The organism is Lysobacter sp. (assembly GCF_035655815.1).
GTDB lineage: Bacteria > Pseudomonadota > Gammaproteobacteria > Xanthomonadales > Xanthomonadaceae > Lysobacter_J.
The window spans coordinates 1-48,498 of record NZ_DASRTS010000071.1; the positions used below are offsets into that span (position 1 = coordinate 1).

A 48,498-nucleotide genomic window follows, 5' to 3' on the forward strand; every position below is an offset into this window, starting at 1 on the left:
CAGCGGTTCGGCGGGCTGGCCCGGGGCGTGAGGCCGCCACGCCCAGCGCACGCCGCCGGACGGCGCGGCTGCGGATGGCTCGGGCGGGGCGGCGGAAACGGGCATGAAACGGGCGTTTGGGTGCGAGGGCGGACGCCAGCGTAAGCTAATGCCAGGGGAGCGGCGCAGCCGCAGAAAAACTGAAGCCAAGCATGTCCGCGGTCGTCGATTCCATCATCGCCAATCCAGTTGCCGTGCCCCTGATGCATGGCGAAGCCCACCGGGCCCTCGCGTTCGACGGCGTCGGCGTGGTCGCGCTGGACACGTTCGCTCGGCAGGTGCGCGCGCTTGCCGCATCGCTGCCGCACGCGCGATACGCGATCAACCTGTGCGAGGACCGCTACCGCTATCTCGTGGTTTTCTGCGCGGCCGCCGCGCGGGGGCAGATCACGCTGATGCCGCCTTCGCGGGCGCCGGCCGTGATCGACCAGGTCCGCGCGCAGTATCCCGACAGCTACTGCCTCACCGACGTGGACCTTTCGCCGGCGCCGCCGCAATGCGTGCGGATGCCCGACGTGCTGGCGCAGCTCGACGGCGCGTCGCTGCAGGTCGACGTTGATGCGGTGGCGGCGATCGGTTTCACCTCGGGCAGCACGGGCCAGCCGCGCGCGTATTCCAAGACGTGGCGTAGCTTCCGCACCAGCACGGCGCAGAACCTCGCCGCGCTGCACGGGCTGCTGTCGAGGCATGAAGTGACGCACGCCGTCGCCACCGTGCCGCCGCAGCACATGTACGGCATGGAGATGTCCGTGCTGCTGCCGCTGCTCGGCCCGGTCGCCGTGCATTCGGCGCGGCCGTTGTTCCCGGCGGACGTCGCCCGCGCGTTGCACGACGCGCCGCGTCCGCCGCTGCTGGTGACCACGCCGGTGCACCTGCGCGCGCTGGTCGCATCGGGCCTGCGCCTGCCTCCGTTGGCAGGCATCGTCTCGGCGACCGCGCCGCTGCCTCAGGAACTGGCCGCCGAAGCCGAAGCCGCGTTCGGCTGCGAGGTGCGCGAGGTGTTCGGTTCCACCGAAACCTGCGTGTTCGCGCGACGCCGCACCGCGCGCGAGGACGCGTGGACGCCGCTGCCCGGCGTGCGCCTGCAGCCGCAACCGGACGGCACCGCGGTGCACGCCGCGCACCTGGCCGAGCCGGTCGTGCTGGCCGATCTGATGGAAGTGCATTCCGACGGTCGCTTCGAAGTACGCGGCCGCAATGCGGACCTGCTCGACATTGCAGGCAAGCGCGCATCGCTGGGCGATCTCACCCGCAAGCTGCTCGCCGTGCCCGGCGTGGAAGACGGCGTGATGTTCCAGCTCGACGACGAAGACGCCATCGGCGTGCGTCGCATCGCCGCGCTGGTGGTCGCGCCAGAACTGGACGAAGCGCAGATCCTGCATGCATTGCGACAGCAGCTGGATCCGGTGTTCCTCCCGCGACCGCTGCGTCGCGTGGCCGCGCTGCCGCGCAACGAGACCGGCAAGCTGCCGCGTCAGGCGCTGCATGCATTGCTGCATGCCGAGGAAGCCGTCACCGCGGCCTGATCGAACCGCTTCTCTCTCCCATCACGTTCGCCGGACCAGACTCGCATCGCCCCGTGCAGAGGGTGCTGCGCACATTGTCCGGATCAAGGAAACGCGAGCATGGGCATCCTGATATGGCTGATCGTCGGCGGCATCATCGGCTGGATCGCCAGCCTGATCATGAGGACCGACGCGCAACAGGGCCTGTTCCTCAATATTGTCGTCGGCATCGTCGGCGCCTTCATCGGCGGCTGGCTAGGCGGGCTCGTCGGGCTGGGCGGCGACATCAACAGCGGCGATTTCAGCCTGGGCGGCCTGCTGATGTCGCTGGTGGGCGCCATCGTCCTGCTGGCGATCGTGAACCTGTTCCGCCGCGGCCGGGTGCGATAGCGACGCTTGCCTCGGATGCGAAAAAGCCCGGTCATTGCCGGGCCTTTTTGTTTCTGTGGCAGAGCTTGTCGACGCAGAGTTACGCAGAGAACGCAGATGAAGCGGAAGCGAATCGATTATCGGCGTCTCACACAGCGCCACTTATTCCTGTTCCTGCTCTTGTCCGCGTAATCTACGTCCATCCGCGTCAAAACGATCCGCCTGAAGCGCGTCAGCCCAGCTCAACCCACGCCGGCGCGTGGTCGCTCGGACGATCCCAGGTGCGCGGTTCGCGGTCGATGCCGGAGGCGACGCAGTGCGGGCGCAGTGCTTCGGACACCAGGGTCAGGTCGATGCGCAGGCCGAGATTGCGGCGGAAATTGGCCTGGCGATAATCCCACCAGCTGAACTGCTTCTCCTCGGGATTGAGCGCGCGCCACGCGTCGTGCAGCCCCAGTGCGTACAGGCGTTGCAGGGCATCGCGCTCGGCACGCGAAGTAAGGATGTGCGCATCGTTCCACAGCACCGGGTCGTGCACGTCGCGCTCGTCCGGGGCGATGTTGAAATCGCCCAGCACGATCATGCGCGGATGCGTGACCAGCTCCTGTGCCAGCCAGTCGTGCACGGCCTCCAGCCAGCGCAGCTTGTAGGCGTACTTGTCGGTGCCCACGTCCTGGCCGTTGACCACGTACAGGTTGACGATGCGCAGGTCGCCGACGGTGGCGGCCAGCACGCGCTTCTGTTCGTCCTCGAAGCCGGGCACGCCGATCTGCACGTCGCGCGCGGACTCGCGCGAGAGCACGGCCACGCCGTTGTAGGTCTTCTGCCCCGCGAACACACTGCGGTAGCCCTGCTCGATCAGCGCATCGTCCGGGAACTTCGCGTCCTCGAGCTTGGTTTCCTGCAGCGCGACGATGTCGGGCGTGGCCTGCGTGAGCCACTGCTGCAGGTGCGGGAGACGCACGTTGAGCGAGTTGACGTTCCAGCTGGCGATTTTCATGGCGCGCAGTGTAGCGGGTGAGGCAGGCCGCTTACGCGGCACTGCCGCGTGGCCTGCCGAACGACCGGCCCGGATGGCCGGGCCGGGCATTCCAAAGCGAAAGCGTCGCGCCATGGATGGCAACAGGAACGTAATCGAAGCCGGTGTACGCGGCACTGCCGCCTGGCCCGCCGAACGACCGGCCAGGATGGCCGCGCCGGACATTCCGAAGCGAAAGCGTCGCGCCATGGATGGCAACAGGAACGTAATCGAAGCCGGTGTACGCGGCACTGCCGCGTGGCCTGCCGAACGACCGGCCAGGATGGCCGGGCCGGGCATTCCAAAGTGAAAGCGTCGCGCCATGGATGGCAACAGGAACGTAAGCGAAGCCGGTGTACGCGGCACTGCCGCGTGGCCTGCCGGACCACCGGCCACCATGCGCCGGATCGACTCTCGTGCCGATGCCATATGTAAGGCGACGGCGACGGTATTTCAGCGGCCTGACACGGTGCGAACATTCGAGGTGCAGGACGGATCGTCCATTGACAGGTACAGAAGTCACCTCAATGCAAAATACAATCCGCAAATTCCGCCAAGGCCACGCGGAGTCCAGCGGTTCCGGCTCTCAGGCAATGAGGAGATATTGCGGCGCCACCGAATGCAGAAGAGTCCTTCAAGAATCACCAAATGACCCACACCGAATCCGCTCCACAGATCTGGGTCGACGCGGACGCATGTCCGGGCGTGATCAAGGACATCCTGTTCCGCGCGGCGGAGCGGGCGCAGGTGCACGTCACGCTGGTCGCCAACCAGTGGATACGTTGCCCGAACTCCCGCTACATCCGCGCCTTGCAGGTGCAGGGCGGGTTTGATGTCGCCGACAGCGAGATCGTCGAGCGCATGCACGCCGGTGACCTGGTGGTCACCCAGGACATCCCGCTGGCGGCGCGCGTGATCGAGAAGCGCGGCGTGGCGGTGAATCCGCGTGGTGAGCGCTACAGCGCCGAGAATATGGCCGAGCGCCTGTCGATGCGCAATTTCATGGAGGAACTGCGCGGCGCCGGCGTGCAGACCGGTGGCCCAGCCGCCTTCCACGCCCGCGACCGCCAGGCATTCGCCAACCAGCTCGACCGATGGCTGGCGCAGCGGCCGAAACCGCGTGGACCGGTGCCGGGCTGAAAGCGCCAGGTTTACGAGAACCACCTGGCCAGTCGCCTGCGCTGCCCTAAGATGGTGCAATGCCTTCCGGTCCCGCCATTGATCCCGTCCGCCCCGATCTGGAGGGCCTGACCACGCCGGTGGCGTGGAGCGACGAGGAGGGGGCAATCGTCGGGTGCAACGCCGCGTTCTCGCGGTGGCTTGGCGTCAGTGCGCGGCGGCTGGTGGGCTGGCCGCTGGCGGGGCTGGACGGTGGCGACAGCCACCTCGCCGACGCCATGAACCGGCTCGATGCGGCGGCCGATGCGCCGCTGCGGTTGCGGCGTAGCCGATTGCGTTATGCCGATGGCGACGAGTGCTTCGCCGACGTGTGGCTGAGCCGGCGCGAGGACGGTGGCTGGCTGCTGGAGGCGCATCCGGTGGACGAGTTCCCCGGCGAGGACCCCGCACTGCTCCTGCCGTCCGCGCTGTCGGCCTCGCTGAAGGGACTGGCGCACGAACTGCGCAATCCGCTGGCCGGCCTGAAGGGCGCGGCGCAGTTGCTGGCGCGCCGGCTGGGCGCGGACAACGGCGATTCGCGCGAGCTGGTCGCGATGGTCGGCAGCGAAGTCGAGCGCCTCACCGCCCTGGTCGACCGCCTGCTCACGCCGGCACCGCCACGGCCGCATGCGCCGCTCAACATCCATGCGGTGCTCGAACGCGTGCTGCGCCTGGCAGAAAGCGATGCCGGCTGGGCCGTGCGCCTGGTGCGCGACTACGACCCGAGCCTGCCCGAGTTGTCCGGCGATCCCGACCGGCTGGTGCAGGCGGTGTGGAACCTGGTGCGCAATGCCATCGAGGCAGGCGCGGCCAACGTCACGCTGCGCACGCGCGCCGAGCACGCCGTGCGCATCGGCGACGTCGTGCATCCCATCGCGCTGCGCCTGGAAATCGTCGACGACGGTCGCGGCGTGCCGGAAGAACTCACCGAGCGGCTGTTCCTTCCGTTGGTGTCCGGTCGCGCTGAAGGCAGCGGCCTGGGCCTCGCGCTGGCACAACAGGTGGCGCGCGAGCATCGCGGCTCGCTCGCCTATCGCTCGCGCCCGGGCCATACCGTGTTCACGCTGCTGCTGCCGCTGCAGATCGAGGAAGGGGAAGCGCATGAGTGACGCCCGCATCAGCAACGCCCGCGTCTGGGTGGTCGACGACGACCGCAGCGTGCGTTTCGTGCTCGCCACTGCGTTGCGCGAGGCCGGCTACACGGTGGACGGCTTCGAGAACGCACGCGATGCGCTCGACGCGCTGGCCGACCGCGGCGCGCCGGACCTGTTGTTCACCGACGTGCGCATGCCGGGCGACGACGGCCTGGTGTTGCTGGACAAGTTGAAGGCGCAGGCGCCCAGGCTGCCGGTGATCGTGATGAGCGCATACACCGATGTGGCCAGTACCGCCGGTGCGTTCCGCGGCGGCGCGCACGAGTTCCTGTCCAAGCCGTTCGACCTGGACGACGCCGTTGCGCTGGCGCGACAGACGCTGGCCACCGTGGAAGCAGCGCCGGCCCCATCGCGCGAGATGGCGGCCACGCAGGAAGACGCGCTGATCGGCGACGCGCCCGCGATGCGCGCGCTGTTCCGCGCGATCGGCCGTCTCGCGCAGGCGCCGCTGTCGGTGCTGATCACCGGCGAAACCGGCACCGGCAAGGAACTGGTCGCCCGCGCACTGCATCGCGAATCGCCGCGCGCGACCGCGCCGTTCGTCGCGCTCAACACCGCGGCGATTCCGGCCGAACTGCTGGAAAGCGAACTGTTCGGTCACGAGGCCGGTGCGTTCACCGGCGCGCAGCGTCGCCATACCGGGCGCTTCGAACAGGCGCATGGCGGCACGTTGTTCCTCGACGAAATCGGCGACATGCCGCTGCCCTTGCAGACGCGTCTGTTGCGCGTGCTGGCCGAGGGCGAGTTCTTCCGCGTCGGCGGGCGCGAACTGATCCGCGTCGACGTGCGCGTGATCGCAGCCACGCACCAGGACCTGGAGTCGCTGGTCGCCGAGGGCCGCTTCCGCGCCGATTTGCTGCATCGCCTCGACGTGGTGCGCTTGCGCCTGCCGCCGCTGCGCGAGCGTCGCGAGGACGTGCCGCGCCTGGCCGAACGTTTCCTGCGCTCGGCGGCCGAACGTTTCGATGCACCGGTCAAGCGTTTCGCGCCGGCCGCGCTGGAGCGGATGACCGCCTACGACTGGCCCGGCAACGTGCGCCAGCTGGAGAACCTGTGCTGGCGGCTGGCTGCGCTCGCTCCATCCGACACCATCGCGTTGCCGGATCTCGACGAAGCGCTTGCGGCCACACCGGGCAAGGACAGCGCGCAGGCCGCTGATGATGATGATTGGGAACGTCGCCTGTCGGCATGGGCACGCGCGCAGCTGGAGCTGGGGCGCGACGACATCCACGCGCAGGCGCGCGAACGCTTCGAGCGCGCGCTGTTCGATGCGGCGCTGGCGCATACCGGCGGCCGTCGCACCGAAGCCGCCGCACGGCTGGGCCTGGGCCGCAACACGCTCACCCGCAAGCTCGGTCCAGGCCGGCGCCGCTCGTAGCACCGTTCACCGTTGCACGACCGTCCCGCGGCTAGGCTGCGGGATGCCGTGTCGCCTCACCCGCAAGGAGAAGCAGATGAAGACTTCGTTGAATGCCGTCCTGTTCGCCGTGGCTGCCGTCGGGCTGTCCGCATGCAGCTCCACGCCGTCGACGGACACCGCGCCTTCGGCGTCGACGGCGACGACCACGACGGGCACGGCCGCCGTGTCCACCGCGAAGGCGGCCGTCGTCAACCTGGCCTCGGCCTCGGGCAGCCTGGTCAGCGGCCGGCTCAGCGTGGTGCCGATGAAAGACGGCGTGCACCTCGCCGGCGAAGTCGGCGGACTCTCGCCCGGCAGCACGCACGCCATCCACATCCACGAGAAAGGCGACTGCAGTGCGGCCGACGCCAGCAGCGCCGGCGGGCACTTCAATCCGGCCGGCGCGCCGCACGGCAAGGTCGGCAGCGGCGCGCACCATGGCGGCGACATGGACAACATCGTCGCCAACGCGGAAGGCGTGGCGAAGGTGGACGTGCACGCCAGCGGCGTGACGCTCGGCGGCGGTGCCGTCAACGACGTCGCCGGCAAGGCCGTGATCGTGCATGCCGCCGCGGACGACTACCGCACGCAGCCCACCGGCAACGCGGGCGGCCGTGTCGCCTGCGGCGTCATCACCGTCACGCAGTAAGGGTGAATCCTCCCCGGCCCTCCTTTTTCAAAGGAGGGAGACAAGCGCCGGCGGTGATGCGTGTGGACCCAGGACAACGTGCAGGCGCACTGGTACGCATGTGCTGGTGGGCTGGTGTGTCAGTGACGATACGGTGCCGGCGCATGCGCTGTTCCTCCCCCTTTGAAAAAGGGGGATCGAGGGGGATTGCTCCAAGGCGTTACGATCACGCCCATGACCCGACTGCGCATCCGCGAAGCCCATCCCAGCGACCGCGACCTGCTCGCGCGCTGGGCCGTTGCCATGGCGATGGAAACCGAGCACAAGCAACTCGATGAAGCCACGGTGCGCGCGGGCATGGAAGCGGGCCTCGCCGAGCCGGCGAAGGCGCGCTACTTCGTCGCGATGCAGGAAGCGGCCGTCGCCGGCAACGAGACCATCGCCGTGCCGGTCGGCACGCTGATGCTCACGCGCGAATGGAGCGACTGGCGCAACGGCGACTGGTGGTGGATCCAGAGCGTATACGTGCCGGTCGAACACCGCCGGCAGGGCGTCTTCGCCGCGCTGTACCGCCATGTCGAACAGCTCGCGCGGCAGACCCCCTGCGTCGTCGGCCTGCGCCTGTACGTCGAGCGCGACAACGCCAACGCGCAGCGTACCTACCAGGCCATGGGCATGGCCGATGCGGGATACGCCCTCTACGAAGCGGAATTCGCTAAGGCTGATCCGCTCAGCGCGCGCGCCGGGCGCGTTCCACCATCGCGACGATCACGGCGGTGAGTTCCTCCTCGGCCTGTGCGGCGGTGATCTCGCCGTGGGCGGCCGCGTAGGACAGTGCCTCGGCGGCGCCGCGCATCGCGCGCAGGGCGGGCGACGAGAGCTCGCCCCGGTCGATGAAAGGCGCCAGCGCGGTGCGGCACTTGTCCATGAAGCCGGCTTCCCAGTCGCGCCGCACCTGTTCCAGTTCGGGCGAACCCGCAAGCGCGGCCATCACGCCCGGCAGCTCGCGGCCCTGTTCGAGCACGCACGCGACGTAGGACGCGGCGATCACCGAAGCGCGTTCCAGCAGCGTCGCGCGGCTCTGCGCCAGGGCCTCGTCCATCGACGCGGTCTGGCGCGAGTCGAACTCTTCGTACAGCGCCAGCAACAGCCCCGCGCGCGTGCCGAAGTGGTCGTACACGACCGGCTTGGTCACGCCCGCGGCCTCGGCCAGCCGGCCGAGGCTCAAGGCATCGGAACCTTCCTCGCGGATCAGGGCGCGCGCGACGTCCAGCAGCTGGCGATTGCGATCGTCGCGCGCAAGACGCTGGCGCGTGGGTGCACGAGGCGCGGATTTGCGGGTTGACATCGTTATATACGAAAAGTAAGTTACCAATAGTATATAACAGGCGCCGCCCTGGCGCCCACTCAAGGAGATCGCCATGCATGCCCTGATCGTCGTCGCCCATCCGGAATCCGGCTCACTCAGTCACGGCATCGCCGCCGCCGTGGGCCAGGGCATCGCGGGATCGGGCGGCTGCCACGACTTCGAGATCGCCGACCTTGCCGCGGAAGGCTTCGATCCGCGCTTCACCGACGCCGACCTCGCGGTACATCGGAAGCAGGCCGCACCGCCGGCGGACGTCGCCTTCGAACAGGCGCGCATCGACCGCGCGGATACGCTGGTGCTGGTGTATCCGGTCTACTGGTGGTCGATGCCGGCGCTGATGAAGGGCTGGATCGACCGCGTGTTCGCCAACGGCTGGGCATTCGACTTCGGCCTGCAAACCGGGCTGACGAAGAAGCTGCGCCATCTGCGCGTGCATCTGGTCGCGGTGGCCGGGGCGGACATGCGGACCTATGCACGTCACGGCTACTTCGGCGCGATGAAGACCCAGATCGAGCACGGCATCTTCGATTACTGCGGCGCGACCGTGGTCCGTTCGGAAATCCTGTTCGAATCCGAGACGCAGTCGCCGCAGGCGCACCTCGACGCGGCGCGCGCGATCGGGCGCAAGGTGTCGGCTTCCATGCCGTGCGAACAGGCCAAGGCGGCCTGAGACGGATTGCAGCACCGCCGGCTTATGCCAGTGCGGCGCGGCCTTCCTCGGGGCAGTGCACGAAGTTGACCGGGATGCCGTGCGCGCCCAGCACGGCGGCGATCTGCCGTTGCCGCGCCTGGAAGTGGCGATGCTGCTGTTCCAGCCTGCTGCGGCATTCGGGCGTGTCGCAGGGTTCGTCGGTGGCGTAGCGCTGTTTCCACGCGCGCGGCTCGAACATCGCGATGCGCGCCTCGCCGGCGGCGTAGTGCACCAGCGGCTCCGGCGGCTGGTCCAGCCAGTGCTCGCCGTCGGGCTCCAGCAACGCGGTCTCCAGCAGCGGCCACAGCGACGCCAGGCCGGCGTGGTCGTACTGCATGGCCATCATCGCGGCCAGGTCGTGCACGGTGAGGTAGCGCGCGTGTTCGACCTGCAGGCCGAACGCCTGCTGCGCGGCCAGCGCGGTCGCCGCGCCGGCCATGCCGCGCTCCAGCAGTTCGCGTTCGAACGCCTCGCCGACGCGCGCGGCCACGGCCGCGTCGCCGCCCAGCACGAACGGCACCAGCCGGAACGGCCCGCCCAGATGGTCGGGCGACGGCGACAGCGCGCCGGGCAGTTGTTCCTCGTGCGAGCCGAAGGCGACGATGCGCCCGCCCTCCGCACCGGCGCGCGGTGCGCGCGCGGCCAGCTGGTCGAGTTCGCGATGCAGCGGCCAGCCCGGGCGCAGCAGTTCGACGGGGTCGTAATGCGCGCCGACGGTGACCAGGTCGAGCGAGGCCGCGTCCGGCGCGAAGCCGGCCAGGTCCTGCGCGATCAGTTCGGCCAGCGCGCCGACCTCGGTCTGCGCGAGCGCCTGACGGCCTACCGGCGCGTCGCCGCGCAGCTCCAGGGCCAGGGCACCCAGCACGTGCAGGGGGGCGGGCGGGGCGGGATGGATCGACTGCGCTTGCGTCATGGATACGGTGGCGTTTGGTCGCTCGCGAAGGGCGGCGCTACACTTCGGGCCATTATGCCCGCCCGGCCGTAAAGGCCCGGCGACTCCCCTTCTGCCGCGAGGTGTAGCGATGCGTCCTGCCCGTCCCGTTGCCGTGCTCGGCGGCGTCCGTATTCCGTTCTGCCGCCAGAACACGGCCTACGCGGACGTCGGCAACCTGGGCATGTCGGTACGCACGCTGGGCGCGCTGGTCGAGAAGTACGGCCTGCACGGCCAGCAGCTGGGCGAAGTCGCGATGGGTGCGGTGATCAAGCACTCCAGCGACTGGAACCTGGGCCGCGAGGCGACGCTGTCCTCGGGCCTGTCGCCGCTGACGCCGGGCATCACCCTGCAGCGCGCGTGCGGCACGTCGCTGGATTCGATCGTCCACATCGGCAACAAGATCGCCACCGGCCAGATCGAAGTCGGCGTGGGCGGCGGTTCGGACACCACCTCCGACGTGCCGATCGTATACGGCCTGAAGTTGCGCCGGCGCCTGCTGGAAGCCGCGCGCGCCAAGACGCCGCGCGACAAGCTGGCGGCGTTCAAGGGCTTCCACCTGCGCGAACTCAAGCCCGAATTCCCCGGCGTGGCCGAGCCGCGCACCGGCAAGTCGATGGGCGAGCACTGCGAGGACATGGCCAAGCAGTGGAACATCTCGCGCGATTCGCAGGACGAGTGGGCCCTGTCGTCACACCAGAAGCTGGCCGCCGCGTACGAGCGCGGTTTCTTCAACGACCTGGTGGTGAGCTTCCGCGGCGTGTCGCGCGACAACATCCTGCGCGCCGATAGCACGCTGGAAAAGCTGGCCTCGCTCAAGCCGGCGTTCGACAAGACCTCCGGCCGCGGCACGCTGACGGCAGGCAACTCCACGCCGCTCACCGACGGCGCCTCCGCGTGCCTGCTGGCCTCGGACGAGTGGGCGCGTTCGCACGGCCACGAACCGCTGTGCTACCTGCGCGACGCGCACGTGTCGGCGGTGGACTTCGTGCATGGCGAAGGCCTGCTGATGGCGCCGACCATCGCCGTGCCGGAGATGCTCAAGCGCAACGGGCTGACCCTGCAGGACTTCGACTTCTACGAGATCCACGAGGCGTTCGCTGCGCAGGTGCTGTGCACACTGCGCGCGTGGGAGAGCGAGGAGTACTGCCGCAATCGACTCGGTCTCGAAGCGCCGCTGGGCCGCATCGACGTGGCCAAGATCAACCCGAACGGTTCGTCGCTGGCGGCCGGGCATCCGTTCGCCGCGACCGGCGCGCGCATCGTCGCGACCGCGGCGAAGGAACTGAAGCAGCGCGGCGGCGGCCGCTGCCTGGTGTCCATCTGCACCGCCGGCGGCATGGGCGTGGTCGCCATCCTGGAGCGCTGACTCCGGGTCTTTCGTCCGGGTAACCCGCGCCAGCCTCGAAGACTGGCGCACCAGGCACACCTGCCTGGACGTTCAGATAAAAGGACTCGCGCACCAGGCTTTTTGCCTGGCGTTCCAGTCCTGGGGACTGGCGCGCGAGTCTGCGAGTCTGGCACGCGAGCCGTTTTGCCTGGTGCCCCAGTCTTTTTGCCTCGAGCGCCAGGCTGTGCAGCCTGGCGTTCCAGGCGTTTTGCCTGGCGCGCCACACAAAACGACTGGCGCGCGGGTCTTCGAGCCTGGAACGGGCCGGCTGGCCCCCGCCTTCTGGAACAAAATTTGCAGAATCTGTCATTTCGCGCCTAGGATCGGCGCGCGGACGGGCGGTGTGGGGACATCGCCGGCAATGCGGTCCGCGCACGCTCCCAGCGGGCGTATCCGCTGGTTCGCACGTTCCGGGGGGAAACGATGTCGACGTTCAATCCGTACGAGCCGCCGAAGGCGCGGCTCGATGGCGCCGTGCGCATGGATGCGGCGGGCGATTGCTGGCGCGATGGCAAGCAGCTGGTGGTGCGGCCCGGCTGCACGCTGCCCGACCGCTGCATCAAGTGCAACGAGCCGGCCGAGCACCCGCTGCAGTCGCGCCGCTTCTACTGGCACCACCCGGCGCTGTATCTGCTGGTGCTGGTGAACCTGCTGATCTACCTGATCATCGCGTTGATCGTGCGCAGGAAGACCCCGGTGACCGTGGGCCTGTGCAAGCGCCACAACGATCGCCGCCGCATCGCCATCATGCTGGCGACGGTGGGCAGCCTCATCGGACTGGTGCTGATGTTCGCCGCCAGCGGCGACAAGGCCGGGCTGCTGATACTCACCGGCGGCGTGCTGCTGCTCGCCAGCCTGATCGCCGGCATCGTCGGCGGCCGCGTCATGGTGGTGTCGCGCATCGGCGAGAACTACACCCGCTTCCGCGGCTGCGGCCCGGCCTTCCTGGCGTCGCTGCCGACGTTCTATCGGACGCGGTGAGTCGAAATCGAGCCTACTGCGACCACAGGGGAATGCAGGGCTGAGAGGGCTTGGGTAACAGTCGGACTCGCTGCAACGGCACAGGCATTCGCGCTGCGTAGCCGTATGTACGCGCGTTGCGCACGGCACCCCTCCCCAACCCGCCCCTGCAAGCAGGGGAGGGAGCCGAAGGCGGCGCTTTGCAGTTCGTCACCCCTTGGCGTCCTCAGGACGTCCAACGCCGCAAGGGGCGAGGTGACAGCCGGATCGCCGCCACGTTGCAGGCAGTCGCGCTGTGTTCCCGTACGTACGCGCGCTGTGCACGGCAACCCTCCCCAACCCTCCCCTGCAAGCAGGGGAGAGAGCCGAAGGCGGCGCCCTGTAGCTCGTCACCTGGCGCGTCAGCAGGGAGTGCACGGTTGAGAGGGTTGGCTGCCGGCGCTCTCAAGCCCCTCTCCCATCGGGAGAGGGGCTGGGGTGAGGGGCGGCGAAGTGGAAACGGTGGATCGCTTACGCATTGCTGTTCTGCGCAGCACCGGCCACGCCGCTCACTCCCGCAGCCGCGGCACTCCATGCTCGTCGCGTACTTCGACCACGGCCTGGTCGAAGATCTGCTGGCGCAGGTCGCGGCCGGGCAGTTCGTGCGCCGCTTCGCCTCGCGCGGCACGCAATGCGTTGGCGTAGCACTGGCGCGCGAGGCGCTCGTCGCCGGTGGCGGCGAAGCCGTCGCCCAGTTCTTCCCATGCTTCGGCGTTGGCGCCCTGCGCCAGCGAGCGGTGCAGGTAGGCCTCGGCCTGCGGCCATTGCCCCTGCGCGCGGGCCAGCCGGGCCAGCGTGACCAGCAGGGCCGGGCTTGCCGGATGCGTTGCCAGCCAGCGTTCGGCCTGCGTGCGTCGCTGCTCGAAGCGACCGATCGGCAGGCGGCCGTACAGCGCGACGAGTGACTCGTCCCAGCGCGCGTCCACGGCTTGCTCGATGCTCCGGGCCGCGGCTTCGTCCCAGCGCAGCGCCGCGGCGCGTTCGGCGTAGGCGGCGACGGTGGCGGGGTCGCTCAGCAGCGGCTTGGGCAGCGCTTCCCAGCGATCGGCGAGCACGTTGGCATCGTTCGCCTCGCGCAGCGAAGCCGCGGCCCAGCGCGCTTCGAGTTCGCCCAGGCGATCGGTCGACAGCGCCTGTTGCTGGCGCAATGCGCCGAGCAGTCCGTAGGCGTCGCCGCTGCGACCCAGGGCCGCCAGCGCCTCGCCGCGCAGCACCAGGCCGCGCGGCGGCAACGGCGTCGCCGATGGTACGTCGAGCAGAGCCAGCGCGTCGGCGGCCCGGCCTTCGGCCAGTGCCAGCTCGGCTTCGGCGATGGCGCGCGAAGGCGCATTCGTCGTGCCAATCGCCGTCAGATGCGCGCGCGCCGCGGCATCGTCGCCACGCGCCAGCGCCGCGCGTGCCGCGCCGACGTGCGCCACTGCCACCGCATCCGGCGACTCAGCCGCCTGGTCCAGCAGCTTTTCCGCACGATCCCACTGGCCCTGGTGCAGGGCATCGAATCCGTCGATCAGGCGCGCACGCGCCTGTCGCTCGCGATGCCGGCGCATCGCCACGAACGGCAGGCTCACCAGCTTCCACAGCAACCAGAGCACGGCCAGCAGCACGAGCAGGAGGGCGAAGGCCTTCGGCACGTTGGTGCTGTAGTCGTAACCGCCGTAGCGGATCAGCACGTAGCCCGGATCCTGCACGAGCAGCTGCGCGACCAGGGCGCCGACCAGGGCCAGCACGATCCAGAACAGCACATTGCGGAAGAGGTTCATTGCGATCCGTGCTCCGTGCTTGGAAGCCGCGCGTCAGCTCGCGGAACGCAGCTGGCGCAGCTGCTCCAGTGTGCTGCCCAGCGTCGGAAGCGTGAGTGAAAGCGGCTGCGCCGCGATCGTGCGCAACTGTTCGCGCTGGCGCTGCAGCATCGGCGAATCCGGCCACAGTCGCGTCATCCAGCCGTTGGCCCGTTGCAATGCCGCGCGGAAGCCGTCGCCGTCGCGACGTTCGGCCGCGGCGCGCGCCAGCGAAAGTTCCAGTTGCAGCCCGGCCATCGCGGCGATGCGGTCGGCGGGCTGCACGGCCACCGAACGATCGCTGGGGCGCACGTCGATCAGGCTGGCGAAGGCGCGGCGCCACCAAGGCGCATCGGCGGGCGTGGTGGTTGCAGGCTCCGCCGGCAACGCGGTGATCGTCTGCGCGAACGCATCCAGTTCCGCCATCGCGCGCACGCGCGGTTCGGCGCCGAGTGCGTCCAGTCCGGCGCGCTCCTGTTGCAGTGTCTGGCGCAGGCTCAGGTAGGCGGGATCGTCGACGCCATCAAGCACATGCGCGGCCAGCGCATAGGCGCGCCGTGCGCCGTCCAGGTCGCCGGCGATCAGCAGGCGCTGCTGCGCCAGGCTCAGCAGCAGTTCGGTCTCGTCCAGACGCAGGGCCTGCGCGCCGTGACGGTCCGGATCGGCGAGCTTGGACACCGAATCTTCCAGCAGTGCCGCGCGCTGGCCGATGCCGAGCAGTTCGTCGCGCAGCACGCGGTTGGTCGCGTCCGCCTGCTGCAGGCGTTGCAGCTGCGCGCGCTGGTCGCGGCGGATCGAGTCGATGCGTCCTTCGAGCGCGTCCAGGCGCTGGCCCGCGTCCTCGGCCTTCGCGCGTTCGCGCTCGCTGCGCGCCTGCCATTGCATCCAGCCCCAGGCACCCGCGGCGGCCAGCGCGAGGATCAGCAGCAGCCAGGCCCAGCCGCGCGAACGGCGCGGTGCAGGGGCGGGAGACGGGTCGGGTGTGGAGGACACGGGATCGGGCGGTCGGCGGGACGCGCCATGCTACCGGATGCGACGCCGGTCACGTCGGCGTCGTGACCGGGACTCAGCGTGTCGCAGCCGCCACCAGATCGGCCGGCCGCGCGCTGCGTGCGACGACGATGTCGTCGAAGCTGTACTCGCGGGCGAAGTCCGCCAGCCGTTCGCTCGCGGCGAGCACCTGCGCGCGGCGCAGGCGTTCGCGCGCCGCGTCCGGCAATGCGGCCATCGCGAGCTGCAGTGCCTCGCCGCTCGACAGTGCGAGCTTCAGCGGCACGTCGGCCGCCATCAGCTGGGCGATGGCGCGTGGTGGCAGCGGGACCGGCTCGCGTTCGTACACGTCCACGCGCAGCACGCGGAAACCGCGCGCCTGCAGTTCGGGCACGAGTACGCCACGTCCGCCGGGCGCGGTGACGAATCCGAGGTTTCCGCCGATATCACGGGAAAGACCCGGCAACGAAAGCAGCCCTTCGCTGTCCATGCGCGCCGGCGCGTGCACCTGTGCCACGCCCGCACGGCGCAGCGCGGCGGCGGTACCGGCGCCCACGGCGAACCACTGCTGCCCTTCGCGCGCATGCAATGGCGAAAGCGTACGTGCCGCGCGCACGGCGACGGGACTGGTGAACAGCACGCGCGGCGCACGCAGGGCTTCGGCCAGTGCCCGTCGCGTGGGGTCGTCCGAGCGCATCCGCAATCGCCAGGGCGACAGCGCGATCACGCCGGCACCCACGCGGGCCGCGGCGCGGCGCAGTAGCGCGTGTTCGCCGCGCGGGCGCAGCGAGATCACGTACCATCCGGGCGGCGTGCGTGCGGTCATCGCACCAGCATAGCGGCTCGGCAACGGATGGCCGGCGCAAACGCGCACAAGCACCTGTGCGCATCGCCGCGAATATCCCCGTCGTTCCGATGAGTCCCCCGCATCCGATGAACCATCCACACGAACACGCCGCTGCGCTCGAGCGGCTGCACCAGCACTATCAGTCGATGCCGCCGGTCGCGGCGATGGACGTGCGCGTCGCCGCGTACGACGGCGCCGTGCTGCGCCTGCATGCGCCGCTGGCGCGCCACGTCAACGACAAGGGCTGCGCGTTCGGCGGCAGCCTGGCGTCGATGATGACCCTGGCGTCGTGGGGCCTGGTGTCGCTGCACGTCGAGGAAGCCGGCCTGCAGGCCGAGGTCTTCGTCGCCGACAGCCAGATCCGCTACCTCGCGCCGCTGTTCGCGGACCTGGACGTGGAGGCCGAACTGGCGCCCGACTCCAGCTGGCCCGGATTCCTCGCCACGCTGCGCGAGCGCGGTCGCGCGCGCACCGGCCTGATCGCGCGGGCGCGGCTGCCCGACGGCGGAATCGCGACGGAGTTCACCGCCCGCTACGTGGCCATCCTCAAGTCGCGGGCGCCGGCCGGCGCGACCGGCTAGGATTGGCCGCACTTCCGCGTGGAAACGCCTGCATGCGCCGTCTTTCCCAGTTCGCAACCCTGGCCGCGCTGGCCTTCCTGCTACTTCTGGCCGGCCCTGCCGTGGCCGCCAGCAAGATGGACAAGCTGCAGGCCAACCAGTACGCGTGGTCCGGCGCGATCCGCTGGGGCGATTTCGAAGGCGCGCTCAGCCTGATCGATCCGGCCCACCGCGAGGCCAACCCGGTCAGCGACCTGGAACTCAAGCGCTACGAGCAGGTGCAGATCACCTCCTACCGCGAGCGCGGCAGCACCGCGGACAAGAAGGGCGGCGTGGCCATGCGCGACGTCGAGATCGGCGTGGTCAACCGCCACACCCAAGCCGAACGCACCGTGCGCTACCGCGAGGAATGGCGCTGGGACGAAGAGGACAAGAACTGGTGGCTGACCACCGGCCTGCCCAACCTGTGGGACGGCGAATAGGCGCGTGAAAGCCCCGGTTTTGCGCCGGGGGAACCGCTGGGCGACAATCGCGGCCCGTTTTCCCGCCGCGTGATGCCGTGACCTTCCAAGAACTGTTCGCCTTCGCCGAACGCCACCCGCTGCTGTCCCTGGCGCTGGTCGGCCTGACCCTGGCGATCATCTACACCGAAGTGGCGCGTCTGTTCCGCGGCTACAAGGCATTGCGTCCGGCCGAGCTGACCGGCCTGATCAACCGCGAGAACGCGCTGGTCATCGACCTGTCGGCCAGCAACGACTTCGAAAAGGGCCACATCGCCGGCAGCAAGTCGGTGCAGCCCAGCCAGTTCGATCCCGAGAACAAGCTGCTGGCCAACGCCAGGTCGCTGCCGGTGGTGGTGGTGTGCCGCAACGGCCAGGCCTCGGCCGATGCCGCCAAGCGCCTGAAGAAGGCCGGTTTCACCCAGGTGTACTGGCTCGACGGTGGCATCGCCGCCTGGCAGCAGGCCGACCTGCCGCTGGTCAAGGGCCGCGCCTGATCCCTGCCAGGCGCGGCGCACGCGGGAAAATGCCGTGCGGTTGATCCGGCGTATCGGGCGCTGGGTGGCGGCCCTGGCCTGTTTCGTTGCGGCGATCACAGTGGTGCCCACGGCGTGGGGGCCGGTCGTGATCATCGCGGCGGCGCTCCTGGTGTCGTTCGCCCTGCTGGACGGATCGCATGCGTCGCAGGTAGCCGATGACGAGTTCCCTTCGTCGGCATGGCGGTTGCGCCGCGACGCCGACGGCATCGTGCTCGAGCAGATCGCGCTGGCGGCCTACTTCGACAGGTCGCTGATCCGGCATCGCCTGCTGCGCTTGCTCACCGGGACGCTGGTGTACCTGCCAACGCTGGCCCTCGTGGGCGTTCTCGCGTTGGCGATGGCCATGCCCGGGTTCTCGCCGGGTATCGGCGCAGCCCTGGCCATCCTGGCCCTGGGCGCGTTCATGCTGGTTCCGGTGGTGATGTTCCATCGCCGCGGGCGGAGCCCGGTCTGGTTCCGTATGCGCTTGCGCGATGCGCGGCTGGAACTGAACGGCGCCGCCGCTGGCTGGAATCGACCGGGCTTTGTCCGCCAGTTCGATGCCACGCAGCTGCAGCGGATCAGCGTCGTGCACGCGAAAGTGACCATCGGTCCGACGTTGCGCCTGCCCTGCCTGGTCCTGCACCTGGCCGATGGCGCAGCGCTGCAGCTGCCACCCATGCCGAGCAATGCAGCGGATCTCGCGGCGGTCGGCGCCGCCGCCACGCTCATCGGTGGGCATTTGTGCCTGCCGCCCGATCGCATCGGCTTGCCAGCGGGACAATCTCAGGTTGCCCGCTGACGCCGAGGGCGCATAATTGGTCTCTTTTCGCAAATTCGCTCCGGGAGCAAACGAGATGTCCGAAGAAAACGTCAACGGCGCCGCCGCGCCTGCCGAAGCCAACGGCCCGGCGTTCACCGTCGAGAAGATCTACGCCAAGGACGTTTCCTTCGAGGTGCCGGGCGCGCCGGGCGTGTTCAACGAACAGGCCCAGCCGCAGCTGCAGATGAACCTCAACCAGAGCGTGCAGCGCCTCAACGAGAACGCGTTCGAAGTGGTGCTGGGCATCACCCTGACCTGCAACGCCGGCGACAAGACCATGTACGTCGTCGAAGTGAAGCAGGCCGGCGTGTTCGGCCTGGCCGGTTTCGACGCGCAGACGCTCGACGCCATGCTCGGCACCCACTGCCCGAACGTGCTGTACCCGTACGCCCGCCAGCTGATCAGCGACCTGATCCAGTCCGGTGGCTTCCCGCCGTTCTTCCTGCAGCCGATCAACTTCGACGCGCTGTACGCCGAAGGTCTGCGCCAGCGCGCGCAGCAGGCCGGCAATGCCGGTCTGGCCGACACCGAGACCGCCGGCAACGCCTGATCGTCGCCCCGGCATGGAAGCAGCCAACCCATTGCCGAACGTCGCGGTCCTCGGCGCGGGCTCGTGGGGTACCGCGCTCGCGGCCCTGATCGCACGGCACGGTCATCCAACCGTGCTGTGGGGCCGTGACGCCGACGGCGTCGCGGCCATCGACCAGCGCCACGAGAACCCGCGCTACCTGCCCGGCATCGCGCTGCCCGAGTCGCTGCGCGCCACCACCGACCTTTCCGAATCGCTGCGCGATGCGGACCTGGTGCTGGTGGTGGTGCCCTCGCACGCCTTTGCCGAAACGCTGCGCAAGCTCGCCCCGCACCGTCCGGCGCATGCCGGCGTGGCGTGGGCGACCAAGGGCTTCGAACCCGGCAGCGGCCGCTTCCTGCACGAAGTGGCCGAAGAGGTGCTGGGCGAGAGCGTGCCGCTGGCGGTCGTGACCGGTCCGTCGTTCGCCAAGGAAGTCGCACAGGGACTGCCCACCGCACTGACCGTGCACGGCAGCGATGCCGGCTTTGCGCAGGCCGTGGCCGATGCGCTGCACGGTCCCGCGTTCCGCGCGTACACCGGCAACGACATGCTCGGCGCCGAACTGGGCGGCGCGATGAAGAACGTGCTGGCCGTTGCCACCGGTGTGGCGGACGGCATGCAGCTGGGCCTCAACGCGCGCGCCGGCCTGATCACGCGCGGCCTCAACGAAATGCTGCGCCTCAACCACGCCATCGGTGGCCGCGCGGAAACTCTGATGGGCCTGGCCGGCCTGGGCGATCTGGTGCTCACCTGCACCGGCGATCTCTCGCGCAACCGCCGCCTGGGCCTCGCGCTGGGTCGCGGGCAGTCAATTGCGGATGCGGTGCGCGAGATCGGCCAGGTGGTCGAGTCCGTGCAGACCGCCGACGAAGTGATGCGCCAGGCCGAACGCCACGGCATCGAGTTGCCGATTTCCAGCGCGGTGCAGGCCGTGCTGCACGGCGAGATCACGCCGGCCGAAGGCCTGCGCCTGCTGCTGGCGCGCGAGCAGAAGCCCGAATATCCGACCGGCCTGTTCGGCTGACCGGATTCGCACGCGACATGGAAAAAGGCCCGGCGAACGCTGGGCCTTTTATTTCCGCATCGGTGATGCGCTCAGAAACTCGCGCGCACGCCGACCGCATACATCGAGAACTTCCCGCCGGCTTCGAGCTGGCCGACCAGGCCCCACACCGGCGTCAGGCGATACTGCAGACCCGCGCTCACGCTGCCCGCGCCGTCGTACACGTCGCCGTCGGTGTAGTTGGCCTTGATCCACACCTCGACCGGGTCGGCGATGAGATGGCGCACGCCGACGGACAGGCGGAAGTCCTCGCCGTCGGCACTGCCCTCGCCGTCGTCGTCCACGTCGATCTCGGTCCCGAGCATGCTGATTTCCGCGACCAGGTCGGTTCGCTCGCGCAGCGTGTTGTGCCAGCCCACGCCGATCTGGTACTGCGACAGGTCGACACCGGCGCTGCCGATCTCCACGTTCTCGATCGACACGCCGACGTCGTCGTCGCCGGCGCGATACGAGCCGAACACATGGAACGACTCGCCCAGCGCGGCCGAGCCGCCCACGTAGAAGCCGTCGGCCTCGATGTCGTCGACTTCGATCTCGACGCCCGGGCTGTCGGGCGAGGGCAGCTCCTGGTCCAGCGCGGCGAAACCGCCTTCCAGATAGGTGTAGCTGTGCGGGCCGGCGAAGGCGGCGAGCGGTGCCGTGGCAAGCGCGATTGCCAGCGCGATCTGCTTCTTCATGTAATCCCCGTGTTGAGAGGTGTCGGTCGCGGACGTTAACGGCTGCGTGCGCGGCTGTCCGCCGCAGCGTACCGGAACTGCGATCGGATCGCGGAAAACGAAAAAGCCCGGCCGGAGCCGGGCTCTTTCGCAGCGAACAGGCGGCTCAGAAGCTCGCGCGCACGCCGGCGTTGAAGCGGGTCAGCTCATTGAACACTTCGACCTCGCCGACCAGGCCCCAGGTCTGGTTGAACTTGTACTGACCGCCGAGCGTGCCGACAAACTCGCCGCTGAAATCGCTGCCGTCGATATAGCCGGCCTTGACCCAGCCTTCCATGCGCTCGGAGCCGCCGCGCAGGCCGACGGCGATGCGGCCGGCGTTGTTGTCGAACGATTCCTTCTCGGATTCGCCCTCGGCGCTCACCTTGACCTCTTCCTCGAGCCGCAGGTACGACAGCTCGGCGAGGAAGTCGACGCGCTCGCCCATGGCCATGTGGTAACCCACGCCACCCTCGGCCAGCGTCAGTTCGTCCTCGACGTCGACACGGATCTGCTCATCGCCGAGGTCGAAGGTCACCGAGTCGTCGTCCTTCGCACGGCTGAAGCCGCCGAAGAAATAGAACGACGGGTTGACCGCGAACGAGCCGCGCAGATAGGCGCCCTTGGCGTCGAAGTCGCCGAGCAGTTCGTCGTCGTTGTCGACGCGGGCCTGCGTGTAGCCGCCCTCGACGTAGGTGTAGCTGAAACCGTTGTCCTCGGCGAAGGCAGCAAACGGCGCGGCCGCCAGCATGGCAGCCAGAATGAAACGCTTCTTCATGAAATCCCCTGATCCTTGTGGTGGTGGTCCTGCCGCCCTTGCGGCGGCGCGCGCACATTAGCCGAATGTGCCGCCCATCACAACGAAAAAGAGAAGCCCGGCCAAGGGCCGGGCTTCCAGTCGCGACATGGGGGAGAGAGAACTCTGTCGCGGTAAGGCGCGGTCGCTTAGAAGCTGATGCGCGGACCGATGAAGTACGAGGTGTAGCCGTCGACGAACTTCACTTCGCCGTTGATGCCCCAGGTCTGGTTGAACTTCACCTGGGCGCCGAGGCGGCCGTAGAACTCGCCATCGATGCGCTCGTAGTCCTCGTAGCCGGCCAGCGCGTAGCCTTCGAAGTTCGGAGTCAGCGCGGCACGCACGCCGGCCTCGACGCTCCAGCCGTCGGCGTCGCTGCCGGCGTAGTGATCGCCACCGAAGTTGATGCCGTCGGTCTCGGCCTTCTGGTAGGCCACGCGGGTCAGCAGGTCGACCTGCGGGTTGATCTCGTGGTTGTAGCCGATACCGACGTTCCAGCGGTCGACGTCGATGCCGTTGATGCGTGCGCCCGGCAGGATGTCGAAGTCGTCAGTTTCCTGGCCGATGTAGCCGCCGAAGATGTGGAAGTTCGGCGCGATGGCGGCCGAACCGTTGATCGCCCAGCCGTCGGCGTCGGGGCCGTCGCTGACGCTGTCGGCGGCATAGCCGGCTTCGACGTAGTTGTAGGACACGCCGTCGGCGGCCGAAGCGGCGAACGGAGCGGCGGCAAGAAGGGTCAGGGCAAGCAGGGAACGCTTCATAAGGTCTCAGCCTCGTTATTGATTCTGGATCCGGGCCGGCTCGGGGGAAGCGTGGTCGGCTCCGGTGGCGTGCAGTATCCGGAGCTAACCGAAATTTAACCTGAATACTGAACTGAGGCGTGCAGGAACTTCCGTGTCGATCGTGGGTCCGGAGCAGCCCAGACGGTTGCCGCCGGCCTTGCCGAGCTGCAACTCACAACCCGCCCGACACGTCGACCAGGCTGCCGGTCATGTAGGACGCTTCGTCCGACAGCAGCCATACGATCGCGCGGGCGATCTCGTCCGCTTCGCCGCCGCGCTGCATCGGGATGCGGGCCTTGACGCGCTCGACGCGATCGGGTTCCCCGCCGCTGGCGTGGATCTCGGTGTGGATGGAGCCGGGGCGCACGGCGTTGACGCGGATGCCTTCGCTGGCGACTTCCCTGGCCAGACCCAGCGTGAACGTATCGACGGCGGCCTTGGAGGCGGCGTAGTCGACGTACTCGTTCGGCGAGCCGAGCCGCGAGGCGACCGACGAGACGTTGACGATGGCACCGCCGTGGCCGCCGTAGCGCGTGGACATGCGTCGCACGGCTTCGCGTGCGCACAGGAAGCTGCCGACTACGTTGGCGTTGAACACGCGCGCCAGCCGTTCGGCATCCATCGCGTCCACGCGCATCTGCCGTTCCAGGATGCCGGCGTTGTTGACGAGCGCGGTGAGCTCGCCGAAACGGCGATCCACCTCGTCGAACAGTCGCAGCACGTCCGCCTCGCGGCCGACGTCCGCCTGCACGGCGATGGCTTCGCCGCCATCGCGTTCGATCTGCGCGACGACCTCGTCCGCCGAATCGCGTCGCTCACGGTATGCGATGCACACGCGATACTCTGCCTTCGCGGCCAGTCGCGCGGTCGCCGCACCGATGCCGCGGCCACCGCCGGTGATGATCACGATCCTGTCCATGGTGCCCGCCAATTGCGTTCTGGAAACCGGCCGCTAGCGCCGATGTGCGCTACAGCCGCTTGCGGTAGACGTGCTGGGTCTTGGTGCGGGTGAAGCCCGCGTCTTCGTAGAACGGATGCGACTGCGCGCGTGCGATGTTCGAACGCACCATCACTTCGGCCACGCCGATCTCGCGCGCCCAGTCCTCGGCCGCGTGGACCAGCGCCTGGCCGATACCGCGACGACGCGCGCCTTCATCGACGACCAGACCGACGATCTCCACACGCTCGCCCAGCTCCAGCATCAGCCGGTTCTCGAGCGCGATGAAGCCCAGCAGCGAGCGGTCGTCGTCGGTGGCGACGATCACCGGGTGGTCGGCCGACACCAGCAGGCGACGCAACCGCGACGCGAACACCGTCGCGTCCTGCGGATAGCCGAGTTGTCCGGACAGGCGCGCGAGCTCCGCCGCGTCGTCCGCGCGTGCGCGGCGCAGCGTGGCCGAGGACGTCTTCGCTGCGCCGGTCACGCTCACGCGCCCTCGCGCAGCCAGCGCGCCGCGTCCAGCGCGTAGTAGGTCAGCACGCCGTCGGCGCCCGCGCGCTTGAACGCCAGCAGCGCTTCCATCGCGGTCATGCGCTCGTCCAGCCAGCCGTTCTGCGCGGCGGCCTTCAGCATCGCGTACTCGCCGCTCACCTGGTACACGTAGGTCGGCACGCGGAACTCGTCCTTCACGCGGCGCACGATGTCCAGGTACGGCATGCCCGGCTTCACCATCACCATGTCGGCGCCTTCCTCCAGGTCCAGCGCGACTTCGTGCAGCGCTTCGTCGGAATTGGCCGGGTCCATCTGGTAGGTGTACTTGTTGCCCTTGCCCAGCGCCGCGGCCGAGCCGACCGCGCTGCGGAACGGGCCGTAGTAGGCGCTGGCGTACTTGGCGCTGTAGGCCAGGATGCGCGTGTTGACCAGTCCGGCGTCTTCCAGCGCGACACGGATCGCGTGGATGCGACCGTCCATCATGTCGCTGGGCGCGACCACGTCGGCGCCGGCCTGGGCGTGCGAGACCGCCTGCTTCACCAGCGCTTCGACCGTCTGGTCGTTGAGGATGTAGCCGGTGTCGTCGATCAGCCCATCCTGGCCGTGCGTGGTGTACGGATCGAGCGCGACGTCGGTGATGACGCCCAGCTCCGGGAAGCGTTGCTTCAGCGCACGCACCGCGCGCTGCACGATGCCGTCCTCGCGCCAGGCGATCCCGCCGTCGGCGGTCTTGCCGGCGACGTCGGGCACGCCGAACAGGGTGATCGCCGGCACGCGCAGTTCGACGCAGGTTTCGGCCACGCGCAGCAGTTCGTCGATCGACAGGCGCTCCACGCCCGGCATCGACGCGACCGCTTCACGGCCGTCGCGTTCGTGCACGAAGACCGGGTAGATGAGGTCGTTGGTGGTGAGGACCGACTCGCGCATCAGCCGGCGCGAGAACTCATCGCGGCGCATCCGCCGCGGACGTGCGTGGGGGTAGCTGCTCATGGCGCGACATTGTACGCCGCAGGTCGGGCGCGACCCGCACCAGATCTGCCGCGTCCCCGTTGTAGGAGCCAGCTTGCTGGCGACCAAGCACCATGGAAAGCCGGTCGCCAGCAAGCTGGCTCCTGCAAGGCGTCACGGGGCGGCGTACACGCGATAGCGCAGCGGCTTCAGGCCCAGCACGCTGCCGGGCTCCGGCGTGGTGACGCCCGGAGACGCGACGAAGTCGAGTTCGAGCGGGCGTGACTGCCCCTGCACGGCCAGTTCCAGGGTGATGCGGTCGGCCAGGCGGTGCGCCGCGACCACCTGCGCGCTGACGCATTCGTCGGCCTCGCAGGGGGCCAGATCGTGGGGGCGCGCGTACAGCCGTGCGGGGCCGTCCGGCACGCCGTCGGTGGGCAATGCCAAGCCGTGGCCGGCAATGCGGAACCGCCCCTGGTCCACATGGCCGCCCAGTACGTTGGCACGGCCGATGAAGTCGAACACGTACGCGGACGCGGGCTCGCTGTAGATCTGGTCCGGCGTGCCGACCTGCTCGATGCGGCCCTCGCGTAGCACGACGATGCGATCGGCCAGTTCCAGCGCTTCTTCCTGGTCGTGGGTGACGAACAGCGTCGTCTGGCCGGTGCGCTCGTGCAGCTGCCGCAGCCAGCGGCGCAGTTCCACGCGCACCTTCGCGTCGAGCGCGCCGAACGGTTCGTCCAGCAGCAGCACGGTCGGATCGATGGCCAGCGCCCGCGCCAGCGCGACGCGCTGCTTCTGCCCGCCGGACAGCTGTTCCGGATACCGCCTGCCGAAGTCCGGCAGCTGGATCAGGCCCAGCAGCTCGTCGACGCGCCGGGCGATGGTCGCCTTGTCCGGCCGCCGGTTGCGTGGACGGCTGCGCAGGCCGAAGGCGATGTTCTCGGCCACCGTCATGTGCTTGAACAGCGCGTAATGCTGGAATACGAAACCGACGTTGCGTTCGCGCAGGCTCAGTCGCGTCGCGTCGTCCCTGCCGAACAGCACCTGTCCCGCGTCGGGATGCAACAGGCCCGCGATCACGCGCAGCAGCGTGGTCTTGCCCGATCCCGATGGGCCGAGCAGCGCGACCAGCTCGCCAGCTTCGACGTCCAGGTCCACGCCGTCGAGCGCGGCGACGCCGGAGTACCGCTTGCTGAGCTGGCGCAGGTGCAGGTCCATGCCACTCCGGGTGTTCGGCCGCGCGGACGCGGCGTGTCCGGCGAGGGTGACAGACCCGGTGGACGCGGTCGACTGCGCCGCCCTCACGGCGTCGCTGCGGCCGGAACGCCAGCCGGTGCCGGGAGAGCCGATCGTGGTGGAGGGGTCAATGTCGACGGTGGGATTTCGCAAGGGCGTCGCCATGGCGTGCCTCCAGCCAGAATTTCAGGATCAGGGTGATGATGGCCAGGCCGCTCAGCAGCGAGGCCGCGGCGAACGCGCCGGTGCTGTCGAACTCGTTGTAGAGGATCTCGATGTGAAGCGGCAGCGTGTTGGTCAGCCCGCGGATATGGCCCGACACCACCGACACCGCGCCGAATTCGCCCATCGCGCGCGCCGAGCACAGCAGCACGCCGTACAGCAGGCCCCACTTGATGTTGGGCAGCGTCACGCGGCGGAACATGGTCCAGGCGCCCGCGCCCAGCGAGCGCGCGGCGAGTTCCTCGTCCGCACCCTGCTGCTGCATCAGCGGGATCAGCTCGCGCACCACGAACGGGAAGGTGATGAACAGCGTCGCCAGCACGATGCCGGGACGCGCGAACAGGATCTTGATGTCGTAGTGCTGCAGCAGCGCGGCGAACCAGCCGCTGGAACCGAACAGCAGCACCAGGCACAGGCCGGCGACGACCGGCGACACGGCGAACGGCAGGTCGATCAGCGACAGCAGCAGGTGCTTGCCGCGGAACTCGAAGCGCGTCACCGCCCACGCGGTGAACATGCCGAACACCGCGTTGACCGGCACCACGATCGCGACGGTGAACAGCGTGAGCTTGAGCGCGGCGACGGCGTCGGGCTGGCGCAGCGAATCCAGCCACACGCCAAAGCCCTTGCCGAACGCGGCGCCCAGCACCATCAGCAGCGGCAGCAATACCAGCGCGGCCATCACCAGCACCGCCGCGCCGATCAGCAGCCATCGCAGCCATGCGGGTTCCTGCAGGTCGTCGCGGGCGCTCATGGTCTGCTCCAGCGGCACTGCAGACGCATGTCTGCAAGTGGACGTATCGTCAGTCGATCACGCATCACGCTTCGCACTCCTGCGCTCATGCGCGAACAGCGAGGGAATGGCGTTGATCGCCAGCAGGCAGACGAATGAGGCCGCCAGCAGGAGCGCGGCGATCGCGATGGCACCGGCGTAGTCGTATTCCTCCAGCCGGATGGTGATCAACAGCGGTGCGATCTCGGTTTTGTAGGGCAGGTTGCCGGCGATGAAGATCACCGAACCGTACTCGCCCAGCGCACGCGCGAACGCCAGCGAGAAACCCGTGAGCAGCGCGGGCAGGAGTTCCGGCAGGACCACGCGGCGCAGCGTGGTGATCCGCGACGCGCCAAGCGACGCCGCGGCTTCCTCCTGCTCGCGTCCCAGTGCCTCCAGCACCGGCTGCACAGTGCGCACGGCGAACGGCAGGCCGATGAAGATCAGCGCGATGGTGATGCCGATGGGCGTGTAGGCGATCTTCAAGCCGAGCGGCTCGGTCCACTGACCGACCCAACCGTTGGACGAGTAGATCGCCGTCAACGCGATGCCGGCCACGGCGGTCGGCAGCGCGAACGGCAGGTCGACCAGCGCATCCAGCAGGCGCCGCCCGGGGAAGCGGTAACGCACCACGACCCACGCCACCAGCGCGCCCGCCAGCGAGGCGATCAGCGCGGCCACCAGCGATGCGGTGAAGCTGAGCTTGAGCGAGGCCTGCACCCGCGGGTCCTGGATCGCACGCAGCCAGCCTTCCGTGCCGAGTCCCGCCGCTCGGATCGCCAGCGCGGCGAGCGGCAACAGCACCACGACGCTCAGCCAGGCGAGGCCCAGGCCCAGGCTGAGCCCCAGGCCGGGAAGTGGACGGCGGCCACGGCGTGCGGTGAGTGGAAGGGTGAGGGTGGACATTCGCTTTGGGTCGGCGTTGCGTGGTCGTGGGCGGGGCTTTGGTGCGCTTGTTGCTGTGGCTGCTGTGGCTGTGGCTGTTGCTGTTGCTGTTGTTGTTGTTGTGGCTGTTGCTGCCGCTGTTGTTGTGGCTGTTGTTGTGGCTGTTGTTGCTGTTGCGTTCGCGCTTGCTCTAGCTGTCATTCCCGCGAAGGCGGGAATCCACGCTTGCAAACCTCACTGCTGACGAAGGCCGGGATCACGTCGGACGGATGGATTCCCGCCTTCGCGGGAATGACGGCTCAAAAGCGAACGCCGAACATCTTCCCGACACCCGACACCCGACACCCGACACCCGACACCCGACATCCGACACCCGACTCCCAATTCCCGCTCCATCACCGCGGCCGATAGATCCGGTCGAAGAAGCCGCCGTCAGCGAAGTGGTCCGCCTGTGCCTTCTTCCATCCGCCGAACGCGCTGTCGATGGTCACCTGCTTCACCTGCGGGAAGCGCGACAGTTCCGCGGCCGGCACCTTGTCGGGTTCGGCCGGGCGATAGCCGTGCCTGGCGGCCAGGCGCTGGCCTTCTGGCGTGTAGAGGAAGCGCAGGTAGGCCTCGGCGGCCTTGCGCGTGCCGTGGCGGTCTACGTTCTTGTCCACCCACGCCACCGGCGGCTCGGCCTTGATGCTCAGGCTGGGCACGACGATGTCGAACTTGCTGCGCGTGTCGGCGTCGGCCAGCGTCAGCAGCGCTTCGTTTTCCCACGCGATCAGCACGTCGCCGATGCCGCGCTCCACGAAGGTGGTGGTGGCGCCGCGCGCGCCGGTATCCAGCACCGGCACGTTCTTGAACAGCCGCGTCAGGTAATCCACCACCTTGTTGCCATCGCGGTATTCCTGCGAAGCCCAGGCCCATGCGGCGAGGTAGTTCCAGCGCGCGCCGCCCGACGTCTTGGGATTGGGCGTGATCACGCCAACGCCTGGCTTCACCAGGTCCGCCCAGTCGCGGATCTGCTTCGGATTGCCCTTGCGCACCAGGAACACGATGGTCGAGGTGTACGGCGAGCTGTTATGCGGCAGCCGCTTCTGCCAGTCGGCGGGAAGCAGCTTGCCGTTGGTGGCGATCGCATCGATGTCCGCAGCCAGCGCCAGCGTGACCACGTCGGCTTCCAGGCCGTCGATCACCGCGCGAGCCTGCTTGCCGGAGCCGCCGTGCGAGGCGCGGATGTTGAGCGTCTCGCCGGTCTGCTGTTTCCACTGGGCGGCGAACTTCTGGTTGACCTCGGCGTAGAACTCACGCGTGGGGTCGTAGGACACATTGAGCAGCTGCACGTCCTTGGCCAATGCGGCACCGCTGGCCAGCGCCAGCGACATGGCGAGCAACGCGTTGCGGAAGAGTCGGTTCATGGCACTTCCCTGGGAGTCGGATGAAAGAATCAGAAGGAGAACTGCGCGCGGGTGAAGAAGGCCTTCTCGTCTTCACGGTCGGCGCCGGCGGCCGCGCCGCCATCGAACTGCGTCTGCGTGTAGTTGGCGACCAGCTTGAAGTTGCTGGTGAGGTACCAGTTCACGCCCAGTCCCCACGCCTGCGCGTTGCGCGCGACCGCATTGGGGTCGGCGAACACCGGAAAGGCGTCGTCGTCGATGTCGAGCTCGCCGTACCTCGCGACCAGTTCCCACGCACCCCAGCCTGCACTGCCGACCGTAAAAGGATGGTTAGGCCGCGCGACGCCGCGGTAGCTCGCGTCCTCGCCGGTGATGACCCATCCTGCGGTGAGCTGCCAGGCGCGATGGTCGAGCGCTTCGCGCGCACCGGTGGTGGGAAGCAGCACTTCCTGGCGTGAGCTGATGTATTCGCCCAGCAGGCCGAACGCATTGCGGTACCAGTACGCCTGCGGCGACCAGCGGGTGTGCTCGCCATCGGCCGCCACCGCGCTGCGGTAGTTGAAGAACTGCACCTGCCCCGGCGTGCGATAGCGCGGCAGGAAATTGTTGCCGGTGCCTTCCTTGTCGCCGGTGCTGCCGGCGATGCCGAAACCCAGGCCCGACAGTGCGCCGCCGCCGTTCTTCCACGGCTCGACGAACACGCGCGCGCCGATTTCAAAGTTGTTGTCCGGGTTGGTCGTGGCTGCGTCGCGGCCGTCCGCGGTTCCGTTGTACACGCCGAACACGTAGTTGACCGCCGACTGCGCGAATTCGCCCTGCAACTGCACGCCGATCTCGCGACCGGGCGCCAGTTCGCTGGGAAACGCGAGTTCGACCATCTCCAGCGAACCGCTGCTCTGCAGGCGTTCCAGACCAACCGGGCTCTTGGTCTTGCCGATGCGCAGCGTGGCGCGCGGGTCGAAGCGCAGGTCCGCCCACGCGTCCAGCAGCGTCACGCTGTCGCCGGCGAGTTCCGGTGTGATGCGGAACGCGAGCAGCGGGCCCCAGCTGCCTTCCAGCGTGAGCTGCGCGCGGCGCCACAGGAAGGTGTCGTTCTGCGGGACCGCGTCGTCGTCGATGTAGAAGCGGCCGTCTGCCTGCAGCAGTCCGCGGAACTTCACCTCGACGTCGCCCGGCGGCGGCGACTTCACCGACAGGCCCTTGCTGGCGCTGAGGCTGACCACCGGCGTGCTGGCCGCCCTGACCTGCGCTTCTTCTTCCTGCAGCTCGAGGCGGCGTTCGATCACGCGCAGGCGCTGGTCGAGGTCGGCCAGGCCGTTGGCATCGGCAGTGGAGGTGTCGCCCGGTCGCGCGGTGCCCAGGCGCTGCTCGATGGCCTGCAGGCGGCGCGCCAGCTCCTCCACCGTCGGCGGTGTGGACTGCGCGTGCACGGGTCCGGCCAGGGCACACGCCAGCGCGCTTCCGGCAAGGACGGGCAAGGGCGACCTTCGCGTTCGGAGCTGGGACATGGGTGGATTCCTGGGAGGGGAGGGGCGGCCTCCGGACGACCGGCGGCACGGCGCGACTGTCGCCGCCATGTCGCCGGGAACGGAAAGGCGGGTGCGTCATGCGCTCATGCCGAACCGGTATGAGCCGTGAGGCCGTGGAAATATTTCGTGAAGCGTCGCGTGAAGGAAACGACCGTGCCAGCCGGCATGCGTCGATGCCTTGCCGTAGGTCAAGGAAAAAGAAAGCCGGCGCCTCGCGGCGCCGGCTTGGACAACGTCGATGCGTGTCGGCTTACTTCAGGTTCGTCGCGGTGCACAGCAGGATCGCCGCGCCCTGCAACGGATGGATCAGCTTCGCGCTGCGCAGGCGCTGCTGCAGGTCCACCATGCACTGCACGTACTTGCCCGGGTTCTTGCTCGAGGTCTTGCACAGGTTGTTCCAGGCCTGCACGTTGGCGCCGACGATGAAGCCGCCGGTCTCCAGCACGTCCACCGTGGTGTTGCACTTGCCGATGCGCGCATCGCCGGTGTTCACCTTCCAGCCCATGTCGCGGTACAGCGCCGGCGTCAGGTCGACGTTGTACTGCGCCTGCACGGTCGGCGTGTCGAACGGCTCCATCAGCGCGTTCGGCGACAGCGCCGTGTCGTAGTGCGAGAACGTCGAACCCGGCGCGACCACCGCAGGTGCGTATAGCCGCACGCGGCCGGTGTCGTCGGCACCCTGCAGCAGCACCGGATCGACCTCGAACGTCACGCCCACCGGCAGGTTGGCCTTGAAGGTGTTGCCGTCGGCCAGGGTGATGCGGATTGCCGGGATGGTGATGTTCGGATCGGTGCCGCCCAGGTCCGGCGGAGGCGAGCCGGCGACGTTGTCCGCCACCACCATCGCGATGCCGCCCGCGGCCTGCACGTTCGCCGCCTTCACCGTGAAACCGCAGGTGCCGCGATCGACCAGCACGATCTTGCCGGCTACCGCCGCGGCGTTGGTCAGCGGCGTGCACGCATCGCCGGTCGTGGGGCCGGCCGGGTTGGCCTCATCCACGCCCAGCACGACCGAACCGGTGAAGTTGGCCGGGGTGGCGACCGGACCGAAGCTCGCGGTGCCGTACAGATAGCGTCCGGCGATGGCCGCCGGCGAGGTGACGGTGAAGTACTGGCGGTTGTCCAGCACCAGCGCCGCCTCGTTCTTCACGCGTGTGCCCGACCACACCAGGCGTCCGGCCGTGCGCATCGCTTCGGCGCGCTGCGCCGGCGTGCTGGCCGGATCGTTGAAGCCGATGCCGACCACGTTGTCGAACGCGTTCTGCGTGTACGCATCCGAGCGCGGACCGGTGCCGTCGAAATCGCCGAACTGGCCGGTGGACTTGTCGAGGAAGCCCTGGAAACCCAGGCCGTGCCCGATCTCGTGCATCACCACGTTGAGGAAGTTGATGCCGCCGGCGGGCGTCTTGCCGTCCAGGCCGTAGTACCAGGTGGTGCCGGCCAGGCAGTCGGGCTTGCCCAGGTCGCCGTTGAAGCGCGACACGATGTCGGCCGGATCGTCCGGCACCGGGTCCAAATCGACGCCGGCCAGCGAATCGGCGAGCGCCGCGCTGTACCAGATGCCCGGACGCGGCGCGTTCGGGAAGTCGCGGTCGATCCAGTTGGCGCCGGCCGAACCGAGCGTCGCACCGGTCGCGGTGCAGTTGAGCCGCTGGAACGACGCGCCGACCTTGATCGGTACGTCGCTCTTGAGCACCGCGCCCCACAGGTCCATCGCGAAGCGGTACACGATCTGGCGCTGCTGGCCGACCGTGGTGCCGGGGTTGAGGCCGACCGGCGTGGCCGGCGTGGGATCGTCGAGGCCCAGGCCGGTGCCGGCATCGCCGTTGAGCAGCACCAGCTGCGCGGCATCGGCGTTGGCGAAGGCGAATGCGCCGGACAGGGCCAGCGCGCAGGCAAGGAGTCGCTTCTTCATGATCAGCGCTCCTCCAGTCCGTGGGCAGGCGCGTTGTGCGCGTCGCCATCGTCGTGTTCGATCACCAGCTGTCCGGATGCATCGCGATGCGCGACCACCGAGGTCATCTGCGATTCGGGCACCTTCACCGACACGCCGCCGTGTGCGTTCTTGCGCACCGTCGCGCGAGCGGCCGCCGCATCGCGCGGAGCCTGGAAGGTCTTCGCCATCGCCGGTGCGATCCTGGGCTGCTGGCCCTGCGTGAGCGCCTGGTCGAGTGCGCGGCTCTCGGTGGCGGTCAGCGGACGCAGGCGGCCGGTCTCGGCGTCGACGCCAACCTTGATGCCTGCGTAGGTCACTTCATGCGTTGCGGACTGAGCGTCGGCGGCATGGGCGGTGCAGCACAGCCCAAGCGCCAAACCTGACAACCAAAGCGCGGATCCAATCCTTTTCATGGGTCAAGTCCCGATCTGAAGGTGACGGAACACCCCCGCGATGCGTCATCGCGAAATCATCGACCGTGGGGATGCAAAGGCGGGCTCCCCCCTTCAGCCCGGATCGAGTGTGCGCCCGCTTCTACGCGCGCGACAAGCCCGCACCGCAGCATGCGCGGCGCCACGTATTCAGACGGAAAAAGCGGCCATGCACGCACGCGCGGTGCGTGATGGCGGCGTCAACGACGCGGCGTCAGATCAGGCCGCCGCCGATGCCCAGGCGCACGATGCCGACCACGATGACGATGCCGTTGAGGATCAGCCCCGTCTTGGCGCGGCCGCGGTTGCCCGGACTGGTGAACGCGATTCCGATGGCCGCGATGATGGCGCCGACGGCGGCGAACGGAATCAGCAACCAGTTGCCCCAACCCAGCAGCGGGATCAGCGCGATCACCATCCAGATCATGGCGACGATGCCCCAGAGCAGGCTGATGAGACCCATGGCGTTTGGCTCCTTGTGACGACCGGGGTGGACGGACGTGTTCAGATTAGGGGCCACGGCGCCAAAGGAACAGCACGGCCCGACGAAACGCAGCCTGGCGTGCGCCGGGCGCGGTTTTCGGGCGGTGAAAGCCGGTCCGGGCGCCCGCGATGTCGCGAGCAGGCGGATGGCTGGTGCCGTGCCGCGGACAGACGCGCTGCGAACAGCCAACGCGTCACGCGGGGGCCGCCGGCTCAGGCGTGCACGCCGTCGATTTCCACGCGCAGCTCGCGCCGGCATACGGCCGCGTGCAGCAGCACGCGCGGGACGTCCGGGCCCAGCCGCGCGTCGAGCGCGCGCGCAACGGCATCCATCTCGTCCACGTGGCGCACGTACACCTTCAGGTGCGAGGTCGGGCCGAACTGCGCCGGCAGCGATGGCCAGCGCGCACGCGCCGCAGTAAGCAGGCTGTCGAAGTTCGCCAGCGTCTCGTCCAGCTGCGTCACCACAGAGTCCGCGTGCTGCGATTCGTGGCCGACGATGGCGGCCGTGCCGGAAATCATCAGCGGCATCTCGCCTTCGACCGGCGGCAGCATCGCGCGCGCGAAACTCGGCGGCTGCGGCCCGTACTGGCGCGGGTAGCGATACGCGCTGATCTGGCGCGGGTTCTCCAGCGGCGTGCCCGGCATGCGCGAGGCCAGCCAGTACACCTGCAGGCGGCGCGCACCGTCGACGCGGCCGATGGCGGTGGCGGCCGGCAGGTGCTGTGTGTCGACGAAGCCCAGCCCGCGCGCGCGGCCCACGCAGAACTGGCGATAGCGTTCTTCGTCGCCTTCACCCAGCGTGATGCCGTCCAGATAATTCCACACGCGCAGCAGATGCGGGTAGCCGCGTTCCTGCACGAACGAAAGCAGGCGGCGATACACACGGTCGGCGGCGGCCTCGATGTCGCTGCGACCAGGCGCCACTTCCGGTTCGTCCAGTTCGATCGCACCAAACATCAGGGCGCCATCTTCAGACCAGGCGACCTCGCCTTCACGGCCGCGGCGCACGGGGCCGCTGCCGCGCCACACTTCCAGCGGCGCGTCGCCGTGCGGCTCCAGCGCCACGCGCAGGTAACGCGGATCGTCGCTCACGGGAGCGGCCGCACCGAAACCGATCACCGCCAGCGTATCCGGCGCAGTCAGTGCGGCCGCCGGCGTGCCGTGTACGTAATCCACCGACCAGCGCGGGATGGGCATCGCGATGGGCTGCACTGCACTCACCGCGGCGTCTCCGGACCCGGCTGCAGCGTGTCGGCGTTGCCGTGCAGGCCGACGTCCACCGCGACCTGGCGACGCCGGCGCAGCCAGCCGGCCAGCGCCTGCGGCGCCATGCTCAGCGCGGTCATCGTGTAGATGAAGCGAAACAGCCGCAGCCGGCGCAGCACCGCCTGGTTGTCGAACACATCGCCGGCCAGCATCGAGATCACAGCCTGCTCCACCTGCCACACGTTGCGCGGATGATTGAACAGGTGTCGCATCACCGGTGTGGTGAAGCGGTAAATGAACCACTGGAAGTGCTTCAGGCCGCGCTTCAGGCGCGTGACCATCTGCTGCTGCAGCGCGGTTTCGCGCGAGGGATCGCGCAAGGCGCCGTCCACCACCTGCGCGGCCTGCTCGGCGCTGTTCATGCCCAGGTACACGCCCGACGAGAACACCGGATCGACGAACGCGTACGCGTCGCCGACCATCACCCAGCCCGGCCCGGTCATCTGCGTGCAGGTGTAGGAGTAGTTGCCCGTCACGTGCACCGGCGCCACGCGTTGCGCGCCCTGCATGCGCGCGGCGACCTGCGGCTCGGACATCAGCGTCTTCATCAGGAACGCTTCGTTGTCGCCGCGGCGCGTCTTCAGGTATTCGGGGAAGCACACCGCACCCACGCTCATCACGCCGTCGCGCAGCGGGATCAGCCACATCCAGCCGTGCTCGAAGCGCTGCACGGTGATGTTGCCCGCGTCGTCGCCGGCACGGCGCTCCACGCCGGTGAAGTGGCTGAAGATCGCCGCCGACTGGTGCAGCGCGTTCTTCTTCTTCAGCTTGAGCTGGTTGCCGAAGAACGTGTCGCGGCCGCTGGCGTCGACGATGTAGCGCGGCTGCGCGGTGAACGCCACGCCGTCCGCGTCGCGGGCATGCACGCGTGCAGGACGGCCATCGGCGCCGAACTCCACGCGCTCGACCTTGTGCCGCTCACGCGCATCCACGCCGTTGGCCTGCGCATGGCGGAACAGCAGCTGGTCGTACTCCTCGCGCTTGACCTGGTAGGCGTAGCCGAACTGCGGGTTCAGCGCACGCTCGAATCGGAAGGTGTTGTAGTGGTTCACGTCGGCCGGCGTGCCGTCGTCGTTGACGATGGGGAACTCCGCGCCGGGCTTGAACGTGCCGATGGCCTTCACCTGCTCCAGCACGCCCAGGCGTTCCAGGATCGGCAGGTTCATCGGCAGCAGCGATTCGCCGATGTGGAAGCGCGGGTGCGCGTCCTTCTCCAGCAGCAGCACCTTCCAGCCCTGGCGGGCCAGCAGGGTGGCCGCGGTGGTGCCGGCCGGACCGCCGCCGATGACCAGCACGTCGACCTGCAGGGTGTGGGATTCGGGAGCGGGCGGGGTCGGGTGGGCGGCCGGCGCGGGGCTGCCGTGGCCGGTCTGAGGCGCGGATTCAGTCATGGCGCGCATCATAAGGGAACGCCGACATGCGGCTCCGTCCGGTCTGACCCGCAAGGCCGGGTTTTTCCGCTTCCCGGCGCCGTCATCGCCGACGGTTGCGCCGCGCCGTCCGATGCCGGATCGTTGCGTGCCTCGAAACGCCCCTGGAACCCGTGATGTCTGAACAAAGCCCCGTCGAACGCGAGCTGGCCGAGCTGCTGGTCTCCAGCCTGAACCTCGAGGACGTGGCGCCGGCGCAGATCGATCCGGAGGCGCCGCTGTTCGGCGAGGGGCTGGGCTTGGACTCGATCGACGCGCTGGAACTGGCGCTGGCGATCTCCGGCAAGTACGGCTTCCAGCTTCGCTCCGACAGCGACGAGAACCGCCGCATCTTCGCCTCGCTGCGCGCGCTGGCCGCGCATATCGAGCAGCGCCGCGCCGCCTGACCGGCGGCCCAAGCGTCATGAACACCGTCGTCCTGCGGGCCCTGCCGGCCATCGTCCTGGCCGTCGCCTACCCGCTGCTGGCGCACTGGGCCAGCATCGACGGCGGCGGCGTATCCGCGTCGCTGGCGATGGCAGACCTGGTCGCGCTGTGCCTGGTCGGCCCGCTGATGCAGGGCCAGGCCTGGGCGTGGGCGGTGATGGCCGCGACCGCCGCCGGGCTGGCCTGGATCGCGCAGACGCCGTACGCGCAGATGCTGCTGCTGGCGCCGCCGATGCTGTTCGTCGGCTTCGTGGCGTGGATGTTCGGGCGCAGCCTGCGCGCGCCGCGCGAGCCGCTGATCACGCGCATCGTCGCGGGCATGGAGCGCTGCGAACCCGCGCAGCTGCCTCCCGCGCTGTACCGCTATTCGCGCCGGCTGACCGCGATGTGGGCCTGGCTGCTGACCGGGCTGGCGGTGGCCAACGGCGTGCTGGCGCTGATTGCCGAGCCCGACGGCGTGCTGGTGCGGCTGGGCTACACCCCGGCCGTGACCATCGGCCAGGAGGAGTGGTCGCTGTTCGCCAACCTGCTCAATTACGGCGTGCTCGGTGGCTTCTTCGTCGGCGAGTACGCGCTGCGCCGTTACCTGTTCCCGCACCGCCCGTACCGGCACTTCTTCGACTTCGTCCGCCAGATGGCGGCGCTGGGACCGCGATTCTGGCGGAGTCTGTTCGACTGATCAGGCCGGGCCGGCGCGGCGCCCGGGCCGGTGGCTTATCCTGAGCGCCCATCGTGCGCAGCCGCCGCCCCGCATGTCCTTCGCGATTCCCATCGACCACCCCTGCCTGCCGGGACACTTCCCGGGGCGCCCGCTGGTGCCCGGCGTGGTGCTGCTGGAGCACGTGGTCGAGGCGGTCGAGGCCGCGCATGGGCCGCTGACCGGGCTGCGCCTGCCGCAGGTGAAGTTCCTGCAGCCGTTGTTGCCTGGGGAAGAAGCGCATGTCGAACTCGACGGCGCCGCACCGCGCTGGCGCTTCCGCGTGCTGCGCGGCGATACGCTGCTGGCCGCGGGCGAAGTGGTCGCCGGCGCACGGGACGCGGCATGAAGACGCACTGGAAGCAGCGCCCCGAGGGCGGCGGACTGTTCGCGCTGTGGGTGATCCGCAGCATCGCCCGCTACGGCGGCCGTCCGCTCGCGCGCGCCTGCCTGTATCCGATCACGCTGTACTTCCTTGTCATGCGCGCGCCGGAGCGCCGCGCGTCGAAGGAATACCTGTCGCGCGTGCTCGACCACGCGCCGACCTTGTGGGACGTCGCGCGCCACATTCACACCTTCGCTGCGACCATCCTGGATCGCGTGTTCCTGCTCAGCGGGCAGCTGGACCGCTTCGACATCCGCACCAGCGGGCTGGAAACGCTGGCCGCGCGCGTGGATCGCGGCGAGGGCGTGCTGATCTTCGGCTCGCACCTGGGCAGTTTCGATGCCTTGCGCGTGCTGGTGCTGACCCGCCCGCACCTGCGCGTGCGCGTGGTGCTCGACATCGCCCACAACCCGGCGATCACGCGACTGCTCGATGCGCTCAATCCGCGCCTGGCGGCCGACGTGATCGACGCGGGGCAGGACGGCGTGTCGATCGTGCTGGCGATCCAGGAGGCCCTGTCGCGCGGCGAGCTGGTCGCATTGCTCGTCGATCGCGTCGAACCCGGCGATGCTTCGGTGCGTGCGCCGCTGCTGGGCAGCGAGGCGCCGTTCCCGATCGGGCAGTGGCTGCTGGCGTCCACGCTGAAGGTGCCGGTGGTGCTGGCCTTCGGCCTGTATCGCGGCGGCAACCGCTACGAGCTGGTGTTCGAGGAATTCGGCGAGCGCATCGACATCCCGCGCCGACAGCGCGTGGACGCGGTGACGCAGCTGGTGCGGCGCTACGCGGCGCGGCTGCAGCACCACGTGCATCGCGCGCCCTTCAACTGGTTCAACTTCTACGATTTCTGGCATGGCGACGATGCAGCAGCGCAACACTCCGGGAGCGCGCTCCCGTTTGCCGACAATGCGGCTTCGGGCGATCCGGCTGTTGCCGGTGCTGCTGCTGGCCAGCGCGACGCCGTGGGCCGCCCCGGCTGAGGAGCGCGTCGAGGCGGAGTGGATCCTGTCGCGCATCGCGCGGCCGGCGCCGTCGAGCACGCCGTTCGTCGAGGTGCGCGGTTCGAAGCTGCTGAAGAACCCGCTGCGCCTCAGTGGCGAGTACGGCCGTCCCGACGACGACACGCTGGTGCGCCAGGTGCGCGCACCGTACGTGGAGAAGACGACGCTGCGCGCAGGCGAGGCGGTGATCGAACGCGCCGGGCAGGCGCCGCGCCGTTTCGCGCTGTCGCGCGCGCCGGAGCTGGCAGGCCTGCAAAACAGCTTCGGCGCGTTGCTGGCCGGCGACGTCGCCTCACTGCAGCAGCATTACCAACTGCAGACAGAAGGCAGCCGCCAGCGCTGGGTGCTGACGATGACGCCGAAGGACGCCGCGCTGCACAAGCGCCTGCGCGAGATCGTGCTGTTCGGCCGTGGCGCCGAGCTGCGCTGCATCGAAGCGCACCCGGCCGCGCAGGGTGACATCCAACGCACCTTGCTGGCAGGCGCTGCGCAGAAGGCCGCCAGCGCGACCGACCTCGCCGCGCTGACCGCGCTGTGCCACGACGACGCGACCCGATGAGCGCGACCCGGCGTCTCGCCCTCGCGCTGCTGTGGCTGGCGGTGCTGGGATTGCTCGCGGTTCTGGTCGCGCCGCGCGTGCAGCTCAGCGGCGACCTGCGCAAGTTCATGCCCGCGCCGCAGACGCCGGCGCAGAAGCTGCTGATCGACGAGCTCGGCGAAGGCCCCGGTTCGCGCCTGCTGCTTCTGGCGTTGTCCGGCGAATCGGCGGAAACCCTGGCCGCACAGTCGCAGGCGCTACGCGAACGCCTGCTCGCCGCTCCGCGCGGCGGCGGCGCCGCGCCGTTCAAGCTGGTCGCCAACGGGGCCGACCTGGGCCTGGATGCGATTCCGCCCGCACTGCGTCCGTACCGCTACCTGCTGTCGCCGACGCTGGACTCGCAGCGCCTGGATGCGGCGTTCCTGCGCGGCGAACTCGATGCGCGCGTGCAGGACCTGGGGTCGCCCGCCGCGGCACTGATCGAGCCGCTGCTGCCGTCCGATCCCACGCTGGAAACGTTGAAGCTGGCCGAAGCCTGGCAGCCGGCGAATGCGCCGCAACGGCTGCACGGCGTGTGGTTCGATCGCGCCGGACGCGAGGCGCTGCTCGCGGCGGAAACGCACTCGGCCGGATTCGATCCGGAAGGTCAGCAGGCGGCGATGGACGCGATCCACGCCGCGTTCGCCGCCGTGCGCGGCGACACCCGCACGCGCCTGGATGTCACCGGCCCCGGTGCGTTCTCGGTGGAGATCGGCACGCGCACCGCGCGCGAGGCCAGCCTGATCGGCACGCTGGATTCGCTGGTGTTCGTGCTGCTGCTGTGGGTGGCCTATCGCAGCTGGAAGGCGCCGCTGCTCGGCGGCCTGCCGCTGGCGAGCGCGGGACTCGCGGGCCTGGGAGCGGTGGCGCTCGCCTTCGACGGCGTGCACGGCATCACCGTCGCGTTCGGCTTCACCCTGATCGGCGTGGTGCAGGACTATCCGATCCATCTGTTCAGCCACCAGCGCGCCGGCGTGTCGCCCTGGGCCAGTGCGCGCGCGCTGTGGCCGACGCTCGGCACCGGTGTCGCATCCACCTGCATCGCCTACGCGACCTTCCTGGTGTCGGGCGTCGATGGCCTGCAGCAACTGGCGGTGTTCACGGTGGTGGGACTCGCCACCGCGGCGCTGGCCACGCGCTTCGTGCTGCCGGGCCTGATCGATCCCGCGCCGCGCGACGCCGCGGATTCGAAGTGGCTGGCGCACTGCTGGTCGGCGCTGGCGCGCTGGCCGCGCCTGCACGTGCCCGGCGCGCTCGCATTGACGGCACTCGCGCTGGCGGTGGTGGTCTTCGCGCCCGGTGCGTTCTGGCAGAACGATCTGGCGCGGCTCACGCCGGTGCCGCCGGCCGCGCTGGCGCGCGACACGCAGCTGCGCACCGAACTCGGCGCGCCGGACGTGCGCTACGTGATCGCGGTGCAGGGCCGCGACGCCGAAGCCGCGCTGCAGGCTTCCGAGCGCCTGCTGCCGGCGCTGCGCGAACTGCGGCGCGACGGCGATCTCGGCGGCTTCGATCTCGCTGCACGTTACCTCCCCAGCGCGAAGACGCAGCGCGGGCGGCGATCGCGACTGCCCAGCGACGAGGCGTTGCGCCATGAACTGCATGCGGCGATGGCCGGAGGGCCGTTCAACGACGATGCCTTCGAGGACTTCATCGCCGACGTGTCGCGCGCACGCACCGCGACGCCGCTGACGCCGCAGGCGTTGTCCGGCACGCCACTGGCTGCGAGCGTGCAGGGGCTGCTGCTCGAGCGCGAAGACCATGCGACCGCGCTGGTCGCGCTGAGCGGCCTGCGCGATCCGGATGCGGTGGCGCGTGTCGCGCAAGCCAACGGCGCGCAACTGCTCGACCTGAAGCAGGCGTCCGAATCGCTGGTGGCCGAATACCGCGAGCGCGTGCTGTGGGCGCTCGCCCTGGCCGCGGTGCTGCTGGCCGGCGCGGTGTGGCTGGCGCTGCGCTCGCCGCGTCGCGTGCTGCGCGTGCTGGCACCGATGGCGCTGACCACGCTGCTCATCCTCGCCGTGCTGCGCGGCCTGGGCGTGGAGCTCAACCTGTTCCACCTGGTGTCGCTGATCCTGGCTGCGGGCCTCGGGCTGGACTACGCGCTGTTCTTCGACCACGCCGGCGACGATCGTGCCGAGCAGCTGCGCACGTTGCACGCGGTGATCGTGTGCAGCCTGACCACGCTGCTGGTGTTCGCGTTGCTGGCCGCGTCCAGCATTCCGGTGCTGCGCGCCATCGGCGGCACGGTCGCGCTGGGCGTGGCATTCAACTTCGTGCTCGCGCTGCTGATCGTGCGCGCGCCGGTGAAGGAGCACGGCGATGCTGTCGCGTGAGCGCATCCTCGCGCTGGTGCCGCATCAGGGCGCGATGTGCCTGTGGGACGAGGTGCTGGCGTGGGATGCGCAGGGCGTCCGGCTGCGCGCGTACAACCATCGCGACCCGGCGCATCCGTTGCGTCATCGCGGCCGGCTGCACGCCGTCCACCTGTGCGAGTACGGTGCGCAGGCGATGGCGGTGCACGGCGGCCTGCTCGCCGAAGGCGCGGGCGCCGGCGTGAAGCCCGGCATGCTGGTCGCGTTGCGCGGCGTGGAACTGCACGTGGACCGCATCGACGACCTGCCCGGCGCGCTGGAAGTCGAAGCGCGGTGCCTGATGGCCGACGCGACCAGCAGCCAGTACCGTTTCCTTATCACCCACCAGGGCGACGTGCTGGCGCAGGGCCGCGCCGCCGTCCTGCATTCGATGCCCGGAGAGCCATCCGCATGAGTTCCAGCCAAACCCGCCGCGCCCTCGTCACCGGTGGCAGCGGCGACATCGGCAGCGCGGTGTGCAGGCGTCTTGCGGCCGACGGCTGCGAGATCATCGTGCACGCCAACCGCAACCTGGATCGCGCGCAGGACGTGGTGGCGCAGATCCGCGAATCGGGCGGGCGCGCGACTGCGGTGGCTTTCGACGTTGCAGACGCAGAGGCGACACAGGCGGCGATGGCCGAACTCCTCCTGGCCGGTCCCGTGCAGATCGTGGTCAACAATGCCGGCGTGCACGACGACGGCCCCATGGCCGGCATGAGCGAGGCGAAGTGGAAACGCGTCATCGACGTCTCGCTACACGGCTTCTTCCACGTCACCCAGCCCCTGCTGCTGCCGATGGCGCGCACGCGCTGGGGCCGCGTGGTCAGCGTATCGTCGGTGTCGGCGGTACTGGGCAACCGCGGCCAGGCCAACTACGCCGCGGCGAAGGCGGCCCTGCACGGCGCCACCAAGTCGCTGGCCCGCGAGATGGGCAGCCGCGGCATCACCTGCAACGTGGTCGCGCCGGGCGTGGTCGAGGGCCGGATGGCCGAGTCGGCGTTCAGTTCCGAGGCGATCAAGCAACTGGTGCCGGCGGGACGCGCCGGCCGGCCGGAGGAGGTCGCCGCGCTGATCGGATTCCTGTGTTCAGACGCGGCCGGTTACATCAACGGCCAGGTCATCGGCATCGACGGCGGCATGAGCTGAATGAACGGCGGCGGGTTCGCCGTCCGGATACGCGCCCTGGCGTAGGATCGCCGCATCGCCCAACAGGAGGCGCCGCCATGCGCCGCATCACGCTCCTGCTCCTCGCTCCGGTGCTGGCCGTGCTGGCCGGCTGTTCCTCGACCTCGCAGCTGGTGACCGGCACGCCGCGTACGCCGATCGACCCCTCGCAGGTACGCGTCTACTACACGCCGCCGCCGGGCGGGTTCGAGGAAATCGCGCGCCTGCAGACCGCCAGCGGCAGCTTCACCTACGGCGAGCAGAACAAGATGGACGACGTCATCGCCAACCTGCGCATGGAAGCGGCCAAGCTGGGCGCCAACGGTGTGCTGTTCGTCGGCACCGAGAACAGTTACGGCGGCAGCAGCGTGGGCGTCGGCGTGGGTGGCGGTAGCTACGGTGGCTACCGTGGCGGCAGCTTCAGCTCCGGCGGCATCGGCGTGAACATCTCGCCGAGCAAGAAGTACGCGCACGGCATCGCGATCTACGTGCCCGACCCGCCGGCGGGCGTGCAGGCCCCTCCGGCGCAAACGCCACCTGTGCAGACGCCGCAGCCGGTGAACTGAGACGAGGCACGCGTAAGAATCGCCGCGCGCTGCTGTTGCGCCAGTGCACTTGCTCGTATCGCGGCGAAAGCCGGGATCCAGTTTGCCGTTGCTTCCGCTCGTGCGCTTTTGCTCTTGCTCGTCATCCCCGCGAAAGCAGGATCCGGTCGTTGCCCTCGCTCGTCATCCCCGCGAAGGCGGGCATCCAGGGACTTTTCACGCTTTCCCTACAGATTGCAGGTGGCCGATCGTTTGCCGTTGTTTTTGCTCGTCATCCCCGCGCAGGCGGGGATCCAGGGACTTTTCACGCTTTCCCTGTCTGCTTGAACAACGAGAGCCACAGCTTCCGTCCGTCTAAAGCCGGCCGGGTCACTTTTCTTTGCTGACCCAAAGTCCGACTGGATTCCCTTCGGTCAAACGTAACCAAAGAAGCAGGCCGCCCCGACGAAGCAATCCCACGATCTGCCAGGGAGTCTGTGCCTTCGCGAGCCGGACGTGGCCTTTGGCCACGTGGCCCGCACTTGCGGCACGGGCGTTCGGACGATGCGCGAACCAGTGGCTCACAAGCACGCATCGCCCTCACTCCACGCCTCCTCCGCTCAGCAGCGAACGTCCTGTGCGCTGCCCTTCGGCCGCATGGTGGTTCAACAGCAAAACGATGGGTCGCGGCTTTCGTCTGGACCAAGAGCGACGGCTGACAGCATCGCCGCAGAGAGACATCCGGCAAAGCGTGAAAAGTCCCTGGATTCCCGCCTTCGCGGGAATGACGAGCAAGAGCGACGAGCAAGAGCGACGAGCTAGAGCGACGAGCTAGATCAACGGCAAATGGATCCCGGCTTTCGCCGTGATGACGAGCAAACGCAAACCCCAGGCTAGCTGCCCGTTTCCCTCACGGTACCCGCGTCTGTACCGGCTCCATCGGCGGCGCGAATTCGCCACTGGGATCGTCGATCAACGCCGGATTCGCGCGGATCCGACCGAGCATTTCGATGAGCCCACCGCGCCGCAGCACGCCAGCGACGACATGCGAGGTGATGCGGCTGAAGTCACGCAGCGGCTTGAAATGGCTGGGACGGAATTCCTCGTCCATGTGCACGCACTTGTAACGCGACTCGATCGGCACCGAGACGCAGCGCGTGCCCAGCTGCTGCGCGGCGGAAATCAGGATCTGCGCTTCGAACACGAAGTCCTCGCCGGGCACGTCGGTGAGAGCGGCGACCGCGGCGGGATAAAGGCGCTGGCCGCTCTGGCTGTCGGCGAGCTGGTAGCCCGTGCCCCAGGCGATGCCCCAGTCGGCGAATTCGTTGGCCAGGCGGCGGTACAGCGGTTGCTGCGAACGCCGGCGCAGGCGCGCGCCGATGACGATGTGGTGCGGATAGCGGTTGGCTGCGGCGAGCAGGCGCGGGATGTCGCTGGCCAGGTGCTGGCCGTCGCCGTCCATGGTGACGATGGCGCGCGCGCCCATCGCCAGCGCTTTGGCGAAACCGTCGCGCAGGCTGGCGCCCTTGCCCATGCGCTGCTCGTGGCGCAGCACGGTCACCGGCAGGTCGGCGACGCACTGCGCGGTGCCGTCATCGGATCCATCGTCCACCAGCAGCACGCGCGGGCATTCGGCGAGCGCGCCCTGTACCACCTCGCGGATGCGCAGCGCTTCGTTGAGCGCCGGGATCACGACGACCAGGTCGTCGCGGGACAGATGCGGGGCGCCGGAGCGCGCGGCGTTGTCAGTCACGGGTCACCTCCACGATCAGGTCGTGCGCCGGGCCGGCGGGCAGGCGCACTTCGCCTTCGCCACGCGCCAGCACGTCGAACAGGGGCAGCATCGGGGCCATCGCGTTGGCGGCGGCCCATTGCGACAGCGGGCCATTGCGCACATCGCCGGACGCATCCTTCGGAACCAGGCGTGCGCGCAGCGAAATACCTTCGCCTTCGCTGGCCAATACCAGTGCACCGCCGAGCAGCCCTTCGCTGGGCGCCACCTGCGCCAGCGGCCCGACGGCCTGTCCGTCGTAGGCGACCAGCAGCACCGCTTCGCTGCCGTAGGCCAGTTGCGCCAGCGCTTCGATCAGGCCCTGCGCGAAGCTCGCCTCGTGCGCGCTGATCGCATTGGCCGGCTGCATCGCGCCGGTGCCGATGGTCCAGTAGCCGGCGGCGGCGTTATGCACGGAGTTGTGGAAGCGGATCGGCGAAAGCGAACGCGGTTCCTGCGCCAGCGTCGCGCACATGTAGTCGGTGATCGCCAGTTCGCCGTGCGTCGAGGCGAACACCGACGGCAGCGAGGCCGGATCGCGGCGCGCCGCCTCGCAGGCGGCCATCGCCACTTCCAGCGCCACAGCGACGGTTTCCGGTGCGCGGCGACGCTCGTTCGCCGGCAGCAGGGACGGAGAGGGTTTCGTCGCGGCCTCGGCCGGGCTCGCGCCGGTCAGCGCGTGCTCGCGGGCGGCCGTCCACGACGGCAGTCCACGCGTCCAGAAACCGATGCCTTCGATGCGCGCTGCCAGAACACTCATGCGCGACCGAACACCAGCGAACAGTTGTTCCCGCCGAACCCGAACGAATTGTTCATCGCATAACGGATATCGGCGCGCTGCGGCGCGAAGCGGATCTGCGGTCCGCAGGCGGGATCGGGCGTGCGGCTGTTGAGCGTGCCGGGCAGTTCGCCGCTTTCCAGCGCGAGCAATGCGATCACCGATTCGACGATGCCGGCCGCGCCCAGCGTGTGCCCGGTCCAGCCCTTGGTGGAACTGGCGTGCAGCGAATCGGGAAACAGCGCCGCGACCGCGGCCGCCTCGACCGAGTCGTTGGCCGGCGTGGCGGTGCCGTGCAGGTTGAGATAACCGACCTCGATCGCGTCGATGCCGGCGCGCGACAGCGCATCGCGCATGGCGAGCGTCGCACCGAGTCCCTGCGGATGCGGCGCGGACATGTGGTGTGCGTCGCTGGATTCGCCGTAGCCGCGCAGTTGCAGGCCGTCTTCGTCCACACCGGCGCGTTCGAGCAGTGCGAAACCGCCAGCCTCGCCGAGCGACAAGCCGGTGCGGTCCGCATCGAACGGACGGCAGGGCTCGACGGCGACCAGCTGCAGCGAGTTGAAGCCGAACAGCACGCTGCCGCATAGGGTGTCCACGCCGCCGACCAGCGCGGCATCCGCGAGTCCGGCGGAAATGAGCCGGGCCGCCTGTGCGAACACCTTCGCGCTGGACGAGCACGCGGTGGCGACCGTAATCGCCGGGCCGCGCAGGCCGGTGGCGTGCTGCACGAACTCGCCGAGCGCATGCGGCGTATGCACGGTGTGCCGCGCAGCCGCGTCCGCCATGCGTCCATCCTCGAGCGCCGCGTAGGCCTCCTCGGTGCTGCCGATGCTGGAGGTCGACGTTCCCATCACCACGGCCACACGCTCGGCGCCGTGGCGTGCGATGGCCGCATCGATGGCCTCGCGCATCCCGTCCTGCTGCAGGGCCAGCCACGCGAGGCGATGGTTTCGCGAATCCCACTGCGCCAGCGTCGCCGGCAGGGACAGGTCTTCCAGGCCGTCGACGCGGCCGATCCAGCAGTCTAGGCGCTCGCGGCCGAAGTCGTTGCGTCGCAATCCGCTGCGCGACTCGCGCAGCGCCGCCGCCTGGGCGTCGCGTCCGCGACCCAGCGCCGTGGTCGCGGTGTAGGCACGTACCGCCAGCGGCGGCATCGGTGCCAGAGGGGCGCCGGGTGAACGGGTTGGAGACGGCACGCGCAACTCTCTTGCAGACAAGGCGGCGAGTATAGCCAGCGGCCGATATGCCCGCGTCGGCGTAAGATGAACGCCCTTTTCGCCGCGTTTCGCGCCCGTCGCATGACCAGCCGTACCGCCCACCGACTGGCCCTGTTCGGCGACCGAGACGTGCTGCATTCGCTGGCGGTGACCGCAGCGGTGTGCGTGCTCACCGCCGGCATGGTGTACCTGGGCTATTTCCTGCACGTGCTGCGCATCGCGCGACGTGCGCCATGCGAACCGGCGCACGGGGAATGCGTGCTGCTGTTCGGCAAGCATTCGCCGCAAGGGCGGATCGACCGGGATTTCCAGGCGCGCCTGGACCGCGCCGCGACGCTGTGGCGGCAACGCCCACCGGTCAGCGTGGTGCTGCTGGGCGGCGGCGCCGAGGGCGAGCCGAGCGAGGCCGAACTGGCGCGACAAGGCCTGTTCGAACGCGGCCTCGCGGTGGACGCGCCGCTGCGCCTGGAAGCGCAGTCGCGCGACACGCTGCAGAACCTGCGCAACGCGCGCACGCTGCTGGGCGAGGGCATGCGTTCCCGGGTAACGCTACTCAGCAGCCGTTATCACCTGGCGCGCTGTGCGCTGTTCGCGAGGCAGCTGGGATTCGATGCGGAGCTGTGTGCGGCGGAACCGCGCCTGCAGCTGGGGCCGCGCATGCTGCTTCGGATCGCGGGGGAGGCGGCGTATGTGTGCTGGACGGATGTGGGGTCGCGGTGGGCGAGGTTGATCGGCAATCAGCGGATGATGGACAGGGTGCATTGAGAGGGCGGCGCTTGGCTGGTTCGCCAGTCCAGCGAAGGCGACGCCATCCGCCGTTGCTTCTGCTCGTCTGCCGTTGCTTTTGCTCGTCATTCCCGCGAAGGCGGGAATCCAGGGACTTTTCACGCTTTACCAGTCACCCGTGAGAAGCGGAACATCCAAAGCTTCCGTCCGTCTAAAGCCGGCCGGGTCACTTTTCTTTGCTGACCCAAAGAAAAGTAACCAAAAGAAAGGGTCTTCCCCGACGAAGCAATCCCACGACCGGCAGAGGAGTCGGCGCCCCGCAAGTCGGCATCCGTGCCTCCTTG

53 protein-coding genes are annotated in these 48,498 nt (G+C 69.2%); 27 read left to right on the forward strand and 26 right to left on the reverse strand.

Annotated features, from left to right (window positions below; all coding sequences use genetic code 11):
* Positions 1-191 precede the first annotated feature (191 nt).
* Both VFE83_RS18265 and VFE83_RS18270 read left to right on the forward strand, forming a co-directional pair.
* Positions 192-1,565: an AMP-binding protein gene (locus VFE83_RS18265; RefSeq protein ID WP_324908805.1), complete on the forward strand. Its 1,374-nt coding sequence runs from the start codon at positions 192-194 to the stop codon at positions 1,563-1,565.
* A gap of 99 nt (positions 1,566-1,664) precedes the next feature.
* Complete coding sequence (locus VFE83_RS18270) at positions 1,665-1,934, forward strand: GlsB/YeaQ/YmgE family stress response membrane protein (protein WP_324908807.1); 270 nt, start codon at positions 1,665-1,667, stop codon at positions 1,932-1,934.
* A 211-nt stretch (positions 1,935-2,145) separates the two neighbouring features.
* On the opposite strand, the gene xth is transcribed toward VFE83_RS18270, so the two are convergent.
* Positions 2,146-2,913 carry an exodeoxyribonuclease III gene (gene xth, locus VFE83_RS18275; RefSeq protein ID WP_324908808.1) on the reverse strand — a complete coding sequence of 256 codons (768 nt, stop codon included), beginning with the start codon at positions 2,911-2,913 and terminating at the stop codon, positions 2,146-2,148.
* 666 nt (positions 2,914-3,579) lie between these two features.
* Here xth and VFE83_RS18280 point away from each other — a divergent pair.
* From VFE83_RS18280 to VFE83_RS18300, 5 genes are all read left to right on the forward strand, one after another.
* Positions 3,580-4,071: a YaiI/YqxD family protein gene (locus VFE83_RS18280; protein ID WP_324908810.1), complete on the forward strand. Its 492-nt coding sequence runs from the start codon at positions 3,580-3,582 to the stop codon at positions 4,069-4,071.
* Positions 4,072-4,130: 59 nt separating this feature from the next.
* Positions 4,131-5,198 carry a two-component system sensor histidine kinase NtrB gene (locus tag VFE83_RS18285; RefSeq protein WP_324908812.1) on the forward strand — a complete coding sequence of 356 codons (1,068 nt, stop codon included), beginning with the start codon at positions 4,131-4,133 and terminating at the stop codon, positions 5,196-5,198.
* Positions 5,191-6,621 (forward strand): nitrogen regulation protein NR(I), encoded by a 1,431-nt coding sequence (ntrC, locus tag VFE83_RS18290; RefSeq protein WP_324908813.1) that lies wholly within the window; start codon positions 5,191-5,193, stop codon positions 6,619-6,621. Before VFE83_RS18285 ends, ntrC begins: the two co-directional genes overlap by 8 nt.
* A gap of 76 nt (positions 6,622-6,697) precedes the next feature.
* Entirely contained in the window at positions 6,698-7,291 is a 594-nt protein-coding gene (locus tag VFE83_RS18295; RefSeq protein ID WP_324908816.1) for a superoxide dismutase family protein, read from the forward strand.
* A 213-nt stretch (positions 7,292-7,504) separates the two neighbouring features.
* A complete protein-coding gene (locus tag VFE83_RS18300) occupies positions 7,505-8,050 on the forward strand; it encodes a GNAT family N-acetyltransferase (RefSeq protein WP_324908817.1) in 546 nt (181 codons plus the stop codon).
* On the opposite strand, the gene VFE83_RS18305 is transcribed toward VFE83_RS18300, so the two are convergent.
* A complete protein-coding gene (locus tag VFE83_RS18305; protein ID WP_324908819.1) occupies positions 8,001-8,618 on the reverse strand; it encodes a helix-turn-helix domain-containing protein in 618 nt (205 codons plus the stop codon). The genes VFE83_RS18300 and VFE83_RS18305 overlap by 50 nt on opposite strands.
* 73 nt (positions 8,619-8,691) lie before the next feature.
* Here VFE83_RS18305 and VFE83_RS18310 point away from each other — a divergent pair, with 73 nt between their 5' ends.
* A complete protein-coding gene (locus tag VFE83_RS18310; RefSeq protein ID WP_324908821.1) occupies positions 8,692-9,309 on the forward strand; it encodes an NAD(P)H-dependent oxidoreductase in 618 nt (205 codons plus the stop codon).
* A 22-nt stretch (positions 9,310-9,331) separates the two neighbouring features.
* Here the strand turns inward: VFE83_RS18310 and VFE83_RS18315 are convergent, their stop codons facing one another.
* Complete coding sequence (locus VFE83_RS18315) at positions 9,332-10,243, reverse strand: hypothetical protein (protein WP_324908823.1); 912 nt, start codon at positions 10,241-10,243, stop codon at positions 9,332-9,334.
* 109 nt (positions 10,244-10,352) lie between these two features.
* Here VFE83_RS18315 and VFE83_RS18320 point away from each other — a divergent pair, with 109 nt between their 5' ends.
* The gene (locus VFE83_RS18320) at positions 10,353-11,630 is read left to right on the forward strand and encodes an acetyl-CoA C-acetyltransferase (protein ID WP_324908825.1); all 1,278 of its coding nucleotides are present in this window, start codon (positions 10,353-10,355) and stop codon (positions 11,628-11,630) included.
* A 444-nt stretch (positions 11,631-12,074) separates the two neighbouring features.
* Positions 12,075-12,632, forward strand: a complete 558-nt coding sequence (locus tag VFE83_RS18325) for a hypothetical protein (RefSeq protein ID WP_324908827.1) — start codon at positions 12,075-12,077, stop codon at positions 12,630-12,632.
* 527 nt (positions 12,633-13,159) lie between these two features.
* Here VFE83_RS18325 and VFE83_RS18330 read toward each other — a convergent pair.
* The 3 genes from VFE83_RS18330 to VFE83_RS18340 all read right to left on the reverse strand — a co-directional run bounded on the left by VFE83_RS18330 (position 13,160) and on the right by VFE83_RS18340 (position 16,244).
* Complete coding sequence (locus tag VFE83_RS18330; RefSeq protein WP_324908829.1) at positions 13,160-14,410, reverse strand: heme biosynthesis HemY N-terminal domain-containing protein; 1,251 nt, start codon at positions 14,408-14,410, stop codon at positions 13,160-13,162.
* A gap of 33 nt (positions 14,411-14,443) precedes the next feature.
* Positions 14,444-15,421: a uroporphyrinogen-III C-methyltransferase gene (locus VFE83_RS18335; RefSeq protein ID WP_324908831.1), complete on the reverse strand. Its 978-nt coding sequence runs from the start codon at positions 15,419-15,421 to the stop codon at positions 14,444-14,446.
* A 73-nt stretch (positions 15,422-15,494) separates the two neighbouring features.
* Entirely contained in the window at positions 15,495-16,244 is a 750-nt protein-coding gene (locus VFE83_RS18340; RefSeq protein ID WP_324908833.1) for a uroporphyrinogen-III synthase, read from the reverse strand.
* Positions 16,245-16,351: 107 nt separating this feature from the next.
* Here VFE83_RS18340 and VFE83_RS18345 point away from each other — a divergent pair, with 107 nt between their 5' ends.
* The 6 genes from VFE83_RS18345 to VFE83_RS18370 all read left to right on the forward strand — a co-directional run bounded on the left by VFE83_RS18345 (position 16,352) and on the right by VFE83_RS18370 (position 20,261).
* On the forward strand, positions 16,352-16,846 hold the full coding sequence (locus VFE83_RS18345; RefSeq protein ID WP_324908835.1) for a YiiD C-terminal domain-containing protein: 495 nt from the start codon (positions 16,352-16,354) through the stop codon (positions 16,844-16,846).
* A gap of 32 nt (positions 16,847-16,878) precedes the next feature.
* On the forward strand, positions 16,879-17,307 hold the full coding sequence (locus tag VFE83_RS18350; RefSeq protein WP_324908837.1) for a hypothetical protein: 429 nt from the start codon (positions 16,879-16,881) through the stop codon (positions 17,305-17,307).
* Positions 17,308-17,384: 77 nt separating this feature from the next.
* Positions 17,385-17,822 (forward strand): rhodanese-like domain-containing protein, encoded by a 438-nt coding sequence (locus VFE83_RS18355; protein WP_324908839.1) that lies wholly within the window; start codon positions 17,385-17,387, stop codon positions 17,820-17,822.
* 64 nt (positions 17,823-17,886) lie between these two features.
* Positions 17,887-18,645 (forward strand): hypothetical protein, encoded by a 759-nt coding sequence (locus tag VFE83_RS18360; RefSeq protein ID WP_324908841.1) that lies wholly within the window; start codon positions 17,887-17,889, stop codon positions 18,643-18,645.
* Positions 18,646-18,700: 55 nt separating this feature from the next.
* Entirely contained in the window at positions 18,701-19,216 is a 516-nt protein-coding gene (secB, locus tag VFE83_RS18365) for a protein-export chaperone SecB (protein ID WP_324908843.1), read from the forward strand.
* A 13-nt stretch (positions 19,217-19,229) separates the two neighbouring features.
* On the forward strand, positions 19,230-20,261 hold the full coding sequence (locus VFE83_RS18370) for an NAD(P)H-dependent glycerol-3-phosphate dehydrogenase (protein ID WP_324908845.1): 1,032 nt from the start codon (positions 19,230-19,232) through the stop codon (positions 20,259-20,261).
* 71 nt (positions 20,262-20,332) lie between these two features.
* Here the strand turns inward: VFE83_RS18370 and VFE83_RS18375 are convergent, their stop codons facing one another.
* The 9 genes from VFE83_RS18375 to cysT form a co-directional block, all read right to left on the reverse strand.
* Positions 20,333-20,977, reverse strand: coding sequence for an outer membrane beta-barrel protein (locus tag VFE83_RS18375; RefSeq protein WP_324908847.1), 645 nt, complete (start codon positions 20,975-20,977; stop codon positions 20,333-20,335).
* A gap of 145 nt (positions 20,978-21,122) precedes the next feature.
* The gene (locus VFE83_RS18380; RefSeq protein WP_324908849.1) at positions 21,123-21,773 is read right to left on the reverse strand and encodes an outer membrane beta-barrel protein; all 651 of its coding nucleotides are present in this window, start codon (positions 21,771-21,773) and stop codon (positions 21,123-21,125) included.
* Positions 21,774-21,940: 167 nt separating this feature from the next.
* Complete coding sequence (locus VFE83_RS18385; protein ID WP_324908851.1) at positions 21,941-22,552, reverse strand: diffusible signal factor-reguated Ax21 faimly protein; 612 nt, start codon at positions 22,550-22,552, stop codon at positions 21,941-21,943.
* A 193-nt stretch (positions 22,553-22,745) separates the two neighbouring features.
* Complete coding sequence (locus VFE83_RS18390) at positions 22,746-23,492, reverse strand: SDR family oxidoreductase (protein WP_324908853.1); 747 nt, start codon at positions 23,490-23,492, stop codon at positions 22,746-22,748.
* A gap of 49 nt (positions 23,493-23,541) precedes the next feature.
* Positions 23,542-24,003, reverse strand: coding sequence for a GNAT family N-acetyltransferase (locus VFE83_RS18395; protein ID WP_324908855.1), 462 nt, complete (start codon positions 24,001-24,003; stop codon positions 23,542-23,544).
* Entirely contained in the window at positions 24,000-24,995 is a 996-nt protein-coding gene (hemB, locus tag VFE83_RS18400) for a porphobilinogen synthase (protein WP_324908857.1), read from the reverse strand. The genes VFE83_RS18395 and hemB overlap by 4 nt, the downstream gene beginning before the upstream one ends.
* Before the next feature lie 132 nt (positions 24,996-25,127).
* On the reverse strand, positions 25,128-26,174 hold the full coding sequence (locus tag VFE83_RS18405; RefSeq protein ID WP_324908900.1) for a sulfate/molybdate ABC transporter ATP-binding protein: 1,047 nt from the start codon (positions 26,172-26,174) through the stop codon (positions 25,128-25,130).
* Between the two features lie 145 nt (positions 26,175-26,319).
* Positions 26,320-27,168 carry a sulfate ABC transporter permease subunit CysW gene (gene cysW, locus VFE83_RS18410; RefSeq protein ID WP_324908859.1) on the reverse strand — a complete coding sequence of 283 codons (849 nt, stop codon included), beginning with the start codon at positions 27,166-27,168 and terminating at the stop codon, positions 26,320-26,322.
* Between the two features lie 57 nt (positions 27,169-27,225).
* Positions 27,226-28,092, reverse strand: a complete 867-nt coding sequence (gene cysT, locus VFE83_RS18415) for a sulfate ABC transporter permease subunit CysT (protein ID WP_324908861.1) — start codon at positions 28,090-28,092, stop codon at positions 27,226-27,228.
* Positions 28,093-28,133: 41 nt separating this feature from the next.
* Between cysT and VFE83_RS18420 the strand changes: the two genes are divergently transcribed.
* A complete protein-coding gene (locus VFE83_RS18420) occupies positions 28,134-28,265 on the forward strand; it encodes a hypothetical protein (protein WP_324908863.1) in 132 nt (43 codons plus the stop codon).
* 201 nt (positions 28,266-28,466) lie between these two features.
* Here the strand turns inward: VFE83_RS18420 and VFE83_RS18425 are convergent, their stop codons facing one another.
* The 7 genes from VFE83_RS18425 to VFE83_RS18455 form a co-directional block, all read right to left on the reverse strand.
* Positions 28,467-29,477, reverse strand: coding sequence for a sulfate ABC transporter substrate-binding protein (locus VFE83_RS18425; RefSeq protein ID WP_324908865.1), 1,011 nt, complete (start codon positions 29,475-29,477; stop codon positions 28,467-28,469).
* Between the two features lie 29 nt (positions 29,478-29,506).
* Complete coding sequence (locus VFE83_RS18430) at positions 29,507-30,964, reverse strand: OprO/OprP family phosphate-selective porin (RefSeq protein WP_324908867.1); 1,458 nt, start codon at positions 30,962-30,964, stop codon at positions 29,507-29,509.
* A gap of 271 nt (positions 30,965-31,235) precedes the next feature.
* Positions 31,236-32,900 (reverse strand): PA domain-containing protein, encoded by a 1,665-nt coding sequence (locus tag VFE83_RS18435; protein WP_324908869.1) that lies wholly within the window; start codon positions 32,898-32,900, stop codon positions 31,236-31,238.
* Between the two features lie 2 nt (positions 32,901-32,902).
* Complete coding sequence (locus VFE83_RS18440; protein WP_324908871.1) at positions 32,903-33,238, reverse strand: post-PEP-CTERM-1 domain-containing protein; 336 nt, start codon at positions 33,236-33,238, stop codon at positions 32,903-32,905.
* Between the two features lie 328 nt (positions 33,239-33,566).
* Positions 33,567-33,815, reverse strand: coding sequence for a hypothetical protein (locus VFE83_RS18445; protein ID WP_324908873.1), 249 nt, complete (start codon positions 33,813-33,815; stop codon positions 33,567-33,569).
* Between the two features lie 233 nt (positions 33,816-34,048).
* A complete protein-coding gene (locus VFE83_RS18450) occupies positions 34,049-35,035 on the reverse strand; it encodes a pteridine-dependent deoxygenase (protein WP_324908902.1) in 987 nt (328 codons plus the stop codon).
* A gap of 20 nt (positions 35,036-35,055) precedes the next feature.
* The gene (locus VFE83_RS18455; protein WP_324908875.1) at positions 35,056-36,495 is read right to left on the reverse strand and encodes an NAD(P)/FAD-dependent oxidoreductase; all 1,440 of its coding nucleotides are present in this window, start codon (positions 36,493-36,495) and stop codon (positions 35,056-35,058) included.
* Between the two features lie 155 nt (positions 36,496-36,650).
* Here VFE83_RS18455 and VFE83_RS18460 point away from each other — a divergent pair, with 155 nt between their 5' ends.
* The 9 genes from VFE83_RS18460 to VFE83_RS18500 all read left to right on the forward strand — a co-directional run bounded on the left by VFE83_RS18460 (position 36,651) and on the right by VFE83_RS18500 (position 43,701).
* On the forward strand, positions 36,651-36,920 hold the full coding sequence (locus VFE83_RS18460; protein WP_324908876.1) for a phosphopantetheine-binding protein: 270 nt from the start codon (positions 36,651-36,653) through the stop codon (positions 36,918-36,920).
* Between the two features lie 17 nt (positions 36,921-36,937).
* Entirely contained in the window at positions 36,938-37,639 is a 702-nt protein-coding gene (locus VFE83_RS18465) for a ketosynthase (protein WP_324908878.1), read from the forward strand.
* A 73-nt stretch (positions 37,640-37,712) separates the two neighbouring features.
* A complete protein-coding gene (locus VFE83_RS18470; RefSeq protein WP_324908880.1) occupies positions 37,713-38,006 on the forward strand; it encodes a hypothetical protein in 294 nt (97 codons plus the stop codon).
* Entirely contained in the window at positions 38,003-39,019 is a 1,017-nt protein-coding gene (locus tag VFE83_RS18475) for an acyltransferase (protein WP_324908882.1), read from the forward strand. The genes VFE83_RS18470 and VFE83_RS18475 overlap by 4 nt, the downstream gene beginning before the upstream one ends.
* Entirely contained in the window at positions 38,946-39,599 is a 654-nt protein-coding gene (locus VFE83_RS18480) for a LolA-related protein (RefSeq protein ID WP_324908884.1), read from the forward strand. The genes VFE83_RS18475 and VFE83_RS18480 overlap by 74 nt, the downstream gene beginning before the upstream one ends.
* Entirely contained in the window at positions 39,596-41,953 is a 2,358-nt protein-coding gene (locus tag VFE83_RS18485) for an MMPL family transporter (RefSeq protein WP_324908886.1), read from the forward strand. The genes VFE83_RS18480 and VFE83_RS18485 overlap by 4 nt, the downstream gene beginning before the upstream one ends.
* Positions 41,940-42,386 (forward strand): phosphotransferase, encoded by a 447-nt coding sequence (locus tag VFE83_RS18490; RefSeq protein ID WP_324908887.1) that lies wholly within the window; start codon positions 41,940-41,942, stop codon positions 42,384-42,386. Before VFE83_RS18485 ends, VFE83_RS18490 begins: the two co-directional genes overlap by 14 nt.
* On the forward strand, positions 42,383-43,117 hold the full coding sequence (fabG, locus tag VFE83_RS18495) for a 3-oxoacyl-ACP reductase FabG (protein ID WP_324908889.1): 735 nt from the start codon (positions 42,383-42,385) through the stop codon (positions 43,115-43,117). The genes VFE83_RS18490 and fabG overlap by 4 nt, the downstream gene beginning before the upstream one ends.
* 77 nt (positions 43,118-43,194) lie before the next feature.
* Entirely contained in the window at positions 43,195-43,701 is a 507-nt protein-coding gene (locus VFE83_RS18500) for a hypothetical protein (protein ID WP_324908891.1), read from the forward strand.
* 868 nt (positions 43,702-44,569) lie between these two features.
* On the opposite strand, the gene VFE83_RS18505 is transcribed toward VFE83_RS18500, so the two are convergent.
* The 3 genes from VFE83_RS18505 to VFE83_RS18515 are packed head-to-tail and all read right to left on the reverse strand — an operon-like array spanning position 44,570 to position 47,365.
* Entirely contained in the window at positions 44,570-45,412 is an 843-nt protein-coding gene (locus tag VFE83_RS18505) for a glycosyltransferase family 2 protein (protein ID WP_324908892.1), read from the reverse strand.
* The gene (locus tag VFE83_RS18510) at positions 45,405-46,190 is read right to left on the reverse strand and encodes a beta-ketoacyl synthase chain length factor (protein WP_324908894.1); all 786 of its coding nucleotides are present in this window, start codon (positions 46,188-46,190) and stop codon (positions 45,405-45,407) included. The genes VFE83_RS18505 and VFE83_RS18510 overlap by 8 nt, the downstream gene beginning before the upstream one ends.
* Positions 46,187-47,365: a beta-ketoacyl-[acyl-carrier-protein] synthase family protein gene (locus VFE83_RS18515; RefSeq protein WP_324908904.1), complete on the reverse strand. Its 1,179-nt coding sequence runs from the start codon at positions 47,363-47,365 to the stop codon at positions 46,187-46,189. Before VFE83_RS18515 ends, VFE83_RS18510 begins: the two co-directional genes overlap by 4 nt.
* Before the next feature lie 144 nt (positions 47,366-47,509).
* Here VFE83_RS18515 and VFE83_RS18520 point away from each other — a divergent pair, with 144 nt between their 5' ends.
* The gene (locus VFE83_RS18520; protein ID WP_324908896.1) at positions 47,510-48,193 is read left to right on the forward strand and encodes a YdcF family protein; all 684 of its coding nucleotides are present in this window, start codon (positions 47,510-47,512) and stop codon (positions 48,191-48,193) included.
* A gap of 119 nt (positions 48,194-48,312) precedes the next feature.
* Here VFE83_RS18520 and VFE83_RS18525 read toward each other — a convergent pair.
* On the reverse strand, positions 48,313-48,498 hold a 186-nt coding region (locus tag VFE83_RS18525), incomplete at its 5' end, for a hypothetical protein (RefSeq protein ID WP_324908898.1).

Excerpts from the sequence above, each read along its gene's own strand:
- VFE83_RS18265 (WP_324908805.1), top strand. The coding sequence starts at position 192 with ATGTCCGCGGTCGTCGATTCCATCATCGCCAATCCAGTTGCCGTGCCC.
- VFE83_RS18270 (WP_324908807.1), top strand. The coding sequence starts at position 1,665 with ATGGGCATCCTGATATGGCTGATCGTCGGCGGCATCATCGGCTGGATC.
- xth (WP_324908808.1), bottom strand. The coding sequence starts at position 2,913 with ATGAAAATCGCCAGCTGGAACGTCAACTCGCTCAACGTGCGTCTCCCG.
- VFE83_RS18280 (WP_324908810.1), top strand. The coding sequence starts at position 3,580 with ATGACCCACACCGAATCCGCTCCACAGATCTGGGTCGACGCGGACGCA.
- VFE83_RS18285 (WP_324908812.1), top strand. The coding sequence starts at position 4,131 with ATGCCTTCCGGTCCCGCCATTGATCCCGTCCGCCCCGATCTGGAGGGC.
- ntrC (WP_324908813.1), top strand. The coding sequence starts at position 5,191 with ATGAGTGACGCCCGCATCAGCAACGCCCGCGTCTGGGTGGTCGACGAC.
- VFE83_RS18295 (WP_324908816.1), top strand. The coding sequence starts at position 6,698 with ATGAAGACTTCGTTGAATGCCGTCCTGTTCGCCGTGGCTGCCGTCGGG.
- VFE83_RS18300 (WP_324908817.1), top strand. The coding sequence starts at position 7,505 with ATGACCCGACTGCGCATCCGCGAAGCCCATCCCAGCGACCGCGACCTG.
- VFE83_RS18305 (WP_324908819.1), bottom strand. The coding sequence starts at position 8,618 with ATGTCAACCCGCAAATCCGCGCCTCGTGCACCCACGCGCCAGCGTCTT.
- VFE83_RS18310 (WP_324908821.1), top strand. The coding sequence starts at position 8,692 with ATGCATGCCCTGATCGTCGTCGCCCATCCGGAATCCGGCTCACTCAGT.
- VFE83_RS18315 (WP_324908823.1), bottom strand. The coding sequence starts at position 10,243 with ATGACGCAAGCGCAGTCGATCCATCCCGCCCCGCCCGCCCCCCTGCAC.
- VFE83_RS18320 (WP_324908825.1), top strand. The coding sequence starts at position 10,353 with ATGCGTCCTGCCCGTCCCGTTGCCGTGCTCGGCGGCGTCCGTATTCCG.
- VFE83_RS18325 (WP_324908827.1), top strand. The coding sequence starts at position 12,075 with ATGTCGACGTTCAATCCGTACGAGCCGCCGAAGGCGCGGCTCGATGGC.
- VFE83_RS18330 (WP_324908829.1), bottom strand. The coding sequence starts at position 14,410 with ATGAACCTCTTCCGCAATGTGCTGTTCTGGATCGTGCTGGCCCTGGTC.
- VFE83_RS18340 (WP_324908833.1), bottom strand. The coding sequence starts at position 16,244 with ATGACCGCACGCACGCCGCCCGGATGGTACGTGATCTCGCTGCGCCCG.
- VFE83_RS18345 (WP_324908835.1), top strand. The coding sequence starts at position 16,352 with ATGAACCATCCACACGAACACGCCGCTGCGCTCGAGCGGCTGCACCAG.
- VFE83_RS18350 (WP_324908837.1), top strand. The coding sequence starts at position 16,879 with ATGCGCCGTCTTTCCCAGTTCGCAACCCTGGCCGCGCTGGCCTTCCTG.
- secB (WP_324908843.1), top strand. The coding sequence starts at position 18,701 with ATGTCCGAAGAAAACGTCAACGGCGCCGCCGCGCCTGCCGAAGCCAAC.
- VFE83_RS18370 (WP_324908845.1), top strand. The coding sequence starts at position 19,230 with ATGGAAGCAGCCAACCCATTGCCGAACGTCGCGGTCCTCGGCGCGGGC.
- VFE83_RS18375 (WP_324908847.1), bottom strand. The coding sequence starts at position 20,977 with ATGAAGAAGCAGATCGCGCTGGCAATCGCGCTTGCCACGGCACCGCTC.
- VFE83_RS18380 (WP_324908849.1), bottom strand. The coding sequence starts at position 21,773 with ATGAAGAAGCGTTTCATTCTGGCTGCCATGCTGGCGGCCGCGCCGTTT.
- VFE83_RS18385 (WP_324908851.1), bottom strand. The coding sequence starts at position 22,552 with ATGAAGCGTTCCCTGCTTGCCCTGACCCTTCTTGCCGCCGCTCCGTTC.
- VFE83_RS18390 (WP_324908853.1), bottom strand. The coding sequence starts at position 23,492 with ATGGACAGGATCGTGATCATCACCGGCGGTGGCCGCGGCATCGGTGCG.
- hemB (WP_324908857.1), bottom strand. The coding sequence starts at position 24,995 with ATGAGCAGCTACCCCCACGCACGTCCGCGGCGGATGCGCCGCGATGAG.
- VFE83_RS18405 (WP_324908900.1), bottom strand. The coding sequence starts at position 26,174 with ATGGACCTGCACCTGCGCCAGCTCAGCAAGCGGTACTCCGGCGTCGCC.
- cysW (WP_324908859.1), bottom strand. The coding sequence starts at position 27,168 with ATGAGCGCCCGCGACGACCTGCAGGAACCCGCATGGCTGCGATGGCTG.
- cysT (WP_324908861.1), bottom strand. The coding sequence starts at position 28,092 with ATGTCCACCCTCACCCTTCCACTCACCGCACGCCGTGGCCGCCGTCCA.
- VFE83_RS18425 (WP_324908865.1), bottom strand. The coding sequence starts at position 29,477 with ATGAACCGACTCTTCCGCAACGCGTTGCTCGCCATGTCGCTGGCGCTG.
- VFE83_RS18430 (WP_324908867.1), bottom strand. The coding sequence starts at position 30,964 with ATGTCCCAGCTCCGAACGCGAAGGTCGCCCTTGCCCGTCCTTGCCGGA.
- VFE83_RS18435 (WP_324908869.1), bottom strand. The coding sequence starts at position 32,900 with ATGAAGAAGCGACTCCTTGCCTGCGCGCTGGCCCTGTCCGGCGCATTC.
- VFE83_RS18445 (WP_324908873.1), bottom strand. The coding sequence starts at position 33,815 with ATGGGTCTCATCAGCCTGCTCTGGGGCATCGTCGCCATGATCTGGATG.
- VFE83_RS18450 (WP_324908902.1), bottom strand. The coding sequence starts at position 35,035 with ATGCCCATCCCGCGCTGGTCGGTGGATTACGTACACGGCACGCCGGCG.
- VFE83_RS18455 (WP_324908875.1), bottom strand. The coding sequence starts at position 36,495 with ATGACTGAATCCGCGCCTCAGACCGGCCACGGCAGCCCCGCGCCGGCC.
- VFE83_RS18460 (WP_324908876.1), top strand. The coding sequence starts at position 36,651 with ATGTCTGAACAAAGCCCCGTCGAACGCGAGCTGGCCGAGCTGCTGGTC.
- VFE83_RS18465 (WP_324908878.1), top strand. The coding sequence starts at position 36,938 with ATGAACACCGTCGTCCTGCGGGCCCTGCCGGCCATCGTCCTGGCCGTC.
- VFE83_RS18470 (WP_324908880.1), top strand. The coding sequence starts at position 37,713 with ATGTCCTTCGCGATTCCCATCGACCACCCCTGCCTGCCGGGACACTTC.
- VFE83_RS18475 (WP_324908882.1), top strand. The coding sequence starts at position 38,003 with ATGAAGACGCACTGGAAGCAGCGCCCCGAGGGCGGCGGACTGTTCGCG.
- VFE83_RS18480 (WP_324908884.1), top strand. The coding sequence starts at position 38,946 with ATGCGGCTTCGGGCGATCCGGCTGTTGCCGGTGCTGCTGCTGGCCAGC.
- VFE83_RS18485 (WP_324908886.1), top strand. The coding sequence starts at position 39,596 with ATGAGCGCGACCCGGCGTCTCGCCCTCGCGCTGCTGTGGCTGGCGGTG.
- VFE83_RS18490 (WP_324908887.1), top strand. The coding sequence starts at position 41,940 with ATGCTGTCGCGTGAGCGCATCCTCGCGCTGGTGCCGCATCAGGGCGCG.
- fabG (WP_324908889.1), top strand. The coding sequence starts at position 42,383 with ATGAGTTCCAGCCAAACCCGCCGCGCCCTCGTCACCGGTGGCAGCGGC.
- VFE83_RS18500 (WP_324908891.1), top strand. The coding sequence starts at position 43,195 with ATGCGCCGCATCACGCTCCTGCTCCTCGCTCCGGTGCTGGCCGTGCTG.
- VFE83_RS18510 (WP_324908894.1), bottom strand. The coding sequence starts at position 46,190 with ATGAGTGTTCTGGCAGCGCGCATCGAAGGCATCGGTTTCTGGACGCGT.
- VFE83_RS18515 (WP_324908904.1), bottom strand. The coding sequence starts at position 47,365 with ATGCCGCCGCTGGCGGTACGTGCCTACACCGCGACCACGGCGCTGGGT.
- VFE83_RS18520 (WP_324908896.1), top strand. The coding sequence starts at position 47,510 with ATGACCAGCCGTACCGCCCACCGACTGGCCCTGTTCGGCGACCGAGAC.